The organism is Gilvimarinus agarilyticus (assembly GCF_000832015.1).
GTDB classification, from domain to species: domain Bacteria; phylum Pseudomonadota; class Gammaproteobacteria; order Pseudomonadales; family Cellvibrionaceae; genus Gilvimarinus; species Gilvimarinus agarilyticus.
Map to the genome: position 1 here is coordinate 3,144,980 of NZ_JXCJ01000001.1, position 47,500 is coordinate 3,192,479.

Sequence of the window (47,500 nt, forward strand, 5' to 3'; positions counted from 1 at the left end):
AAATGATCTGGGCCGAGAAAAATTTAGCTCAGATCTAAACTGACAGACACCGGATGAAAAACGGGTAACTGTCAGATCAAGTCTGAGCTACTACACGTAAGGGCGGATCTTTGGATTCGCCCTTTGTGGTTATGGACGAGGTAGAACTTTCTTATCGTTCCCGACCCCGATCGGAAATCCAGCGCGCCCTCCGTCATTCTCGACCCCAGTCGGGAATCCAGCACCACTCCCCGTCTTTCCCGACCCCGATCGGGAATCCAGCGTCTTCCTGGTCAGAGTCACTCCAAAGCATCTGACATCAGACATCCGTCGTCCGGCACTCGCCCCTTATATCGTCAAAGCCACTGGATCCCGTGTCGCTGCTTCGCTCTGCACGGGATGACGTTGTAGCAAGGCGAAGATTAACCAGTTAAAACCTTTCTCGTCATTCCCGACCCCGATTGGAAATCCACCCCCCTCCGTCATTCCCGGCCCCGATCGGGAATCTAGCGTCTGTCTTGCTCAGGGTCACTCCAAAGCATCCGACATCAGACTTCCGTCGTCCGACACTCGCCCTTTTATATCGTCAAAGCCACTGGATCCCGTGTCGCTGCTTCGCTCTGCACGGGATGACGTTGTAGCAAGGCGAAGATTAACCAGTTAAAACCTTTCTCGTCATTCCCGACCCCGATTGGAAATCCACCCCCCTCCGTCATTCCCGGCCCCGATCGGGAATCTAGCGTCTGTCTTGCTCAGGTTCACTCCAAAAGCATCCGACTTCAGACGTCAGCCTTCCGACCTACCCCCCCTACTGCGCCGACAAATACCCGCGATACCGGTCACGAATATTGCGCACATAATGCACCGGCTCGGTACCGCGCACATAGCCAAAACGCGCTTTGCTGTAATACTCTTTGCGTGATAGCAACAGCATAGCGCGCTCGACATTGCCAAACCACACATCCGGGTCCCAGCCTTTTTGCCGGGCCAATCGGCGTGCATCCTGTACGTGACCGTAACCGGCGTTATAGGCCGCCAGGGCAAACCACAAGCGTTCATCCAACGGCAGGTAAGATTCAAATCGATCGCGAGTCCAGTTAAGGTAGGCCACGCCCGCTTCAATGCCCGAAGCCTCGTCAAACGGAATACTATAGCCGAGCTCCTCGGCGGTACTGGGCAACACCTGCAGCAAACCACGAGCCCCCGCGTAAGAGCGAGCATCGGGAATAAAACGGCTCTCTTGATACATCTGCGCTACGATCAAACGCCAGTCAAACTGGTACGTCTCACCTAGCGGCTTTACGTAATCATCGTAGGGCGACAAGCCGTCGGCAAAGGTTAATCGCTCACCTTGATATTTGCCGATGCGCTCGTCGTTTTTAAAATATTTGTTGTAAGTCACGTTAAAAAACAAACCGCGATAATGCCGGTTTAAAAATTCGTTAAGCGAGGCCAACAACTTAGGGTTGTCAGGGCGCACGGCCCAGGCGTGCTCTTTCTCGGGCAGTGTTGCACCGGCTAACAAGCCCTCGGCAAAGCGCTGCTCGATCGCCACCAAATGGCTGTCGGCAATAGTGGCATCAAAGCGCCCTTCGGCCACACCCATTAATATCTCCGTGCTGGATAAATCCTCCTTTGGCGCACGTAAGGTAAAGTCCGCGCCACCGGCTTTAAAGCGCTCGGCGCTTTGCCAATACGCGTGCTGCGGGTTAATGACCAACGTGCGGCCACTGATATCGGCAATCTTATCCAACGGTGGGCGTGGCTCGGCACTAACCAACTGCTCGGCGACCTTGTTATAAAAGCGGGTAAAGGCAACTCGCTCGGCGCGCTCTGGGGTCACCGTCATAGCGGCGGCTACCACATCGCCCCGCCCGGCTTTTAGCCAATCAATCGGGTCTATCTCCGGCGGCGCCACTTCAACCTCTAAACGCAGGCCCTGCTCGCTGGCGTACTTTTTTAGCAAATCGTACTCAAAGCCCATCAAATCCCCGCGCCACATAAAATAACTGGCGGGGTTGTTACGGGTAATCATACGAATCGCACCACGATCTTTCATCGCGGGCAAATCATCGGTTCTATGATCGATACTTGAGGCATCGATGGTATGACGGGTTAAATACCGGTTTAAGCGTGAGCGCAGCTGCTCGGCGTCAATGCGCATCGCCCAGGCCACCGGCCGCATCGGCGACACGGATAAACCCTGTGTAAAATCCTCGCGGTACTGACTGAGCGTCTCGGCGACATTGCCATCCAGTAGTGTCGCATCAAAGTCGCCGCTCACCACCAAGTCGACCAATGTGTCCGGATTGCCATCGTGGGTGCGCTCGGTAATATCAAAGCGCAACGCTGGGTTCTCGGCTACCAACCGCTGCATGGTTTGCTGGTACGACGAACCTTTAGGCACCACTAGCGATAGCTCAGCCAACTGCTCGACAGAGTCTACCGGTTTGGCGCCACCGGCTGTCACCACGCGCTCTGTCGCCCGCGAAAGCGGTAGCGAGAACGCGACTTGCAGCTCCCGCTCGGCGGTGCGGGTTAGATGGTTAACCACCAAATCACCCTCGCCCTGCTGCAGTGCCGGCAGCAGCTCGGCGAGTGAATCTTTAACAATCCACTCGGCGCGCAAGCCATTGTCACGGGCAAAAGCCTCGGCCAAATCCCGAAACCCATCGGTTGGCATACCCGTGCGCGGCAGCCCGGTATACTCGCGGCGCGGAACCAACAGCCGTAACACCCCACGCTTTTTAATCGCTGGCCAGTCGCCAGTTTCCGTGTAATTGCTAAACGCCGCGGTCCGGGCATTAGCCGCTTGCGACGAAGCTGACGCGCTTGCGTCGGGCTCATCATTCGGCGAGCAGGCGCTCAGCCCCAGCAGTAGCGCCAAGGCAAGTAAACAGTAAAAGAAGGAGCAGTACGGGATACGGGATGTAAGCAGTCTATTCATAAGCAAAATATACCACGGGGCTTGGCTTGGGACTATGCAACACAAGGGTGGTCAGATTCACCAATCTGTAACTGGCCGCTAGCGTAAGCGCGGTCAGGCAGCATCCGCGTTTACACATTTTGTATCTGGCATTACACGGCGTGCCCTACCTCACAGCAACCAGTGCGCCGTAAAACGTACCCAATCCGAGCTTTAGTTTAGGTACTTTCACTTATATTTACCATGGAGATTATTTAATGAAATGGACTGCCATTTACTTAGCGCCGTCTTCGCCTCATTGTTTATCACCACCCAAGCGGTGTCATAGCTAAAGAGCCATTAAGCATGGAACTTCTTGATCGACTGTCAGTGAAAGAGGACAAACTGGCACCGTTAGAAGATCGAATGGCTCAATCTCACGCGGAAGCGTTTAAAGAGTACGGCGACCCATTTGACGCTGCAATGCTCGCCCCCGCCACGCAATATCGACTGTTCGAAGACGCCCTAAAAAGCCTGGGTATTTATGAGGCAGTTGAAACCCTGCTGAGTAGCAGTGGCAGGAACCGTTACGGTGACTACATACAGATTAAAATGCGCTTCGGTACGCTTGTTGTACATCAATTCCACCAGTCGGGCCTTGCGGTTATTAAACGGTCACCGCACTGCTCGAAAAAAAGCCGCCCAGCCAATAGGACCTAGCCTTTAGCGACAAACACTGGAAGGATATGTAGGCCCTTAATCAAGAAAAGATCATTGACAAAAACTGAGCGAGTACCTCTACGACCTTACTCTAGTGACCACAACCGCTGCATTACTGTGACACTCAAAGCCTACCGGTAGCCTACAACACCTAATAGCACTCTCGGCGTTAAACCTCAGTCATCCCGTGGCACCAGCGGTATAAACGTTACATGAAGATACACCATCGCCCAAAAMCCCGCCGCCAGTGAGCTACCCAAACGCCCTTGGGCAACCATCAACCCCTCTGATTAAAATTTTCTACAAACCTCTAATTCCAATAAATTATAAAGCGATTACGTTTTTTTAGGAAAAACTCTAAACTTCGGCATTAATCCAACTAAATCGCATCCCCACACGCGCGGAGGCGACTACAATAACAACTTCTCTGTTATTTCTAGAAACTTTTAGCATTAAAGCCCAAAGGTTGGCTACCATGCTTAGGGAGAGCTTAACCCAAAAAGGTAGTTTCTCACCCTAAACTGTATTAGCTCCAATATTGAACAGGAAAAGGAAAACCATGAAAACAACCCCAGTTATAGTAGTGATGTGTTTTATTCTCGGCGCTCTAAGTACTTCAATCGCAGCTCAGGAGAAGCCAAACATACTTATACTGTTTCCAGATGATGTCGGTTGGCAGAACGTCAGTGCCTACGGTAATGGGACGATGGGTTACCGCACACCCAACATAGACCGGATTGCAACTGAAGGGGCAATATTCACAGATCACTATGCGCAGCCTTCATGCACCGCTGGTCGCGCATCGCTCATCCTCGGACAGTACCCCATCCGCAGTGGTATGACGACGGTCGGCCGCCCAGGTGCTGAGCTTGGGCTCAAGGCAGAATCCCACACCTTGGCCGAAGTACTCAAGAAACAGGGTTACGCCACCGGCCAGTTCGGTAAAAATCATCTCGGTGACCGGAATAGTCACCTTCCTACGGTGCATGGCTTCGATGAATTTTTTGGCAACCTCTACCACCTCAATACTCAGGAAGAGTTTGAGCAAGTTGATTACCCTAAAGATCCCGACTTTTTCGCAAAGTTCGGCACCCGCGGAGTCATCCATAGTTACGCGATGGATAAAGATGATCGCACTGTCGATCCGCGTTTTGGAAAAGTCGGAAAACAAAAAATAGAGGATACTGGCCAACTTTCCCGTGAGCGGATGAAAACAGTCGATCAGGAGTTCATGGAAGCCAGCCTCGATTTCATCAAGCGTGCTAAAGACGAAGGTAAGCCTTTTTTCGTTTGGTTTAATCCAAGCAGAATGCATATGTACACGCGCTTAAGCGATGAAAGCCGGTATCTTGCTGCCGAACATACTACTGAGCACGACCTATATGGTAGCGGCCTGATCGAACATGACAAGCAAGTTGGGGATATGCTCAATGCCTTAGAAGAAATGGGTGTTCTCGACAACACAATTGTCGTTTACTCAACCGACAATGGTCCGGAGCACAGTGCGCGGCTTCATGGCGGTACGACGCCGTTTCGCGGAGAAAAAATGACAACTTATGAGGGCGGTGTTCGCGTTCCCATGATGGTTCGCTGGCCCAACAAAATTCCCGCTGGCACGGTTCTCAGCGGAATACAATCTCACATGGATATTTATACTACACTTGCTGCAGCTGCAGGCGAGCCTGACATTGCACAAAAGGTTTTGAAAGAACATAAACAACCTATTGATGGCGTTAACAACCTGGACTACTGGATGGGTAAGTCTGATGAAAGTGCACGTGACCACTACTTTTATTACTACGAATCAAGTATTAAAGCGATCCGCTACAAGCAGTGGAAACTTCACTTTGAGACGAGCGAGAACTACTACGCTCCTTACGTAAAGCAAAAATTTCCAGTCCTCTATAACATCCGGTTAGACCCTTTCGAAAGCTTCGATGGCACTACCGATCGCTCCGATATTGTGCAGGCCAAGCAGTGGCTTAATGAGCCCGTCCAACAGCTTCTTGGTGAACATATCAAGACTCTAGTGGAATACCCCCCATTACAGAAAGCCTCTAGCTTTGATTTCAGCGAGTTAATGAAGCAGTTGATGTCGGGCAAACAATAATCAAAAGAATGAATATTGCAGGGGGAGTTCAATTGGGTATTGGCAAGCGTCTGGAGCACTTGCCAATACCAACTGTGATTCGCATTGCGAAAGTCATGGTGAATCAACAAGCAGGAGCCTAAGCCAAATCACGCATCAATGAAGAATTTGCCGCATTATGAGAGCCTTGCAGTCTTTCTCACAACACCACATAACCAATAAAATGTAGTAGCTCAGACTTGATCTGACAGTTACCCGTTTTTCATCCGGTGTCTGTCAGTTTAGATCTGAGCTAAATTTTTCTCGGCCCAGATCATTTTCCCATCAAGTAATGTATCCATCGGCGTTCTGCCACAGCACATTTTACCCTGATGCGTTCGTTGATTATTGTAGTATTCTATCCAATCGTCCAGATCTTTTTGAAGCTCCTCTAAGGTGCTGTAGAGTTTCTTGCGGAACGTCACCTGATAAAACTCGGTTAAAATCGTTTTATGGAAGCGCTCGCAGATCCCATTTGTTTGTGGTGACATGGCTTTGGTCTTTGTGTGTTCAACGTCATTAATCGCCAGGTAGAGTTGGTAGTCATGCTGATCGACGCGGCCACAGAACTCTGTTCCCCGGTCTGTGAGTATTCGCAACATGGGTAGATCATGAGCCTCAAAGAATGGCAAAACCTTATCATTGAGCGTGTCAGCAGCGGTAATTGGTGTCTTCGTCGTATAGAGTTTGCAGAAGGCAATTTTGCTGTAAGTATCAATGAATGTCTGCTGGTAAATACGGCCCACACCCTTGAGATTGCCCACATAAAACGTGTCCTGAGAGCCCAGATAACCTGGATGGGCTGTCTCAATTTCACCACAGGCCTCGTCGTCATTTTTCTTCTTCTCCAGAGCGGMAACCTGCGCATCGCTTAGGATAATMCCCTCMCTCTCGACCTTGGCCTCAAGGGCCGCCAGCCGCTTTTTAAAGTTCTCCAAGTTATGCCGTACCCAGATAGAGCGGACTCCGCTGCCAGATACGAAAATTCCCACCTTGCGTAATTCATTGCTCGTGCGATGCTGACCGTGAGCTGGTTGTTCCACGGCATACTCTACAACAGCTTGTTCTGTTGCCTCATCCACKCGATTTTTCGGGTTGGGAGTTCGACGGCTTTTGTTGATCAGGTTATCGATTCCGCCGTCTTCCACGAGCTCYTGATAGCGATAGAAGGTATCGCGCGATACCCCCATTACCTTACAAGCTTTGGATACGTTACCAAGYTCTTCCGCCAGATTGAGCAAGCCTGCCTTGTGTTTGATGATAGGATTGTTAGTATGGATCATGAGAGTTACCTTTTGTTTTGATTTAAGATTCGACACCTTTATCAAAACGGGTAACTCTCTCTTTTTCAAGAAGAAATGTCAGATCAGGTCTAAACTTCTACAAATAAAATCAACAAGTTACCACCATGCAACACCACAAAACACCACGCCATAGCGTCAAATTGGGCTTAATGCACTCTTTGAGGCTTTTCATGCACATCTTTTCCAACTCTCGGCTTTTTAAGCTTTTTCATGTCCCCACTTCAATAACCCACTGCTCATCGGTTATTTTTTTGGGCTGCTGGGCTTTGGTACGGATTTTCCTGTACAGGAGGTTTTCCTATGGGCTTAAATTCAATCTTTCTAGTAGTTGGTGTTAGTGTTGGATCCCTCAGAACCTCTTTCGCAGCGTTCATATCGCCGATGAATTCTTTTTTGATTTGCTCTCGCTCATGACGGTCAACCTGAAGCTTTATCCAATATCCTGCGGCAAACAAAATCACAGCCAAATCACCGATAAAGGTGCTGACCAGTATTATTGAGAGTTGTGTGGCGGACTTACTTTCGTAATTGTATTCTGGGGTGTAATTTCTCCAATCTTCGTCCATGCAAGTCACCTCCCTCTAAGGTTGCGATCTCTTTATTATGCCCCTCCACCCATCGGCTACCCTAGCCGCTATCAACCGGCCATCCCTGCTGCTTTTAAGTCTTCTTGCTCTTTCTCTGTCATCGAGCTTATTACCCTACCTCCGGCAACACTCCGCTATTTGCACTCCAGAATCTTTAACCCGGCCGTGCCTTGAGGGACATTTTTCCCAAGCACTCGAACAACGTGCCAAGCACAAGGCTCAAGGCTGGGTTTTCTGCTGGTATCGGTAGCCAGAAAATACCATAATCAACAACGTTTCACTAACCATATGGCAGCCATGCTAACAATAGGGGTTATAGAGCCATAAACAGGGAGAGTACACACCGATGCTAGGGTTTTCGAACTACGATTTCGCACTCATTTTTTTATGCACTATCGGTTCTGTTATTGGTAGCTTCGCACAGGCGATTGTACTGACCATCGACCTAAAGCAGATGCCCAGAACTGAGACTGACTTAAGAATTGCGAGCCCGGAGATGCAGGAGCTGCGCGGCGCTTGGCTAGCCTTACGCCTGATACTGGGAGGCATTTTGGGCCTGATGGTGGGTTTGTATTTTGTTGGTGCGATTCAGGAAACGCCAACCACGCTGGCCAAGATAATTGCCTTATCTATCATGCTGGGATACGTCGCACCTAAGGTGTGGCATGCGCAAGAGCGTATCGTAAGTGCCGAAATTGACCGTCTTACCAGTGACCATAAAAATGACGTCAATCAACACGAGTGAGTATGCCTGCTGCGGCTTACGGGCATGACGTAGGTAAAGCGAGTGAAGGAAGGTGGATTGAAGCAAGGTGTTCAATTGACACGTTAGGCCGTAAACCAGCTGGACGATATGCGCTAGAAAACCGGAGGCAACTCTGGGCTATAAATAGGCCCCGCAGCAAGGCTACGGAGCCGGACAACCAGTGAATTGAAGCGAGAGACCAGGACGGGTGAATTCTAAAACGCTAAGGCGTTTTAGAACCCTTCGGGCGGCGCTTCGCTTGTTGCCCATTGCTAGGCGCAATGGGTGAACCGGGAGCGGTTCTGCGACCTACCCCGTAACTCCAATTAAATAAAAAGGCCCCGTAGCAAGCTACGGGGCCTTTTTATTTAATATGGTAGCTAGGGGCGGACTTGAACCGCCGACCCCAGCATTATGAGTGCTGTGCTCTAACCAGCTGAGCTACCTAGCCATATTTAGGGTGCGCATTTTGGCTATCCAGCTGGTAAATGTCAAGCACTGATTTAAAGAAAATCAGTGCTTTAGCGGCTTTAGGTGGGCCCGGTTATTTATTGCGCAGCAGCGGCGAAAGCGCCTATTAATAAATATAGAAAGACGTTATGGCCGTAAGATCATACAGGTGGCGGTGGCTGTGGCCAGCAGTTTGCCTTGTGGGTCTTTAAGGGTCCCCTCGGATACACCGAGTGACGTCGACAGGTTAACCAGTTTACCTTCGGCAATAAGCTGCTGGTGCTTTGGCACCGGCCTGAGCATTTTGACGCTTAAGTCGATGGTGGCGTAGCCCACTCCTGGCTCGAGCATGGTGTGAATGGCGCTGCCGGTTACGGAGTCGAGCACGGTGGCCGCAAAGCCGCCGTGAACGCCACCCAGCGGATTTAGGTGCGTTTCATTGGCGCTTGCGTGAAACACCACTGAGCCCTCTTGGGCGCTGACCAACGACATGGGCATGGTTTTAGCGATGCTGGGGCCCGGTAGCTCTCCGCGCGCCATGGCTTGCAGGAGTTCGAGCCCCGTCATTTGATTGGCCTGCATGAGATTGCTCCTCTCCTATGGGGTTATGCTCTATTGTGGGCCGGCACTGGCGGTTGTGCGGCACGCCGCTAGTGTAGCTCACCGTGAGTTACTGTACCCGATACTCATCCAGTTGTTTTTGTAAGGTTTTGGCGAGCTTAATCAGCTCATCGCCGGCTGCACGGGTTTTATCCGCCTGCATTGAGGTGTCTTGAGCATTGTGGCGTACCGCATCGATGGTTTGATTGATTTCATCGGATACCTGGCTTTGCTCTTCGGCGGCACCGGCGATTTCGGTATTGAGCGCGGAGATATTAACAACCGCCTGTAAGGTGCGCTGAATGGCCTCACCTGACTCGATGGCTTTATCGGACAGCTCTGTGGCCATAACCTTATTACCCGACATCTGTCGGGAGGCATCTTGTGCGCCTTTTTGTAGCTGTTCGATTTGCTCGCGGATATCCACAATGGAGTTCTGCGTGCGGTTTGCCAGCGAGCGCACCTCGTCGGAGACAACCGCAAAGCCCCGGCCGTGCTCGCCGGCGCGGGCCGCTTCGATAGCGGCGTTGAGTGCCAATAGGTTGGTCTGCTCGGCGATGCCATGAATCACATCCAGCACACCGGCAATGGCTACACTGTGCTCGTTCAAGTTATTCACGGCATCGGCGCAACGGATGGTGCTTTCCGTGAGCTGCTCGATAATGGCGATGGTCTCGTGCAGGCTGCTTTGCCCTGCCCCGGCTTGCACGCTGGCGTCTTTGGCGAGCTCATCGGCATTGCCTGCGCTTTGTGCCACACTTTGCGCTGCAATCACCATTTGTTGCATCGACTCGGCAACACGCTCGATACCGGCGGTTTGCTGCTCTACCGAGCGGCTTGAGTCTTCGGCCACATCAGATAGTAGCTGTGCGGAACCCAGCAATTCACTCGACGAGCCCCCCACACCACGTATGGTGTGCTGAAATTTTTGCATTAGTTCATCAAAGCCATTGGCCACCATACCAAATTCGTCTTGGCTCGCACTGCTCAGCCTTACGGTTAAGTCACCATCGCCCTGGGTAATGTTGCCAATCGCGGTAATCAGCTGCCCCATTGGACGCGCCACCAGTATATTGATCAGTACAGTAACCAGCAAAACGATGAGCACGCCGGCCAATATAATTGCCCCGGCCACTTGAGCCGATGAGGCCCACAACATGTCCTGGACTTCGCTCTCTGAATAGGCGGCCACCACGCTGTAGCCCCAGGCGTCAAAGCTTTGCTCGGTTACATGCCAGGCGTCTCGGTGGGCCAGGATAGTGTCAATTTGCTCAGAGGTGTAATTATCTGAGTGCATTCGCACCCGGCCCTGATCATCCAGGACCGCCAAGAATCCGGTCTGCAAAATTCGCGATTTGGCAATCTCGTTACCAAGCTCGGTTAAATCGGCTGAGTAACCGACGTACCAAATGCCAATAACCTCCCCGAGGGCGTCGCGCATGGGCTCGTAGCCCGTTAGATAGGGTGAACCTAAAATATCCACCTGCCCGTAGTAAGCCCGACCGGCGGTTATGGCATTAAAAGCTGCGCCGCCTGGGGTTAGCACCGTACCGGTGGCGCGCTTACCGGCCTTTTGTACGTTGGTGGATACCCGCACGTAATCCTGCCCGTCAAACACAAACAACGTGGCGGTGCCGCCCATATCGTTAGTGAGCGCATCCACCAATTGATAATTATTGCTTTGCTCGATCTCACCCAGCAGCAGTTGCGGTACATCGCGCCCAGCCACCTGGGTGGGCTCACCACGGGATGGGACACCAACGGCCAGGCCACGTTTGATTAAAACGTTCATACTGCTTTTAACGCGCTCGGCCATAATTGAGTCAATCACCGACATCATTCGCACGCTTTGTACGGTTTTATCGGTAGCCGTGCGACTCGCCTCAGCCGTAACAACGTTAGCCTCGATCCAAACAAATGTAACAGTTGCAGCACAAGTAAGCGCCACAACTAGTACGCTTAACCACAGGGTAAATTTTTTGTTGATGGACATGCGCCGGATCCTTAATGCTTCAACCGATAATCAAATATAGATATAACTCATCATCGGCCGCTAACCGAGACTCTGCAGTAAAAACTGAGATAAAAGTACAATTGACGCAGTAGAGGGCGCCGCACCGCAAGACGCACCAAACCGGTGCCAGCAAGGGGCTAGAACCGCTCCAAGGTGCACCCAAAAGGCGCCGGGCTTATGTCGAGAACCTAAAAAAAGCCGGGCAGTCAGCCCGGCTTCTGTGACGTTGCGTAAACGTTAAGTAATCACTATGGCGTCAATAGTAAACTCACCGCTTCGGTAAACGAGGGCTCAGCCACTTGAGCGTGTGTCACTTGATAGTCACGCTGGATAATAGTCAGAGAGGAAAAGTTTTTACGGCGCAACTGCCCGACAAACTCACTGACAAAGGTATCGTTACCGGCCGGGAGGGCACTGCTAGCAAAATAGTTGGCCGACAATTCGCCGCTGGCTTGATAGCGCTGATCCAGCAGCGCGCGGGTTAGTGCCTGATGCTCGTACAAACTGGCATCAAAGGCTAAATAATTAGTGAAGTACGGTGCACTTACGTCATCGAGTAACATTGCAATCGTGGTAAACACGCCGCCAAACGATGTCCCGACGAGCGTTCGGTTTTGTGTATCGACCCGATACATAGGTTCAATCAATGGCATAAGCTCAGCGGTTAAAAACTGAAAGTATGAGCGCGCACCGGGCAGTAAATAATCTGTGCGGCGGCGATCATCCGGCCCCTGTGAAATAGCAACTAAAATGGCCTCACCTCCGGCCTGCTCCATAAGGTACGGCAACCCCGGAAACTGCCACTGACCGTCAAGAGCGTAAACAACCGGATACTTCTTGTCAGACTCGGCATAATTGGGCGGGAGGTAAACATGTACAGGGTAATCAATGCCCGTAATCACCGAGCTGATAATGTGCGGCGGTGCAACCTCGCCACTTAGAAAGCTGTAGGAAACATTCTCTTCAAACTCTACCAGCGTTGGTGCGCTCGCAGCAGACGATGAGCTTTGCGCCGCCACAGCCTCCGGACTTTCTTGCGCGCCGCCACTAAGGTTGCCGCCGGACCCGCCGGATGCGGAACCACCACCGCCACACGCGGTTAACACCCACACCAATGATATGCTCCACCACAATGCCTTCATATAACCCCACCTGATAATGTAGGTGTCCCCGGGTTACGACATTCACATCGGCCGCACTCTAACGCCCGCCTTAATAGCGGGGAGCTCCGATGTCCGTCCGGAAGGCTAGCCAGTAAGGCGCGTTACCAATAAGCGCAGGCTTACCGTGGTAGATGCCAAACTTTGAAGGTCGACGGTACTTAACCGAGACACACTCTGATTGTTTTCGCTCGCGTTGCGAGCAAACGTATCGTCAGTCTTTGGGGGGATGTTTCAGTAGTGCAATAGCGGCAACAAGGCCGCGTCCAATGCAAGACACTGAGTCGATGTTGCTACCATTTATGGTTCAGTCGCAACAATTGAGCTATTCCGTCAGCGCCCCACCTAGACGCGCTTAATCATATTATCGATCTATCAGCTGACTGTAAAATAACCATTTAGAATAGAAAGCAACCGAAAATGATTTTGACGCCATAGCAAGTACATCAAGCGGGTAAAAAAAAGCCCCTCGAACGAGGGGCCTGGAACAAACGATTATGGGGCTGGCGGTGCTACGCACATGGCGTGAACACTGAGGTTTTCCAACGCCCCAACAACGGCATTTTTACTGATTTCAATTTCATCAAACGCTGCCGAAGTTTCGATCATCAGCAAAGACTGATCGGGATTATTTAACAGCCCGAGCAAGCGTAAACTCAGCAAGCCACCGGCACCGCCGCTCTGTTGCAAGGTTCCATTTAGGTAGGTGCTTACGGTTAGGTTACCCAACAGTGTCAGATCCAGCAACGTATTGTTCACTGACACAACCACCCCAACCCGATGGTTACCACTGTAAGAACCGGTTGTATTTTCTGCGCTCAGGTGCACACCGCCGACCACCGCAACGGGCGTTGACATGATTGCAGCATTGTTTAAGTCACTATCGATACTATTACCTGCGCTGCTAACACCGCAGCCGATGCATAGCAGACCGGTAACACGAGAGTCTGTAACAATGTTGCCACCGGTGAGTGGCTCAAACAATTTACCCACACCGCAAGCGATGTTTTCGGTAGAGTCACACGCATCACCAATCCCGTCTCCATCGGTATCTGCCTGATCGGCGTTGGCAATCAGTGGGCAGTTGTCGTCAGCATTGGTCACACCGTCGTCATCGCGATCTCCATCACAGGCATCGCCCAAACCGTCACTGTCGGTATCGGTTTGCAGAGGGTTTGCCACTACCGGACAATTATCCGAATCGTTGTTAACACCATCGCCATCGCTGTCAGCGTCGCACGCATCACCAAAACCATCAGAGTCGGCATCCTGTTGCAGCGGGTTAATCACTAATGGGCAATTATCGGCGTTATTGGGCACACCGTCGTTATCCATGTCGTCATCGCACAGGTCACCCAGGCCGTCGTTATCCGAGTCGGCCTGGTCGGTATTGGCCACAAGCGGGCAATTATCATTGGCATCAGCGATGCTGTCGTTATCACTGTCGGTAAAGGCATCACAAACATCACCGGTACCATCGCCATCGGCGTCGGACTGATCACTGTTGGCCATTACCGGACAGTTATCATTGCCGTTGGTAACGCCATCGCCATCCGTGTCGTTGTCGCACGCATCACCACGGCTATCTCCGTCCAGATCCTCTTGCATAGGGTTGGCTATGGCGGGGCAATTATCGCTGGCATCGTCAACACCGTCGCCATCGGAGTCTGTATTGGCGTCACAGGCGTCGCCTGCCCCATCACTGTCGGTATCAAGCTGGCTTGCGTTAGGCACTGCGGGGCAATTATCGGCATTGTTGTTAACACCGTCGCCATCGATGTCGTTATCACACGCATCACCTAGCGTGTCACCATCCCAATCACTTTGGTCGGTATTAGCGGTCATGGGGCAGTTATCGGCATCGTTAAGCACACTGTCGCCATCGGTGTCGTTGTCGCACACATCACCCAGACCGTCACTGTCGCTGTCGTTTTGGTTAGCGTTGGCCGCCAGCGGGCAGTTATCGCCACCATTATTAACGCCATCGCCGTCGGTATCGTTGTCACATACATCACCGATACCATCGTTGTCGACATCCTCTTGGCCCGGGTTAGCGATCAGTGGGCAGTTGTCGATATCATCGGCTAGACCGTCGTTGTCGGTATCAGAATCGTCACTACCGTCACAGGCATTGCCAACACCGTCACTGTCGTCATCAGCCTGACTGGCGTTTGACACCATGGGACAATTGTCGGCTGGGTTGTCTACCCCGTCACCATCACGATCGTCATCGCACACATCGCCAATGGTATCGCCATCGCTGTCGAGTTGGTCGGCGTTGGCAATTAAAGGGCAATTGTCCTGAGTATCAAATATTCCGTCGCCATCGGTATCGGTCGTATCGCTGCTATCGCAGCTATCACCAATACCGTCACCATCGCTGTCGGCTTGATCGGAGTTGCTGATGTCCGGGCAATTGTCGCCTCCATTATTGATACCATCACCGTCGCGGTCGCTGTCACACACGTTGCCAATACCATCCGAGTCACTATCGAGTTGGTTCACGTTGGCTGTTAGTGGGCAGTTATCGACGGAGTTCAGGATGCCGTCACCATCGGTGTCGTTGTTGTTACCGCCGGAGTTATCAACACTGTCACAGACATTGCCAATACCGTCGTTGTCGCTATCAGCCTGACCACTGTTTACCAGGTCGGGGCAGTTGTCGGTGTCGTTAACCACACCATCCCCATCACGATCATTGTCACAGGCGTTGCCCGTTCCATCTGCGTCCAGGTCAATTTGATTGGAGTTGGCTACCGCAGGGCAATTGTCATCGCTGTTGTTCACCCCATCGTTATCGAGGTCGTCGTCGCAGGGGTCACCAACGCCATCGTTGTCCGAGTCGGCTTGAGTTGGGTTAGCAATTTGCGGGCAATTATCGATGTTGTCATTGATAGAGTCTCCATCAGCGTCACTGTCGCAGGCATCACCAATGCCATCGCCATCACTATCTAATTGCAATGTATTAGACACTGCCGGGCAGTTATCGCCAGAGTCGGATACACCGTCGTTATCACCGTCAATATCACAGGCGTCACCGATGTAATCCATGTCGTCATCGGCCTGGTCGGTATTGCTTAGCGCAATACAATTGTCGATGCCGTTATCGATGCCATCGCCGTCATCATCGCTGTTGGTGTCACAGGCATCACCGATGCCGTCACCATCGGTGTCCGTCTGATCGGGGTTGTTATCAGCGGGGCAATTATCGGTGCTGTTATCAACACCATCATCATCGCGATCGCTATCACACAACTCACCGATACCGTCGTTATCGGTATCCAACTGTGCGGTATTGGCAATCGCCGGACAATTGTCGGCGGTATTGTCTACGCCGTCGCCATCGGCATCGCCATCGCACACATCCCCCACACGATCGCCATCGTGGTCGGCTTGGTCGGGGTTAACCAGTAAACGGCAGTTGTCCTGCAAATCGACAACACCGTCGTTGTCGTCGTCCTGATCACAGACGTCACCGAGGTTATCGTTGTCGGTGTCTCGCTGATCAGGATTAAACAACATGGGGCAGTTATCCTGAGTATCGGGCAAACCATCAAGATCAGAATCGACTTCTGCGGCCAGCTCACAGGCATTGCCTACGCCATTAGCATCGTCGTCAAGTTGATTGGGGTTTGCCACATTCGGGCAGTTATCATCGTCATCGCTTATGCCGTCATCATCGGCATCGGGGCTGTCGGGGATATCTATCGGGTCGGGTTGTTCAAAAGCCGGAGGGTCGGAAGGCGCGGGAGAAGATGAACCACCACCGCCATCACTACATGCTATTAAAAATAACGCAAGTGGTAATGCGCACCAGAATGTAAACATTTTTTTTAATATGACAATCATGACGCTAGCCTCTAACTGTATCGTCCTAATGTACCGGCATGAAATAACCACGCCGGGTCGTTTCCCGCTTATCCTTTAAGCTCAGCTTTGGTCTTCAAACGTATCGTCAAAAGTGACGTTTTTATTGATGGCTCCTGTCAAAATGAAAGAGGCCTATTATTATCTGATATACGACACCGCAATCTCTTTGGATGCAGAGATTTCACTGCCAATAAAAAAACAACGACTTATATAAATATATTTTTATATTTCGGCATGCTATTTAAAGTGTCGCACCAGAAAAAATTGTTGCCGAGCATATCTAGAATAAAATCGTTTACGCTACTTGTTGGCTCTGATCGATAATTAAATTATTAAAACAATCAAAAGCTTCTTTAAGTAATAGCAGTCAAGAGGAGGATTTCAACGACGCGCTTAAACCATTTGGCAATAACCACAATTAAATCGTTAACGTTTATATTTAAGCGAGAAGAAACGAACGAAAACGACTCATAAACCTTATGAGCCGTTCGTTACCGAGGGTTCTTGGACACATAACGTGGCTAAGGTGTTAATACCACCTAGATCCCAGACCTAAAATCACAACGATAGGTGATGCGTTAAAGCGCCAACACCCCCAATCTTTTTACATCGCAGCCTCGAGGGCCACAGGCTTCAGAAAACAGATACAGCGTTTGCGGTACATTGTAGATCCAGCTGGCGACATTAACCGGGGCTTGGTTGGCGCACTGCAAATCATAATTTAACGAGTAGCTGCATACCTCGTAGCCGGTGCGCGCGCAGTACAAGCCCGGGCCACAGGCAGCGTCGTAAAATGTGACGCTGTCTTCAATATTAGGGGTTGGTCCTACACTTAGGTAATAGCTGTAATCCCGATTGGGGGTAACCTCCCAGTAAACTTCAAACAAGCCGTCGTAGGCGTATGGGTCAAGATAAAGAGAGTCATCGGGGTACAACCCACTGTCTACTCCATAGCTGTCCACCAGCGCAAACTGTGTGAGCGCTAATGGCGGCGGGGGTGGCGGGGGGTTACTGTGCCCTTGAGGCGATTTACAGGCGACCAGCAAAGCGCAACAGGCCACACTACCCAGCATGTTAGATTTGATCATGGTGTACCCCTCATAATTAACTGACAGTACAAGAGTAAGCGCACAGGCCTGAATGCTCGCTGAATCGGGCATCTTGTGTTTTGGCGTCTGAGGCAGTATTTTCATCACTACTGAAAGCCTCCATTCACAGGAAGAACTGCGTGTCACACCCCCCTCTGACAGAACTACCCCCACCCCCCATTGGGCAGAGGCTGGTGGCATGCGCCGAATGTGATCAGTTAATGCACAGCCCGCTCAGCAGCCCCAAAGGGCTACCTCGCTGCCCGGTGTGTGGTGCTCATCAGCACGCAAGCCGCCCTTTTAACCCCGCCACACCTTTGGCGATAGCCTTGGCGGCGCTTATTTTGGCAATACCAGCCAACCTTTACCCTCAGTTGAGTTTTAGCCTGTTAGGTCAGCCCAACTATTACACGCTAACGGGTGGGGCTCAGCATCTAATAGACAGCGGTTTTTGGTGGGTTGGGTGGTTGGTACTGCTGGGCACTGTGTTGGCACCATTGGGTTTGCTAGGACTGATTTTAAGCGTGTGCTTAGCGTGGTTTATACGAGCGCCTAGCCATCTAATCGCCCGTTTACTGAAGGGCTACCACTATTTGTCGTCCTGGATCATGCTGGATGTTTACTTATTGTCGGTAATTGTTTCTGTAGTCAAGCTAAAAGATATGGGCCAACTGGAGTTTACAACGGGCTTTTATTGCTTTGTACTTTTGTTACTGGCACTGGGTGCCGCGGTTTCCAGCTTTAATGAAGAGCGGTTTTGGGACCTGTTAGAGGAGCGTAGCCGTGCGCGCGATTGACCAACAGATTTGTCGCTGCAGTGTGTGCGGTAAACTGTCGTTTAAGCGCACCTCACGCATCGGGCTTTGCCCGCGCTGTCACACTCAGCTGCATCAGCGCGCACCCGGTTCACTATCGCGTACCTGGGCATTACTGCTTACCGCTGCCGTGGTGTTTATTCCGGCTAACCTTTACCCGATTATGACGGTTGCACGGCTGGACGATAGAGAACCCAGCACGATTATGTCGGGGGTCATTAGCCTGGCAGCACACGATATGCTGCCGATTGCCATCGTGGTGTTTATCGCCAGCATCGCCGTACCACTGTTTAAGTTGTTGGCCATAGCGGTACTGTTAATTACTGTACAACGGGGTAAAAAAGTAAACCCACATCAAGCGATGTTAATGTATCGCTTTATCGAGCTCATCGGGCGCTGGTCTATGCTGGATTTGTTTGTTATTTCCATCATGGTGTCGTTAGTGAGCTTTGGCCGAATCGCCAGTATCGAGCCCAACCTAGGGGCAAGCGCGTTTGGCGCCGTAGTTATTTTGACGCTGCTGGCCTCTAAAAGTTTTGACCCACGTCTAATATGGGACTTACAGGAATCCAAACATGAATGATAAACACGGCATCGCAGAAGCCTTGCCCGGAGCGTCCATTCACCGCAAACGTGGTATCTCGGCCATTTGGTTACTACCCCTACTGGCTGTGGTGTTAGGGGGCTGGCTTGCTTACAAACACTTCAATGAGGCGGGCGTAAATATCGTTGTTATTTTTAATACCGGCGAAGGTGTAGAGGTTGGAAAAACCGAGGTGCGCTACAAAGGTATTAAAGTTGGCATTGTTGACGAGCTACACGTACAACCCAATATGGACAGCGTTGCCGCCCAGGTGACCTTGAGTAAACAAGTTGAGTCCGCACTGCGCAAAGACACACGCTTTTGGCTGGTTAAGCCCGAACTATCGTTGGGTGGCGTGCAAGGGCTAGATACTCTCGTATCGGGTAACTACATTGCTATGCGCCCCGGCGAAAGTAACCGTACCCAGTACGTATTTAATGCCCTACAAGACCCACCACCACCCGAGCCAGGCAATGGCGACTTGCAAATTCAGCTCACGGCCCCCGATGTGGGCTCACTGAATACCGGCTCGCCCATTCATTACCGCAAGCTGCGGGTCGGTGAAATCGTCGATTATTCATTAAGTGAAGATCGCAACCGCATTATTTTTCAGGCGCAAATTAAAGCTGAATATGCCAATTTGGTAAACAGCCGTACGCGTTTTTGGAACACCAGCGGTATTTCCATCAGTGGTGATTTAAACAGCATAGAGCTCAATACCGACTCGTTAGCGTCGGTCATTTTAGGCGGTTTATCGTTTGATACCCGCGCCGGCTTAGAGCCCGGCGATCAGGCGCACGATAACGACGTGTTTCGTATTTACCCGAACTTTACCGACGCCAATACCGGGCATGAGGTGGAAATTGAGTTCCCCTCGGCAGAGGGTATTAAAGCCAATCACACTGAAATTCGCTACAAAGGCTTTAGCGCCGGTAAAATTATCAACCTTGAGATGAAGCCCGATTACAGTGGCGTCATTGCCACGGCCAGTATCGACCCTCTGGCAGACGTGCAGTTAAACGAGAGCACTCAATTTTGGCTGGCAACCCCCAGTATTTCGTTGTCAAAAATATCGGGGTTATCAACCCTGCTAACCGGCACTCACATTGAAATGGACTTCTCACACGAGCCGGCCGCTAAACAGCACAGCTTTGTGGCACTGGCCGAGGCACCCGCGCCCCACAAAGATAAGCCCGGGCTGTACATTACGCTGGCTTCGACCGGACTTGAAGGTATTACCCGCTCCAGTGAAATTTATTATCGCAACGTCAGTATTGGTAAAGTCATTGATTATCAGCTAAACGACGATCACACCCAGGTACTGATGGATGTTCATATCCCTCCAAAGTTTGCCCCACTGGTCACCCGCGAAGCGCGGTTTTATCAGAACAGTGGTATTCATATCGATGCCAGCCTTAGTGGTATTAATATTCAAACAGAATCGCTGGCCAGCGTCTTGCGCGGCGGTATTGGCTTGATGTTGCCCGAGGGTGCTAGTGAAGCCCCTAAAGCCGAAACAGACAGTCAATTTACGTTGCACCCCTCGCGTAAAGCGGCAACAGAGCGCGGCCCCACGATCAGTATTCGCTTTGCCGATAGCGAAAACCTAAGCGCCGGCGCGGACATCCGGTATTTGGGTGTAAAAGTGGGCGTTATTGAGCGGGTGGAGTTGAATCACCCCGAGCCGGGCGTTACCGCCTATGCAACACTCGAACCGGGCATGGACACGTTTGCCACTAGCGGCACGGTATTCTGGCGTGTTAAACCCAACGTGGGCTTGCAGGGCATCAGCAATTTAGGGACGTTGGTGTTTGGCCAATACTTGGCCGCCGAGCCAGGCACTGGCGCCGTGCAATACGATTTTATCGGGCGTGAGTCAGCACCGGAGCAGTACCTAAGCGAGAACGGTTTAACGCTTACCTTACAGGCGCCCTCGCTTGCCTCAATTCAGGCAGGCCGCTCGGTGTTTTATCGTGAGATTCCGGTGGGCACCGTAACCGGGTTTGAGCTGGATGACAGCGCCCGTCATGTCAATATCCATCTACACATCGACCCGCGTTACGCGCCCCTGGTAAAAACCAACTCGGTGTTTTGGAATGCCACCGGTATTAATTTTGATTTTGGCTGGCTCTCGGGCGCCACCTTAAAGACCGGTTCGGTGCAGTCGCTGATCGCTGGAGGGATCGCCTTTGCCACCCCCTCCAACCCCGGCGATGACGCCACTGACGGCATGAGTTTTACCTTGCACGAGGCACCCGACGCCGACTGGCAAGAGTGGGCACCCGAGATCCCGCTAACTCGCCAAGCGGTGCCAGACAACAGTGTTAAAGCGTTAGCGCCTTAGTGTTAGCAGGGCCCCGGTTTTAGCGATTTTTACGACTGCGACGCCGGCGCTCGAGCTTTTTTGCCTCTTTGCGCTCGGCCTCTAACTCGGCCAAACGGTCGCCCTCAATAACCTCTTGGGCAACCATCTCTGGGGTCTCTAAGCTAATAGGCCCCAATAGCCCCGCACGAAAATCATTGACGAAGAGCTGGGAAATTTTATTAAAATCGGCGTGGCCACCGGGGCCTAAGCAACCGCGTTTTTTAGCGATCACTTCAAGAAACTCCACCTCATTATCCGGCAGCGCGGTTAACTGATAGCGCTCTTTAAGTGCCTCGGGGTAAGTGCGCAGCAAATAGCCGGCACCAAAAAACGCCACGTCGTCGTACTCTAGTGCCGTATCTTTAATCGCTCCGGTAAACGCCAAGCGGTAACTAGAATTTTCATACTGCTGTTTCGGCCACAAAATACCGGGGGTATCCAACAACATAAAGTCGTCAGCCAGCCAGATTTTCTGTTGGCGTTTCGTTACCGCAGGCTCGTTACCGGTTTTTGCGACGGCCCGCCCCGCTAAAGTATTAATAAGCGTCGACTTACCCACGTTGGGAATGCCCAAAATCATAGCGCGCAATTTTTTATAACCTGTACCGGTTAAGGGCACCAACTTGCGGCACAAATCGGGCAGCATTTTCATGCGGTTTGGGTCTTCGGTACTAATGGCCAAAGTCTTAGTGTTGCGCTGGCTCTCAAAATGCGCTTGCCATAAAGCGATATTTTCCGGGTCGGCCAAGTCACTTTTGGACAACACCTTAACCACTGGCTTCTCACCACGTAGCCTTTGAATCAATGGGTTTTCACTGCTAAAAGGGATACGCGAATCAAGCACCTCGATCACCATATCGACCTCGGGCAAGACTTCGCGCATTTCTTTTTGGGCCTTGTGCATATGGCCCGGGTACCACTGTAACGTTGCCATCAATGTGCGCCTTATTTTGCAATCACAATGGCTTCGCCATTAAATTCTATGCGCTGCCCCGGCACCAGTTTGCAGCGCTTACGGGTCTCAATAACACCGTCCACACTAACCATGCCGGCGTCGATCACTTGCTTTGCAACTGCGCCACTTTCGACCCAGCCCTCCACTTTTAACAGGTTTGCCAGGGTAATAAACTCTGTACCGTCCAGCGCAAACGTATCGGTCATGGGTACCTCAGATGTCGTCGTTAATGTCCGCTAAGAGCCGGGCTCTTGGGGGTAAAAATCGCGTTTTATAGCATCCAGCAAAGGTGGCCACATCGACCGCCATGCTTGCCAGTTGTGCTCGCCCTCAACGCTCACTACGTGGCGGGCGGGCAGCATGTTTGCCAGCGCTTGCCCCGGTGGGTAAAACTTACCCGAGCGAGCCAGCCCCAAATACCAGTGCTGGCGCTCTGACGGAGGTTGCTGCTCCAGCCAGGGCCATAGGTTCTTGTCGGTCTCCAGCTGCTGAGCAGGCTCACCCTCATGACCGGCCAGCTTATATTGATAATACTCAGGCTCACCCAAATAAGGGGTTAATAAGCTCAAAGACGCCGGGCGCCAGGCGTCTGAGTCGCGCCAGTATAGCAGACTGCCAAAGCCACCTAACGACACACCGGCAAAATGTATTTGCTGGTAGCGCGCAGCCTTAGCCGGGTCGATCACATCCTGCTGTAAGCGCGACAAGAGTGTACGATCGCGGTAGTAGCCAAAGTGCGCATCGGCCACTAAGACATCCAAGGGCAAGTTCGCATTGCGCAGTTGAGCAATCAGCCCCTCTTGGTAAAAGCGATCCATACTGTCGCCAATTCCCGGCAACATTACGATAGCGTCCGGGGCTATGGGGCACTGCTGTGTTGTGGTTACTTGATAATCCAGTGCCCGGCAGTACACCTGCACAGCCATGGGTGTCGCGGCCGAGCGCCAGTAATAGCAACCCGGCAATAAACCGGCCGCGCACAGTAGCGCAGCCAACGTCAGGCTCCGAGGCCGGCTCGCTCGATTAACCATAAATAATTTTAGCCCGCCGCAATTGCCGGCCGGCAAACCACAGCGCCGCTGCCACAATCGGCAAAGCTGACAACCAAAAAGCGCTAAAGGCCCACGCAGGGGCGCCCTCTCCCAGCAGCAAAGCTTTTAGTACCGATTGGTGCCCAAGCAATGGCACCCACAGCTGCCAGCTGGAAAAAATACCTGGGCTGGTCATAACTATAAAAAACGGAATCATCGGTAGTAACACCAGTAAGCTCATGTAGGTTTGTGCATCTTTAAAAGAGCGCGACAAAATACCCAGCGCCAGTTGCAGCGCTGCGGCAATCATTGCCACCGGCAATAACGCCCAAAAGATGGCGAGTATCGCGCTCACCCCCACCTCAACCCGAAACCCCATTTCATTAAATGGCAGTAAAGCTAAGGCGATACTCATCAACAACAGGGTTAACACCACCACGCTCAGCGTTAGGCACACAGCCGCCAGCCATTTACCCACAATAATGACACTTGAGGGAGTCGGGTTAATCAGTAGTGGCTCCAGCGAGCGCCGCTCGCGCTCCCCGGCGGTCATATCAGCCGAGAACCCCATACTGCCCATCATCGCACTCATTAATAATAGCAGCGGTACACCGGCCAAAATCAGCCCCCCCATTTGCTGTTCGCTGGCGACGTTAGTTTCGCGAATACTCACGGGGCTTATCAGTTCAGGGCTTAATCCCCGAGCCATCACATTAATGGCGGCATTGCGCGATGAGTACTGGTAAATAAGATTGCGCACCCGCCCCAGCGGGCCATGCACATTTTGATTGGCGGCGTTGTACACCAAGGTGACCGGCAGTGGTGCTTTAACCCCAGCAGCACGAGGCTCGGCGGGCATCGTTAGCCCCATGTCGAGCTCGCCCGTGGCAACTGCGTGGTATAAGTCTCCTGCATGCGGCTTCACCACGATCTGGTTTTCTTCCAACCAAGCCACAAGTTCCGGCGCATGGCCAGTTACATGCAACTGGATATTGCTGTTTCCTTCTTTTTGCAAATGAATGGCAAAACCAATGCCCAAAGAAAAAAAGACCACCATATAAATCGGCGGTAAAAACGCTAACCGTAAGGCGCGTTTATCACGCACGGCATCGATCAACTCTTTATAAAAAACGGCTTTAAGCGTGCGCCACATGCTGATGCTCCTTAATCGTAGAGAGCTGTACAAAAGCCTCTTCCAGGCTGGTGCGCCCGCTTTGTTCCACCACCTCGGCAACCGAGCCATCGGCAACAATGCGGCCTCCGGCAATCACAACCACCCGGTCACATAAGTTCTCGACCTCGTACATAAGGTGGCTTGAAAACAACACACTTTTGCCCGCCGCTTTTTGCGCATGCAGCAAACGGCGCACGGCGCGGGTGGTAATAACATCCAGCCCGTTGGTGGGCTCGTCCAGTAAGATATGCGCGGGATCGTGAACAATAGCCCGAGCCAATGCGGTTTTCATGCGCTCGCCGAGAGAGAAACCATCGGCATAACGCGTAGCGATCGACTCCATACCCAGCAATTCAATCAAGCTATCACAAGCCGATGGAATGGCCGCCTCTGGCATGCCCTGCAAACGGGCAAAGTACTCGATGTTTTCTCTTGCAGTTAACCGCTTATAGAGCCCCGCGTTATCTGGTAACACGCCCAACTGACGCCGTGCGATATCGGGCTGTTGTGCAACGTTTACCCCGTCAACGGTAATACTCCCCTCGCAAGGCGAAAGCAAACCGTACATAAGCCGCATTAAGGTGGACTTACCCGCGCCGTTAAGTCCGAGCAGGCCAACAATTTCACCGTCATTGATACTCAGCGATACCTGATCCAGCGCCACGACATTGTCAAAACGCTTGCTGATATTATCGATTTTGATCATAACGCCTCCCCCCCCTGCTCTTGCTCAGGTGCCGATAAATAAGGCGATAGTGGCTTTATGTTTTTCAGGCACGCTGCAGTGTTATCACCCACGTGCGTCTCGGCAATAAATTCCGCAATTACCCGGGCGCTGCAACCAACCTGGGTGACTCCGTGATGTGCACCGGCGGCGCTTAATACGGTAGCGTTACTCAATCCCTCGGCCACCTCCCCAGCCCAGCGTGGCGGTGTAATGGGGTCGCGCTCCCCCGACAACAACAGCGCCGGCACATCACTTTGAACGGGCTGATAAAACTCTGGAGCGATATCGGCCTTGGGCCAAAACTCACAAATACGCGCAACCGGTGCCGCCAGGTCTACCCCTAAAAAATCAGCGCTACTGGGCCTCGGCGATACGCCGGCATCTTCGTTACACAGAATCGTCATGTGCATGCCAAGCGCCAAATTTGGGGAATGGGCACTGTCCGAAATACGGGTAATTAAACTGGCTACCAGCCGATAATCCTCTTGTGCCGCCGCCGACAGTGCCGCCGGAAGCAGGCGGCTGGCTAGGCGATCGTACAAGCTGAAACGCACCAGGCCGGCCAACTTGCTATCGTCCAGCAGCAAAGGCGTGGCGAGCCCCGTCAACGGGTGGTCAATACTCAGTGTGACTGGCGCCGCCCGCAAGCGCGAGGCAGCCTGCTCTGCTGCCGCAACACTATCGCCATAGCGCTCAGCACACGCCGGCAGCGCCAAACACTGATCGGCCACACGCTGCAGCGCGCGGTTGGCTTCGGCGCCAATGTTGTAGGGCATCGCCAGTTGCACCGGCGCGAGCCCATCCATAACCACCGCCCGTAATGATTGTGGGTAATGTGCCAGGTACGCCAAAATAACCCGGGTGCCATAAGAGCCTCCCCATACATTGATACGCGAATAACCCAGCGCCTGCCGCACCGCCTCCAAATCGTCGACCGCCGCTGTGGTTGTATAGTGGGGCGCGCGATCGGCCAGCGTATTAGCACACTTTCGATACTGAGCAATGCTTTCCTCGGTCGCGGCAGCAGAGTGACCAAGTAACTGATTGGATTCGCTGAGCTCGCAGTGCAATGGGCTCGACTGACCGGTGCCGCGTTGATCGACAAATACAATATCGCGCTTTTTACGCAGCTCATAGAACGAGCCCGCCAACATATCGGCGATGTCTGTTGCCGATTGTCCCGGGCCTCCGGCGATGACAAACAGCGGGTCCGCCTCGGGGGCGGCGCTGATGGCAGGCCAGCGTTTAATGTATAGCTCAATGGTGTTATCAGGCTGCTCTCGCGTTAGCGGCACGGTTAGGTAGCCACATTCGGCACCGCTTACCAAAGGGGTTTCGTCAGCTTTACGCTCGCAAGGCGCGAGCAACTCAGCCGAGCGAAGTTGATCGCGCCCGGCGTTTTTATCGCACCCCGACAGGGCAACTGATACAAAAGCACCGGACAAACACCATAAAAAAACACAGATACTCTCCTTCACAAACGCAGCTCCTTAACTCGTATTGCTTTTTATGGGTGTGCATTGCTAACGACAGCGCACTAAGGCTATAACGCCGCGCCTGCGCACCAGTATACCCTCCAGCCTTGGGCGATTGTACGCGTTGGCAATGATTGTGGGCATAACTACCAAGCCTACTGGTACAGCAAAAACGATGCATCAGCGCAATAACCGCCTGCCGAGCGGCTCTTAATTTAAAAAGAGGGGTAACCGCTTATTTATCAAAGCCTTAGAAGGCGAAAAGCCTAAAGGTATAGCCGCCCTATCCTTTAAGCCGTCCCGCCCGCCATGAAAGTTAGTACCAAATGTGAAGCAGTTAACACCAAGAATTATGGTATTTAGTAACATACTGCGCTACTATCTAGCGCTGAAGCACGATGTACAGAATGTCAAATATCGTCGTTGCTTTTAGTTGGTATAAAAAGTTGCTGAGGTTGAGTAACCGTTCCACCAGGAAACCCAATAAAAAAGTCATCCCAGAGGAGACAACATGCACACCAATAAAAAACACACCCTAACCGGTAAAGTCAGTACATTTAAACGCTCAAAAGGCGCTGTGGCCTTTGCGGCAATGGTTACCAGCTCTGTCGCGCTGCTGTCAGCCGTCGATGCCACGGCTCACGGGTATGTATCATCACCCAAAAGCCGAGTGATTCAATGTAAAGAAGACGGAATCGAGAACCCTAGTCTACCGGCGTGTATCGCGGCAAAAGCCGCTGGTAATGGCGGTTTATACACTCCACAGGAAGTCGCCGTTGGCGGCGTACGTGATGACCACCGGGATTACATCGCCGACGGGCAGTTGTGTAGCGTTGGCCGCAGCAACCTGGCGGGTATGGATCTAAACCGTACCGACTGGCCTGCAACAAGCGTAACCCCAGGCCCGCTAGATTTTGTGTGGACCAACACCGCCGCACACAAAACCATGTACTTTCGCTATTACATTACGCGTGAAGGTCACGATTTAACGCAACCTTTGCGCTGGGACGACCTGGAATTGATTCACGACTCCGGCCGTGCAGATCAAGAAGCAGTATCAACCCATAACGTCGATCTGCCCTACCGTACCGGCCGTCATATCGTGTACAGCGTTTGGCAGCGCGATTGGGAGCGCGACGCCGCTGAAGGGTTTTATCAATGTATCGATGTAGACTTCGGCAATGGCAGCGGTAATAGCTCCAGTTCTACGTCCAGCTCCAGCTCAAGTTCCTCATCAAGCAGCGTGTCCAGCAGCTCGTCAAGTGACTCCAACGATACTTGTGCAGGGCTCACCGAGTGGAACAGCAGCAGCGTATACACCGGCTCGGATCAAGTCAGCTACTTAGACAATCGCTATCAAGCGAAGTGGTGGACACAGGGAGCAAACCCTGCCGAAAACTCTGACGATCATGGTGTCTGGTTAGACTTAGGCGCCTGTACCGGCAGCCCGGTATCATCGTCCAGCTCGAGCAGCTCGAGCAGCTCATCATCAGTGAGCTCATCTAGCGTCTCGTCGGTAAGCTCAAGCAGCTCAAGCAGCACCTCGGGCGATTGCACCTCTGCCAACTATGTTGACGGCAGCGCTTACGCTAACGGCGCGCTGGTGCAAAACGGCGGCAGCGAGTACAGCTGTAATGTAAGCGGCTGGTGTAGTACGGGCGGGCCTTACGCTCCAGGCACTGGCTGGGCTTGGGACAACGCCTGGTCGCTGGAACGCAGCTGTAACTAAAAGGCTAACGTTGGTGTATTGCACGGTAAGCGCTTTATAACGCAAAACACCTGCGGTTACACTTTTAAAACCCCACCTTAAACCGTGGGGTTTTTTTATACTTGCCCGGTAACCTCCTCCCGCTCCCGCCAGTCATTTCGCCACATTGCAAATAGACTTCAGACAATCGCTCAATCGAGCAACCTTGTGTGCAGATGCATCAACGGTTGCCAAATGCTGGCGCCTGACTCACTATATCCAGCTGGAGATAAACTGATCAAAACATCAACCCGCCAAAAAACAAGGACCCAAACCGTGAAGGCTGTAAACCAAGCCCATCGTTACCATTCAACCGCTCAGTGTTTTAACAAAATAATCAGCCCCAATGATCATGGGGCTCCAGGCTTAAAACGGCGGTTGGCCGTTTGCATCGCCCTCTCTTTACCTTTGACAACCAATACACTGGCAGCGGATGAGTCGAGCAGCCCGAGTCATGCCAACCCGAGCATCGAAGAAATCACGGTAACCTCAAGCAAGCGCACGCAAAACCGCAACGACTTTGCGGGTTCCGTCTCGGTATTTAACCAGCAATGGCTCGAACACCAGCAGCCTCTGTCTTTGCAAACTCTGGCGGGCAATACGCCGGGTTTTAATATGATTGATACCGGCAGCCGCAACCCGAGCCCACTGGTGATTCGCGGATTGCGATTTGCCGGTGTGGACGCTAATGACCTGGGCGGCGACGGTGGCAGCGTAACGCGCTACCTAGACGACATTCCGTTACCCGGAGGCTTTATACCACCGGATTTACAGCTATTAGACTTAGAGCAAGTGGAAGTACTAAAAGGGCCGCAGGGCACCTTGTACGGCAGCAGCTCGCTCGCAGGTGTGGTCCGCTATGAGGCGGTTAAGCCTGACTTAAACGAATTTGCCACCGAACTTAATGCCAGTGCCAGCAGCACAGCGCACAGTGATGATTTGGGTCACGCGGTAGGGCTGATCAGCAATCTGCCCATCGCCAACGGTAAAGCCGCGGCGCGGATTGTGCTCCGCCAAGACGAGGTTGCCGGGTTCATCGATAATAATTACCTGCTAAGTGGCACTCAGAAAGACATTAACGATGAAGAGGGCAAGCAAGCTCGCCTAAGTCTTCGTTGGAAGCCAGTCGATGCCTTGACTCTGGACGCCAGCTACCACTATCAGGATCGCTTTGTCGGCGACCGCCAAGCCAGCAATGAACCCTTTACCGATGACCCCTATGGGGCTTCAAGTCGCTACCTGCAACCGGCCGACACTAAAGTAGAAATGACGAGCATCTCAGCGCACTATGAGTTTGAACATGTTGAGGCCACGGCGATTCACAGCCGCTACGATTACACCACCCAAAGTGAAGCCGACCAGACCGATTACTTATTGGGCTATGACCCAGCTTATTACGGTGCCTACGAGGACTTCCGAGCCATTACTCTCAGCGACTTTGACGTCACCAAAAGCAGTACCGAACTGCGTCTGGCGTCGCGCGATAACGCCCCTCAACTGCAATGGTTGCTGGGCGTGTTTTACAGTGAAGACAAGGTAAATGGTGATATCGTCGACCTAGCCCCCGGGTTCGACGAATTTCAAGGCGTCAATGAGCCTCGTGATTATTACGCAGTACAGCAGGAGCAGCTAAGCGAGTCCGCTTTGTTTGGCGAATCGACGTATCATATAAATCCGCAGTGGCAGGTCACGCTAGGTGGGCGCTACTACGAGCAGCAAGATGATTTAGAAATCTGCTCAGCGATCCCAATGTACGACGCGCTATTTGACGAGCCACCAACATTTTACTGTAACGACGATCATGAAAGTGACAAGGGTTTTCTCTGGAAAGCCAGCGCGCAATATCAAGTATCGTTCGGCTCACGCTTGTATGGCGTTTACTCTGAAGGCTTTCGCCGCGGCGGCAGTAACGCCCTACCCACGTACATTGAAAACAACCGCAGCTATCAACCTGATTATGCCGAGCATTACGAACTGGGCTTTTTATCGGGCGATTTGTGGCAAAGCGCCACGCTCAACGCCAGCATTTACGCCATCGACTGGCAAGACATTCAACAAACGGCGTGGGAGAGCAACTACCTCGTCACGGTTAATGCCGGCACGGCGCGCTCGCTTGGGGTAGAGCTGGAAGGCCGCTTTAACCTAACCGAAAGCTGGGGCCTGGCCTGGGGCGCCGCTTACAACGAAGCCACGTTGCGCACGCCGGCCGATGATATCGTTGGTACGGTGGTGACGGGTGAATCGGGCGATCGCTTGCCGGGATCACCCAAAGAGCAGTGGCACATTGGACTCGACGGACAACATCAATTTGACGCTTTTCAGTTAGATACTCTAGTATCAGTGATGTCTCTTGGTGAGATTACCACCGCGCTGAACGACACCATGGCCGATTACGAACGCCTACCCGGGTTTACCATGCTGAACGCTCACGTAGGCGCGCAGTGGGGCAATTGGTACTGGGCGCTCGATGCAACCAACCTCACCGACGAGCGAGCGATTACCAGCGGGCGCCACGAAAGTGTGTACGGCCCACAAGGTCGCTTTGATACCATCACCCGGCCCCGTACTCTGAGCTTGAGCGTACGTCTATCGTTATAGGGTGACGGAACACATAACACGACTGACAATTCACAGGATGGTTTAACATGTCAAAGAAAGACAATGGTCCAATCGATGCTCCGGGGCACGTCAATGTGCCAATCGGCGGCGCGGCAATCGGGGTATTCGACATCACCCCCAAAACACCCAGTGATGGCAAAGCCAGGGACTGGAAACTAGAAGCAATTTATAACGGCAAAGCGACCAAGGTTAAAGAGATGGTGGTACGCTTTGAGCCAGAATCGGAGCCCTATCAAGAGCGTTATGAGCGTGCGGTTTTGGTGTTTCACATAGCCGAGGGAGCCCAAAGCAAAAAATGCCGCTGGAGCTTTGCTGGAGACGGCATCCAGTACGAGCCAGGCCAGGAAGATAACCTGCATAACATCGAGCCAAAGGTCTCGGCCGACGGCCAAGTACTGACACTGACGATCCACGATTTTAACGACAACAGCGAAACCGTGGACTTTCGCTTTACAGCCCAATGCGAAAACCTAAAATCCGGTGAAGTACTGCTGTTTAACTCGCCCGACCCGGGTATCCGAATAGGACGTCCGCCAGGACCCTAGGTTATTTTTACGTAAAGCATGTGAGTGCCCTACTGTGCTGCTGGACAGCCTGTAGCGGCGCTCCCGGTCTCCGACGCAAACAGTCCTTGCCCACACAGCGATGCAAACCAAGGCATCGAGAACCACACAGCCCCCATACCAGTACTTAACGCCTCCTGCGCCGCCAATTGCGCCGAAATATGCTCGCCAGCCAAGCTGTACACTAACGCCCCGACATAATGCGTATCGCCACTGTTTGGGTCCAACTCTCGCACCTGTTGATATGCCTCTAGGGCCGCTTTGAAGTGCCCGAGTTGCGCCAACGCCTGAGCCCTAGCACGCAGCGACATAACATCCGTATTACCCTCCGTGACCTCGAGCAATTGCAAGTATTGCTGACGGGCACTGGAGTCCTTCATTAAGAGCGTAGTATCCGCTGAATTCAGCAAACCCTGCGGGTCACCCGGCGCGCGCGACAGCGACTCTGTGAACAGCGATTGCGCCTTGGAATATTGCCGCTCGAGCATATAAACCAAGCCCAAATTATTCAACACAATAGCGGTTCTCTCACTTTGCAAAACCTGATCAAACGCGTCGCGTGCCTCGGGTAACCGCCCTTCCCACAACGCAATCAAGCCGCGAAAACTTGTGGTTTTATGATCGCCGGGGTTGAGGCTGTGAGCTTTATCAATATGCGCCCAAGCCGCGCCGACGTTTCCCGTTAACCAGTGAGCCATTGATAAACGAAAATGATTCTGCGCGCTGGGGCGTAGTTTTAGAGCGTTATCAAAGTGATCCACCGCGGCCTGATATTCGCCCTCGGTAAGCGCCAACAAACCTTTGGTTTCGGCCAGTTTTAACGGACTGGTGCCCAGCGCTTCAAACTCGGGAATAAACGCCCGCGCGGCGTCATAATCTCGCTGGGCACGTGCCAACGCAAATTGATTAAGCATCTGCCCCTCGGTCTCAGCGTGACGGGCCGAGGGTAAAAATTGTTTAAGTCGAGTAAGGTAATCACTGTTGCCGGTGTCGTGATACAAGTCCAGTGCAATTTCGCGATACAGCGTTTGCACGCTAGACCACTCTTGCGAATTGCCCGCTAGGGATTCAAGCTGTGCCAACTGATTTTGGTTAGCGCCACTCTCACCGTAGTGTTGATACTGATCGACAAAAACTTTGTAGTCCTGCTCGTCGGGTAATTGAATGGTTCGCTCATCGCGGTAATCATAAAGCTGATGCACGTGCTGATAAACGCTCTCGGCAAGCACCCCATAGTGCTCGGTTAAGGCTCGATAGGTAACACTTGCCTGCATGGTTAAACGGGCCCCGTCCGCATTAGCCGCCAGACGATTAAGAGTAATATCACACCAGGCACGCTCACAATAAACGCTGGAGGTAATCAGCTCACGGGCGCCAACGGCCGCTAACAAATCTTGCGGGCTACCGCTGAAACCTTCCACCTCAAAACGTGGAATTAAATCCAGGTACGGCACACGTAAAGCGCCTTCCGTGGCTGCCTGATACACCGTACCCGAGATAGTTCGCAACTCACCTGCGGGAACATTGTCTGCGGCCAGTGTGGGGGGTAACACCGCGACGGCCTGAGCCTGTGGCGTGAAAGGAAAATAGACAACAGCGACAACCGTCGCAACAATCACCACGGCTGCCGCCCCTAAAAGAGCGGGCCACTTACGCCGTCGTGATGCCGGTGGCGGCAACAGTTGCGCGTGATAATTCTCCGGTAAATCCAACGTTGCGCGGACATCGTTGTTCACGGGTGCCGGCACCTGAGTCCAATTTTCTGATTCGCGCGTGGTTAAGTCGTATTGATAAATTCCGTTTAAGGTATCGCACACAAACTGACTACTTTGTGGGCGCTGCTCGCGTTGCTTGGCTAAAAGCCCCGCCAACAATTGCACAAGCTCGGGGGGCAGTCCGTTCTCTTCGAGGTTTATGACATTTAAAGGCGTATGAGTAATATCCTGCAGTAACTTAAGCGCATTGTTGGTCGTGCCAAAAGGATGCGCATTAAATAATACGTAATAGGCAACCAGACCAAACGAGAAAAGGTCACTTCTAAAATCCAGCGACTCGCCGGTTATTTGCTCGGGCGACATAAACGCGTAGCTACCGATAACGGCTTGGGTTAACTCCGTCTCTTTACCCAGCTCGCGAGCAATACCAAAATCCGTCAGCTTGGCGTGACCGGCGCGGTTGATAATAATGTTTTCGGGTTTTAAATCGCGGTGCAGAATGCCGGCGGTATGGGCACACGCTAAGCCTGCGGCTATCTCGTGCAGCCACTGCAATCGCTCTGAGGTAGATGGGCACGCTTCACGCAACGTGTGAGCGAGGTTAGCTCCCTCGACATACTCCATCACTAACGAGCAACCACCGGGCTCTTCGATAAAGTCGTAGATTTGCACAATACACGGGTGATTTAACTTGGCAAGGAACTTAGCCTCGCGCTGAAGTCGCTCTAAGTGATCGGCGTTAGCTCCGTCTTCTCGCAAGCGCTTAATGGCCACCCGACGCTCAAGCTGTTCATCCCAAGCCAGGTAAACCTGCCCCATTCCGCCCTGCCCAATAATACGCTCAATGCGGTATCGGCTGGCGATAACAGTATCGGTGTGCAGGGGGTGAGTGGTCATCTAGGTATGATAATCGGGCGGGTTTTGCTATCCAAACTTTGATATTCGACGTTACCGCCTTTAACGATAGTAAACTGACTACAGCCTAATCGCAGTGTGGTGCCGCGGCGCTCGACAAACTTTTCGTGGTTAATGTGTGGCAAAACTTTGGCCAGCTGCTGCCGGGCGCGATAAATTTGGATGTTTAGATGACCAGGCTCCAGACCCAGTTCGCGCACCAACAGCTCGTTAGGCACCCACCCCTGATTACAGCTGGTTAAGCCCCGGGCGATGTCATCTACTCTATGGCGAGCTAACAGCAACAAAAGGTAGTTGTGAGCGCGAATACCCAGGTTATGGCTCACCTCCGCGCTCACCACATCGAGATCCGTCGTCTCTTCATCGAGGCTAACATCAAACTTCAGATAGCTATCGGTAATGCAGGCGTCGGCGGTGCGCTTTTCGATGGTGGGGGCATAATCGCGGGCGCAAAACAGCTGCCAGGAGCCTTCGCGACACTCGATAATATCGTTATGACTAAGTGCCTGGGGCGCTTGCGGTGAAATAATACGCTGCGCTTGCCACTGAGCGGTTTTGGAATCCTGCTCGACGTACCACTCGGGGCTTTGCTCGCTGGGAATCAGGTTGACTGCCTGCAGCTCAATAGCCTTACTCAGGTCGCGGCCCTGCCCCATGGGCAGTAACAAATCACACGGCGGGGCAAGATTTTCGACTATTAAGGCGACGCCGTCTTCGCCGGCGAGCTGAACAAGGTCACCCACGGTAAGCGGAATATAATCTCCGCTGGCGATTCGCTTGCCGTTAACCCAGGTACCATTGCGGCTGAGGTCTTTAATTTGCCAGTGCTGGCCGTTCCATTCAATCGACAAATGTCGGCGTGATATATAGGGATTGTCGATAAAAGTATCAACTTTACCGGCAAGCGAGCCTACCATGTGATGGGCAGCAACTGGAAATCGTAGGTCAGTATCCCTACGGTACAGGTAAGCCATTACCAGATCCCTATGTCATTAGAAAAACGTGTCGAGGCGATTAGAACGCGGCAAGTCCTTAAGCGTATTCCAATCCTTGAGCGTTTTCCCAGGCTTATCGCCAATATAGATCCTTGGATGACGCGTTAATCAGCCATTTGTACAGAACGCCGATTATCAAGCTTTTGAGAGTCTAATACAGCTAGCTCCGTACGGCAAATGCCGTGAAATTTCATAGGCTTATGGCACAAAATTAAGCACAAGCCTAAGTTTAGATGCCCGCTTCGCGCAACCCTAAACTAGAGCGCGCCCGCCTCGGCCAGGGTTGTCTGAACGGCTAGCGCGATACGCTCATAGCCCTTGCCATTGGGGTGAATCCGGTCCGAGCGCCACTTGGACTCGCCCAATACGTCGGCCACTACATCATCCAACAAAGGAACGTCATTTTCCTCCGCAAGGGCTTTATATAAGGGTTCTGCGCGCAACAACAACGAACGCTGCGGCACGGCAATGAGCACCACGGGGATACTCTGCGCCCGCGCCATATCAATCATCGCTTGCAGATTAGTTTGCAGCTGGGCTTTGTCTAATCCGCGCAAAATATCGTTGCCACCATGGCACAGCAGCAATAAATCGGGCTGCTCTGCCGCCAGTACATCCGGTAAACGCCGCAGTCCCTCGGCCGACACCTCCCCCGGAACACCGGCATTAACAACATCACGACTCAACAAACGGGCGAGATGCTCCGGGTAACTCTGCCCGGCGCCCGCGCCCGTCCCTCGGGTTAAGCTGTCACCAAATGCCAATATCCGGGCGCTTGGCGCCAAGGGCGCTAGTGACGTTGGATCGGCGCACCCACTCAGGCACAGCAAAAGAATCATCCAAAGCCTGCACCCAAGCCGCCACGGGGCGTTGCGGCACCTCAAGCCGGCACCGTGCGCTCAGCCGCCCAGGAGCGAAGCCTGGCGATTTGCTCAGCCATGACCACCGACAGCGGGCTGGTAGTGGCGCAGGCGGACATAAGAGCCGCAGTGTCCAGCCCCCTTTCTTCGGTATCAGCCTGAAATAACCCAGCCACAACCGCTTGCTCGATTTCCGCGCCGTTAAACCCCTCACTTGCCGCCGCAAGTTGCTCCAAGTCAAACTCAGCAGGGTTAAAGCCTCGCTTGCGTAAATGAATCGCAAAAATCTCTTCGCGTACGTCGGCATCGGGTAAATCCACAAAAAAGATTTCATCCATGCGGCCTTTACGGATTAGCTCTGGTGGCAAACGGCTGATATCGTTGCTGGTAGCGACAATAAACACCCGGCTGGGCCGCTCGGCCATCCAGGTTAACAAAGTGCCCAACAAGCGCTGGGCGACGCCACTGTCGTTACCATCGGGGCTCATGGCTTTTTCGATCTCGTCCATCCACAACACGCAGGGTGACATCGCATCCGCCAGCTGGAGCGCCTCGCGCAAGTTACGCTCGGTTTCTCCGATATATTTGTTGTACAGCGCCGCCATATCGAGCCGCAACAGCGCCAACCCCCACATACCGGCAACGGCTTTTGCCGCTAAGCTTTTACCGCCGCCCTGTACACCGAGCAACAACATACCCTTGGGCCGGTCGGCAACCTCGCCCTCTTTGCAAAACACTTCACGGCGATACTCGAGCCACTGTTTTAGGTTATGCAGCCCTCCCACATTGGCAAAACTATCTACCTCTTGCTCAAAGCTGACGATGCCCTCCAGATCCAGCATTTGAAACTTGCTGCGGTTAAGGCGTGGTAGATCGTCGGCCGAAATCGCGCCATCATCCCAAATAGCCGCGCGTACCAGCCGCTGAATGTCGCTTGCGCTCATGCCCTGCAGGGTCGCAACCAACTTCTTTAAGGTGACATTGTCGGTACGAATTCGGGTATCGCCGTGCTTTTGTGACCAGCGCCGCGCCTCGTCGCGAACAATCTGCATAATCTGATCATCGTTAGGCAGTGCCATAGTGTACGTCGATGCGTAACGGGAGAGCTCTTTGGGTAGAGCCAAACGATAACTAATAAATATTAAGGTGTGAGGGACGGCCAAGTGGTTAAGGGCAATGTCTTTGATCAGTCGCACTATCTCGGGCTGCTCGTCTAAGAACGGGTGAAAATCACACAGCAGATAGATGCACGCCTCGTTTGCGGATTTGATATGGCGCAGCAGCTCAACCGGCTCATTTAGGCGCGTTTCTTTGGCGGCGAGCTGCGGGCCAAAGCCTAGCGTCGATAAGCCGTCCGTCAAGCTCCAGCGTGCAAGACGTGCCGAGCGCTGTCGGGCAACGCGCAAGAGCATGTCCTCGGCCTTCTTTTCTTCGTAGGTTTCCAACACCACCAGCGGAATGCTGGCATCCATGATCTGATTGATATCCGATGTATCTTGCACACTCGATCTCCTTGAAGGTTGCGCAAATCCTGCCAGTGTTAGCGCGACCACGCAAGTATCTTCACGCCAGCGGTCGCAGCCATAGGCAGGCGCCAAGCGCAGTCAGGCAAGCGAATTTCACGTTTCCGTGACATCGCTAAGCGCTCCGATACTGCCAAGCAGCACAATCCACGTTACAATTCCGCTAAAGCAACTGACAACGGTAAAGCGCCGTCACGCTTACTCCAGAGGTTATCTATGGCAGAGACTCGATTTTCGCCCCTTGACCAATTTATTATTCGTGCAGACGGATTGCTTCAGGCCTTAGCCGGTGGCAGGCCTCATGCCGCTCGGCCAACGCCGGCGCAAGCCCTACCCGAGAACGAGCTAAATAAGGCCGAACGCCACCATGCAGCGGGGCTCATGCGGGTTAACCATGCCGGGGAAGTGTGCGCTCAGGCGCTGTATCAAGGTCAGGCGCTAACAGCACAGTTGCCCGATGTACGCGAGCAAATGCGCGAAGCCGCTACCGAGGAGGAGGACCACTTACACTGGTGTCAGACTCGCCTTACCGAGCTCAACAGCCACACCAGCTACCTAAACCCATTGTGGTATGGCGCCTCCTTTGCCATAGGCGCCACGGCGGGTCTAATTGGCGATAAGGTCAGCCTTGGGTTTGTCGCCGCAACCGAGCAACAAGTGTGCAAACATTTAGAGTCACACCTTAAAAGCCTGCCCGCCGCCGATGTGAAATCTCGCGCTATCGTAGAGACGATGCTGGATGACGAGGCTCGCCACGCCCACACCGCGCTAGAAGCGGGCGGCATCCGGTTTCCGGGGCCGGTCAAGGCCTTGATGACGCTAACCTCTAAGGCTATGACGAAAGCGAGTTATTACATCTGATAGAGGCAGTCCACCGTCTGGTGTCAGAGGCCTGAAGCACGGCGGCTCAAGCCTCAGCGCTCTCTACTATCTCGTAATCGTGGGTGATTTCTACCCCGGCTCCTTCTAACATTATTGAGGCTGAGCAGTACTTAGTGGCAGACAACTCTACAGCTCGCGCCACCTGCTTTTCTTTCAAGTCAGTGCCCGCCACCAAAAAATGGAGGTGGATTTTAGTAAATACCGCCGGTACGGCGTCGGCGCGTTCAGCGGTAATCTCAACGCGACAATCTCCTACTGCCTGACGGGTTTTTTTGAGGATACTGACAACATCAAATGTTGAGCAGCCACCCAAACCTAACAGTAGCATCTCCATCGGGCGCACGCCGGTATTACGGCCACCATGGTCCTCCGGGCCGTCCATAACCACACTGTGGCCGCTACCCGATTCGCCCAAGAATTGGGCGCCATCGACCCACTTGACTGTCGCTTGCATGTTACTTGCCTCTTTCAATCCGCTCGTGATGTGTGTGTGGTGCCCAATGCCCGCCGACACACCCTTTTAATTGGGCGGCAAGATTACCACAATCCTATCTTTGACTATACTTGTCGTCGAAAGCTTCATTAATCTATAGCAAAAAGTAAACTTTTATCGATGCTTTATAACTGGATCACAAACATTGAAGACTCTTAATAGCCGAATTTGGCACTTTGTTCGTTTACCGGCATAATGAGGCACCGATTTTGAGACATCTATTGTCAGGAGTAGCACTTTGAGCGCCGCCTCACTTACACCGCACATAACCAATGTTGATGACTTTCTCATCCATTGTCATCGCCGTCGCTACCCCGCCAAAAGCACCATTATTTACGCGGGAGACAAAAGCGATTCCCTATATTACATCGTCAAAGGTTCGGTAACCGTTCTGATCGAAGACGATGAAGGACGTGAAATGATTGTCGCCTACTTAAATGATGGCGACTTTTTTGGCGAGATGGGCCTGTTTGACAGCGAAGACTCTCGTAGCGCCTGGATTCGCGCAAAATCAGAATGTGAAGTAGCTGAAATAAGCTACGCAAAATTTCAAGAAGTAGCGGAAGAGCATCCAGAGTTCTTGTTCTCTCTTAGCTCACAAATGGCGCGCCGCCTGCGCAACACAACCCGTAAAGTGGGCGACCTGGCCTTCTTGGATGTTACCGGCCGTGTGGCCCGCACGCTGCTCGATTTATGTAAAGAGCCCGATGCTATGACTCACCCAGACGGCATGCAGATTAAAATTACCCGTCAGGAAATCGGCCGTATCGTGGGGTGCTCTCGCGAAATGGTGGGACGAGTATTAAAAACTCTGGAGGAACAGGGTTTGGTCGACGTAAAAGGTAAAACCATGGTGGTTTACGGGACGCGATAAAATGACGGAAAGTCTGATGTCTGAAGCCTGACATCGAATACTAATAGAAAGCCCTGCTTTTAAGTGGGGCTTTTTTGTGGCTGGACGGTCACAAATACTTTCTTGGCTTTGCCTCGATAACGGTCAGATACGTTTATGGCTGTAGCGTTAGCATCACAAAAAAGGCGAACCTTAAGGTTCGCCTTTTTATTTTGCATCTGACGTCAGACTTCCGACACCAGAGATTTACCACCTCAATCAGCCAGTGGCTCGGCCTTAATCTCACCTTTTACCAACTTTTTGCGGATCACAAACAAAAAGCCGAACGCAATAATCAAGACGGCCGGAAACATAGCCAGTTGCGCCAAAGTTGCTTGACCCGCTGCCAATTCGGCGGCTGGCCCCACTAACCCTGTCGCCACGGCTTCGGCTTTCGCATCGTCGAGCCACCCGCCGACTACCGGGTTCCAAATGCTCATCGAAAACATGCCGGCACCGCCCATCAAAGACATCCCCAGGGCACCGGTTTTGGGCAGGTATTCACTGACAAAACCGATCATGGTAGGCCAGAAGTAAGTGATCCCCAATGCAAACAGAATGGCGGCACCATACACCAACGCGCCGCTGGTAACGCTTAGAGCATAAATACCAATGGTCGCGACAACAGCCGAAGCCAGCAAGACCCCAGCCGGGTTCAGCGCCTCCACGATCGGGCCCGCAAAATAACGTCCCACCGCCATCAACCCCGTCACCATGGCCAAAATAACCATTGGGTGCGCACCTGAAGCGCTTAGAATTTTATCGATCCACTGAGACGTACCAAACTCCGAAACGGCTGTGAGCGTCATACAGAAAATCATAAAAATAAACAGTGGTGATGCCAATGCTTTAACGTTATTGGCGGTAGAGGTTTCAGAGTGATTCAGAGCCGGGAACGCTTCCACAAACACTAAATAGCCATAAATCGCCGTGGGCAATAACATTGAGGCGATCTGCATTTGCCAGCCAAAACCAAACTTGCTAAGCACCAGCGACACCAACGAACCAATCACGATACCGCCGGGAAACCAAACGTGGAACTTATTGAGCATGACGGTCTTTTTATCGTGGTACAGCTCGGCGATGAGCGGGTTACACGCCGCCTCAACCGAACCGTTGGCAAAGCCAATAAAAAAGCTCGACAAAATCAAGGTCCAAAAGCCAGTCGCCGTCATGGTCATCACAAGACCAATGGCGTGGCAGAAAAAAGCAATGGCCAATAACTTTTTAGGGCCCAAAAAGTTATAGATCAAACCGCCAAACATCATGGCGACGGGGAAGCCCAAAAAGGCGATACCGTTAATGTAACCTAGTTGGGTGTTGGACAAATCAAAACTCGATGCCAGATCGCCAAGAATTCCGGCGCGAATGGCAAAGGTCATGGCGGTAACGATCAGCGCGACGCAGCTGGCCGTAAATATTTTAGTGCGGTGGACTTCTGTCATAGTCTTCAACCTTTGGTGTTTCTTTGGTTATTGTTATATCAATCACCGGGCGCCAAGACGCTCGGTGATGGCTCTATATTACAGTGCGGTCCAGCGGCTGTCCGCCTCGGATGACGCAATCACAGCGGAAATAAACTTGAGGCCTTCTACTCCGGTCTCGATGCCGGGGATCCAGCTTTCTATATCGATTTTTTTGCCATCGCGTTTTGCCTGAAGCACTTCAGCAATATCGCTGTAAACCGTTGCAAAGCCCTCAAGGTAACCTTCCGGGTGCCCCTGGGGAATGCGAATACCGCGAGCCGCAATATCACTGTCGATATTATCATTGCGCCGTGTAATTCGTTGGTGATGAGCAAATAGCGGCGTCAACCATAACTCATTGGGCGTTTCCTGAGCCCACTCCAAGCCCGCTTTATCGCCATAAATTCGAATGCGCAGGCCATTTTCGCAGCCGGGAGCCACCTGGCTCGTCCATAACAACCCCTTGGCGCCGTTCTCAAAGCGCATCATAACGTGCACATTGTCGTCTACTTGACGTCCTGGGACAAAAGCGGTTAAGTCGGCGCACACCGAGCTGACTTTTTGACCGCTGATAAAGCGTGCTAACTGAAAGGCATGGGTACCAATGTCACCCAAACAACCACCCGCGCCCGAACGCGCCGGATCGGTACGCCAGGAGGCCTGTTTGTTATCGTCGCCTTGCGCCTCGGTCAACCACTCTTGAGGGTACTCAACTTGTACTAGCCGAATATTACCCAGATCTCCGCGCTCGACCATTTCACGAGCATAGCGTACCAAGGGGTAGCCACTGTAATTGTGGGTTAAGGCAAAAAAACTGTCCGACTTTTTAACAAGCTGCTCAAGCTCGAGCGCCTCTTCCAGCGTGCGAGTAACAGGCTTGTCGCAAATAACATTAATGCCCGCCTCAAGCGCGGCTTTGGCCACCGGAAAGTGCATGTGGTTAGGGGTAACAATGGCTACCGCCTCGATGCCGTCTTCACGGGCAGCTTCAGCCTTAAACATCTCCTCATACGAGGCGTAAGAGCGCTCGGGGGCGATTAGCAAGTCCTCTGCCGAGGCCTTGGCGTTTTCCGGGTTAGACGACAGCGCACCGGCAACTAACTCATATTTATCGTCAATGCGCGAAGCGATACGGTGTACCGCGCCGATAAAAGCGCCGCGGCCACCGCCGACCATACCTAAACGAATACGTGGTGCTGCCATTACTTACCCCCCAAGCCCAGAATACGACGGTTACTGGCCTCATCGGCCTCACCGCCGGCAAAGTCGTCAAAGGCTTTGTCTGTGATACGGATAATATGCTCCGAAACAAAACGTGAGCCCTCTTCCGCACCGGCTTCGGGGTGTTTCATACAGCATTCCCACTCGATAACAGCCCAGCCATCATAGTTATATTGGGTCAGCTTCGAGAAGATCCCTTTAAAGTCCACCTGGCCATCGCCCAGTGAGCGGAAGCGGCCGGCACGTTCGACCCAACCTTCATAGCCGCCGTACACGCCCTGCTGGGCTGTCGGGTTAAACTCGGCGTCTTTAACGTGGAACATCTTAATACGATCATGATAGCGATCAATAAACGCCAGATAATCAAGCTGCTGCAACATAAAGTGGCTGGGATCATAAAGAATATTGGCCCGAGGATGGTTATCCACCTCTTTCAGGAAGCGCTCGAAGGTTACGCCATCGTGCAGGTCTTCCCCCGGGTGCAGCTCGTAACAAACGTCGACACCCACTTCATCAAACGCATTCAAAATCGGCTTCCAAATCCGCCCAAGCTCGGCAAAACCTGTTTCTACCAGGCCTTTAGGACGTTGTGGCCAAGGGTAAACAAAGGGCCACAACAGCGCGCCGGAAAAGGTCGCATGAGCCTTTAAGCCGAAGTTTTTACTGGCTTTAGCTGCCAGATACAATTGATCGACCGCCCACTTTTGACGCTCGTCCGGCTTACCGTGTAAATGCTCGGGCGCAAAAATATCAAACATCTCATCGTACACAGGGTGCACAGCCACTAACTGGCCCTGCAAGTGAGTAGACAGCTCGGTCAACTCCAAACCGTATTTAGCAAGCGTCTCAGTGACTTCTTTGCAGTAATCCAGGTCGCTGGCGGCACGCTCCAAATCAAACAGGCGCTTATCCCATGAGGGCATTTGAATACCCTTAAAGCCTAGGCCACCGGCCCACTTAGCGATATTTTCCAGAGTATTAAACGGCGCTTCGTCACTGGCAAACTGAGCCAAAAACAAGGCGGGACCTTTGATCATCTTCACTATTATTCTCCCGTAGATCAGTTCAACTGGCGGCTACTTATTGGGCTCCGCTCAGCTGACACTCTTGCGAATATTTTATATATAAGACTCTTTTTATATACAACTTCGTACTTTAGCGCGTTTGGAGAGTCGTGCCAACCGCCATAAATCGACCGCCATAAATCGACCGCCAGAGTATAGCAAGCCTCAGCAAAATACCTATCTCAAGCCACCAGACTTGGCAGAAGTTGGCACTTCTTTACATAGTCATATTAACTATTTGAGACGATTTTAAAAAGGTATCCTCGAAAACGTTAAACATGGAGCGTCGTAACTAAATGCTTCGCCAACTAGACGGCTGAAGTGCTCGAATCCACTAACAGGAAAACTTATCTTATAAAATGGGCGTATTAGATTAGAAGTTTCGCGATAACCTACTTGGCGTGAACGGACTCACTAAGGCCGTGGGCGTATGTAACCCACACGGACGTGGGGAATTAAAGCAACGCCGGAGCCGTTGAGGAGATGTGCAGGAACGGCGACCCGAGTGAGAGTCAGTCACCCATCCCCAAGTTCTCTACAACAAAAAATACCCCGAACCATTGCYGATTCGGGGTATTTCAGATTAGAAGCTTGACGATGACCTACGGTGGGTTACGAGCGCTGCTCGTAATCGCTTGCCCTCCAGGGATGGAGGGTACTTCAAAATCGCAGGAGCATATTTTGATCGCGACGCTAGGGCGCCCTAGCACTCGTTCCTACTGAACAGAGGCTTTTAGTAGGCCCCATGAGCGCAGCGAGTGCTTTGGGTCCACATGGCACTTCGTGCGAGGTAGGGAAAGTAATTCAGCGTATTCAAAATAAAAAAGGCCCATCCTATTCAGGATGGGCCTTATTTATTTAGAAGCTTGACGATGACCTACTTGACGTGAATGGATTCACTAATGCCGCAGGCGCATGGATGCGCAGGAGCGGTCTCACATGGGGATCAAACGGCAGGATTGCCGTTTCAGATAGCCGGAGGCTACCCGAAGGGCGAAGGCAATGGATGGCCTGAGTCAAACCCCACACATAAACAGCGGGGCTGACGTGAAAGGATTCACTAATGCCGTGGGCGCAGGGATGCGCAGGAACGGCGGCCCCGTGTGAGAGTAGTGCATCGTCAAGCCCCACCTAACGTGGATAAAACCCAGACAAGAAAAACGCCCTGCAGGATAACCTACAGGGCGTTTAGATTAGAAGCTTGACGATGACCTACTCTCACATGGGGAAACCCCACACTACCATCGGCGCTGAATCGTTTCACTACTGAGTTCGGAATGGGATCAGGTGGTTCCAATTCGCTATGGTCGTCAAGCAAACAGGCTTGGTGTGTTTTCGGTCTTATCGGCGTTTGCCGGGCCTACTCACGCAACCAAATAGGGTGATGAATTAAGTTGTTACTTACTCTATAAATTGCTGAGGACAGTCTGTGTATGTCTCACTCGAGTCCGTCGATTGATCATGTTACGTTTTCTCTCGTAACCCATCAGTCGTTTCTGTTATATGGTCAAGCCTCACGGGCAATTAGTACTGGTTAGCTCAACGCCTCACAACGCTTCCACACCCAGCCTATCAACGTGGTAGTCTTCCACGGCCCTTTAGGGGATTCAAGATCCCAGGGAAAGCTTATCTTGAAGGAGGCTTCCCGCTTAGATGCTTTCAGCGGTTATCCCGTCCGAACATAGCTACCGGGCAATGCCATTGGCATGACAACCCGAACACCAGAGGTTCGTTCACTCCGGTCCTCTCGTACTAGGAGCAACTCTTCTCAACTTTCCAACGCCCACGGCAGATAGGGACCGAACTGTCTCACGACGTTCTAAACCCAGCTCGCGTACCACTTTAAATGGCGAACAGCCATACCCTTGGGACCGGCTTCAGCCCCAGGATGTGATGAGCCGACATCGAGGTGCCAAACACCGCCGTCGATGTGAACTCTTGGGCGGTATCAGCCTGTTATCCCCGGAGTACCTTTTATCCGTTGAGCGACGACCCTTCCATACAGAATCGCCGGATCACTATGACCTACTTTCGTACCTGCTCGACGTGTCAGTCTCGCAGTTAAGCTGGCTTGTGCCATTACACTAACCTCCTGATTTCCGACCAGGATTAGCCAACCTTCGTGCTCCTCCGTTACTCTTTGGGAGGAGACCGCCCCAGTCAAACTACCCACCATACACTGTCCGCGATCCCGATAAGGGACCTGCGTTAGAACCCCAAACATACCAGGGTGGTATTTCAAGGTTGGCTCCACCACAACTAGCGTCATGGTTTCAAAGCCTCCCACCTATCCTACACAAATAGGTTCAGAGTTCAGTGTAAAGCTATAGTAAAGGTTCACGGGGTCTTTCCGTCTAGCCGCGGGAACACTGCATCTTAACAGCGATTTCAATTTCACTGAGTCTTGGGTGGAGACAGCGTGGCCATCGTTACGCCATTCGTGCAGGTCGGAACTTACCCGACAAGGAATTTCGCTACCTTAGGACCGTTATAGTTACGGCCGCCGTTTACCGGGGCTTCGATCAAGAGCTTCGCCGAAGCTAACCCCATCAATTAACCTTCCGGCACCGGGCAGGCGTCATACCGTATACGTCCACTTACGTGTTTGCACAGTACTATGTTTTTAATAAACAGTCGCAGCCACCTGATCACTTCGACCGACTTCAGCTTAGGGAGCAAGTCCCATCACCAAGGCCGGCGTACCTTCTCCCGAAGTTACGGTACCATTTTGCCTAGTTCCTTCACCCAAGTTCTCTCAAGCGCCTTGGTATTCTCTACCTGATCACCTGTGTCGGTTTACAGTACGGTTCGTTACTACCTGAAGCTTAGAAGCTTTTCCTGGAAGCATGGCATCAACCACTTCGTCTCAATAATGAGACTCGTCATCAGTTCTCAGCCTTAAGAGTCCGGATTTACCTAAACTCTCAGCCTACTACCTTAAACACGGACAACCAACGCCGTGCTGGCCTAGCCTACTCCGTCCCTCCATCGCAGTAATAACAAGTACAGGAATGTTAACCTGTTTCCCATCGACTACGCATTTCTGCCTCGCCTTAGGGGCCGACTAACCCTATTCCGATTAACGTTGAATAGGAAACCTTGATCTTCCGGCGTGGGAGTTTTTCACTCCCATTATCGTTACTCATGTCAGCATTCGCACTTCTGATACCTCCAGCATGCTTCTCAACACACCTTCAACGGCTTACAGAACGCTCCCCTACCATGCTCGAAAGCATCCGCAGCTTCGGTTGCTAGTTTTAGCCCCGTTACATCTTCCGCGCAGGCCGACTCGACTAGTGAGCTATTACGCTTTCTTTAAAGGGTGGCTGCTTCTAAGCCAACCTCCTAGCTGTCTGAGCCTTCCCACATCGTTTCCCACTTAACTAACATTTGGGACCTTAGCTGGCGGTCTGGGTTGTTGCCCTCTTGACAACGGACGTTAGCACCCGCTGTCTGTCTGCCATGATTGCACTCCACGGTATTCGGAGTTTGCATGGGGTTGGTAAGTCGGGATGACCCCCTAGCCCAAACAGTGCTCTACCCCCGTGGGTGAGACATGACGCACTACCTAAATAGTTTTCGGGGAGAACCAGCTATCTCCCGGCTTGATTAGCCTTTCACTCCGATCCACAGGTCATCTCCTAACTTTTCAACGTTAGTGAGTTCGGTCCTCCAGTCAGTGTTACCTAACCTTCAACCTGCCCATGGATAGATCGCCGGGTTTCGGGTCTATTGCCAGCAACTGAGCGCCCTATTAAGACTCGGTTTCCCTACGGCTCCCCTAAACGGTTAACCTTGCTACTGACAATAAGTCGCTGACCCATTATACAAAAGGTACGCAGTCACAGAACAAGTCTGCTCCTACTGCTT

34 protein-coding genes, 1 tRNA gene, 2 rRNA genes and 1 pseudogene (1 of these 38 only partly in view) are annotated in these 47,500 nt (G+C 52.4%); 12 read left to right on the top strand and 26 right to left on the bottom strand.

Going from position 1 to position 47,500, the window contains the following annotated elements:
* Positions 1-787: 787 nt before the first annotated feature.
* Positions 788-2,926, bottom strand: coding sequence for an MltF family protein (locus SD69_RS13770; protein WP_052481167.1), 2,139 nt, complete (start codon positions 2,924-2,926; stop codon positions 788-790).
* A 324-nt stretch (positions 2,927-3,250) separates the two neighbouring features.
* Between SD69_RS13770 and SD69_RS13775 the strand changes: the two genes are divergently transcribed.
* Together SD69_RS13775 and SD69_RS13780 are read left to right on the top strand one after the other, a co-directional pair.
* Positions 3,251-3,604 carry a hypothetical protein gene (locus tag SD69_RS13775; RefSeq protein ID WP_041523671.1) on the top strand — a complete coding sequence of 118 codons (354 nt, stop codon included), beginning with the start codon at positions 3,251-3,253 and terminating at the stop codon, positions 3,602-3,604.
* A gap of 559 nt (positions 3,605-4,163) precedes the next feature.
* The gene (locus tag SD69_RS13780; protein ID WP_084591582.1) at positions 4,164-5,714 is read left to right on the top strand and encodes an arylsulfatase; all 1,551 of its coding nucleotides are present in this window, start codon (positions 4,164-4,166) and stop codon (positions 5,712-5,714) included.
* Between the two features lie 260 nt (positions 5,715-5,974).
* Here SD69_RS13780 and SD69_RS13785 read toward each other — a convergent pair whose 3' ends face one another.
* Positions 5,975-7,015, bottom strand: coding sequence for an IS481 family transposase (locus tag SD69_RS13785; protein WP_041523672.1), 1,041 nt, complete (start codon positions 7,013-7,015; stop codon positions 5,975-5,977).
* Positions 7,016-7,272: 257 nt separating this feature from the next.
* Positions 7,273-7,602, bottom strand: coding sequence for a hypothetical protein (locus tag SD69_RS13790; protein ID WP_041523673.1), 330 nt, complete (start codon positions 7,600-7,602; stop codon positions 7,273-7,275).
* 367 nt (positions 7,603-7,969) lie between these two features.
* Here SD69_RS13790 and SD69_RS13795 point away from each other — a divergent pair, with 367 nt between their 5' ends.
* Positions 7,970-8,368, top strand: coding sequence for a hypothetical protein (locus SD69_RS13795; RefSeq protein WP_041523674.1), 399 nt, complete (start codon positions 7,970-7,972; stop codon positions 8,366-8,368).
* Positions 8,369-8,742: 374 nt separating this feature from the next.
* On the opposite strand, the gene SD69_RS13800 is transcribed toward SD69_RS13795, so the two are convergent.
* From SD69_RS13800 to SD69_RS19215, 4 genes and pseudogenes are all read right to left on the bottom strand, one after another.
* A tRNA-Met gene (locus SD69_RS13800) sits at positions 8,743-8,819 on the bottom strand.
* 146 nt (positions 8,820-8,965) lie between these two features.
* Positions 8,966-9,400 (bottom strand): PaaI family thioesterase, encoded by a 435-nt coding sequence (locus SD69_RS13805; protein WP_041523675.1) that lies wholly within the window; start codon positions 9,398-9,400, stop codon positions 8,966-8,968.
* A gap of 88 nt (positions 9,401-9,488) precedes the next feature.
* Entirely contained in the window at positions 9,489-10,715 is a 1,227-nt protein-coding gene (locus SD69_RS19210) for a methyl-accepting chemotaxis protein (protein ID WP_408606046.1), read from the bottom strand.
* Positions 10,713-11,297, bottom strand: a pseudogene (locus tag SD69_RS19215) (Cache 3/Cache 2 fusion domain-containing protein); the annotation flags it as partial. The pseudogene SD69_RS19215 and the gene SD69_RS19210, both read right to left, overlap by 3 nt.
* Here SD69_RS19215 and SD69_RS19220 point away from each other — a divergent pair.
* Positions 11,194-11,451 (top strand): hypothetical protein, encoded by a 258-nt coding sequence (locus tag SD69_RS19220; RefSeq protein WP_408606047.1) that lies wholly within the window; start codon positions 11,194-11,196, stop codon positions 11,449-11,451. The pseudogene SD69_RS19215 and the gene SD69_RS19220 overlap by 104 nt on opposite strands.
* Positions 11,452-11,680: 229 nt before the next feature.
* Here the strand turns inward: SD69_RS19220 and SD69_RS18210 are convergent, their stop codons facing one another.
* The 3 genes from SD69_RS18210 to SD69_RS13825 form a co-directional block, all read right to left on the bottom strand.
* Positions 11,681-12,574 (bottom strand): alpha/beta hydrolase, encoded by an 894-nt coding sequence (locus SD69_RS18210; protein ID WP_052481168.1) that lies wholly within the window; start codon positions 12,572-12,574, stop codon positions 11,681-11,683.
* 513 nt (positions 12,575-13,087) lie between these two features.
* Positions 13,088-16,441, bottom strand: coding sequence for a thrombospondin type 3 repeat-containing protein (locus SD69_RS13820; protein WP_052481169.1), 3,354 nt, complete (start codon positions 16,439-16,441; stop codon positions 13,088-13,090).
* 599 nt (positions 16,442-17,040) lie between these two features.
* Entirely contained in the window at positions 17,041-17,550 is a 510-nt protein-coding gene (locus tag SD69_RS13825) for a hypothetical protein (protein ID WP_157471691.1), read from the bottom strand.
* Positions 17,551-17,690: 140 nt separating this feature from the next.
* On the opposite strand from SD69_RS13825, the gene SD69_RS13830 reads away from it, so the two are divergent.
* Genes SD69_RS13830 through SD69_RS13840 form a run of 3 tightly spaced genes read left to right on the top strand, consistent with a single transcriptional unit; the run spans position 17,691 to position 21,292 of the window.
* Positions 17,691-18,347: a paraquat-inducible protein A gene (locus SD69_RS13830; RefSeq protein WP_157471693.1), complete on the top strand. Its 657-nt coding sequence runs from the start codon at positions 17,691-17,693 to the stop codon at positions 18,345-18,347.
* The gene (locus SD69_RS13835; RefSeq protein WP_041523678.1) at positions 18,334-18,948 is read left to right on the top strand and encodes a paraquat-inducible protein A; all 615 of its coding nucleotides are present in this window, start codon (positions 18,334-18,336) and stop codon (positions 18,946-18,948) included. The genes SD69_RS13830 and SD69_RS13835 overlap by 14 nt, the downstream gene beginning before the upstream one ends.
* Positions 18,941-21,292 carry a PqiB family protein gene (locus SD69_RS13840; protein WP_052481171.1) on the top strand — a complete coding sequence of 784 codons (2,352 nt, stop codon included), beginning with the start codon at positions 18,941-18,943 and terminating at the stop codon, positions 21,290-21,292. The genes SD69_RS13835 and SD69_RS13840 overlap by 8 nt, the downstream gene beginning before the upstream one ends.
* A 19-nt stretch (positions 21,293-21,311) precedes the next feature.
* Here SD69_RS13840 and ylqF read toward each other — a convergent pair whose 3' ends face one another.
* Genes ylqF through SD69_RS13870 form a run of 6 tightly spaced genes read right to left on the bottom strand, consistent with a single transcriptional unit; the run spans position 21,312 to position 26,678 of the window.
* Positions 21,312-22,247: a ribosome biogenesis GTPase YlqF gene (gene ylqF, locus SD69_RS13845; RefSeq protein ID WP_041523679.1), complete on the bottom strand. Its 936-nt coding sequence runs from the start codon at positions 22,245-22,247 to the stop codon at positions 21,312-21,314.
* An 11-nt stretch (positions 22,248-22,258) separates the two neighbouring features.
* On the bottom strand, positions 22,259-22,474 hold the full coding sequence (locus SD69_RS13850) for an RNA-binding S4 domain-containing protein (protein ID WP_041523680.1): 216 nt from the start codon (positions 22,472-22,474) through the stop codon (positions 22,259-22,261).
* Positions 22,475-22,504: 30 nt separating this feature from the next.
* The gene (locus SD69_RS13855; protein ID WP_052481172.1) at positions 22,505-23,263 is read right to left on the bottom strand and encodes a hypothetical protein; all 759 of its coding nucleotides are present in this window, start codon (positions 23,261-23,263) and stop codon (positions 22,505-22,507) included.
* A gap of 28 nt (positions 23,264-23,291) precedes the next feature.
* A complete protein-coding gene (locus SD69_RS13860; RefSeq protein ID WP_041523681.1) occupies positions 23,292-24,452 on the bottom strand; it encodes an ABC transporter permease in 1,161 nt (386 codons plus the stop codon).
* A complete protein-coding gene (locus tag SD69_RS13865) occupies positions 24,436-25,179 on the bottom strand; it encodes an ABC transporter ATP-binding protein (RefSeq protein ID WP_041523682.1) in 744 nt (247 codons plus the stop codon). Before SD69_RS13865 ends, SD69_RS13860 begins: the two co-directional genes overlap by 17 nt.
* Positions 25,176-26,678, bottom strand: coding sequence for an alpha/beta fold hydrolase (locus tag SD69_RS13870; protein ID WP_084591584.1), 1,503 nt, complete (start codon positions 26,676-26,678; stop codon positions 25,176-25,178). Before SD69_RS13870 ends, SD69_RS13865 begins: the two co-directional genes overlap by 4 nt.
* Positions 26,679-27,186: 508 nt before the next feature.
* Here SD69_RS13870 and SD69_RS13875 point away from each other — a divergent pair.
* The 3 genes from SD69_RS13875 (at position 27,187) to SD69_RS13885 (ending at position 31,586) form a co-directional block, all read left to right on the top strand.
* Positions 27,187-28,404: a lytic polysaccharide monooxygenase gene (locus tag SD69_RS13875; RefSeq protein ID WP_041523683.1), complete on the top strand. Its 1,218-nt coding sequence runs from the start codon at positions 27,187-27,189 to the stop codon at positions 28,402-28,404.
* 294 nt (positions 28,405-28,698) lie between these two features.
* Entirely contained in the window at positions 28,699-31,020 is a 2,322-nt protein-coding gene (locus SD69_RS13880; RefSeq protein ID WP_198144104.1) for a TonB-dependent receptor, read from the top strand.
* Between the two features lie 47 nt (positions 31,021-31,067).
* The gene (locus SD69_RS13885) at positions 31,068-31,586 is read left to right on the top strand and encodes a DP-EP family protein (RefSeq protein ID WP_041523684.1); all 519 of its coding nucleotides are present in this window, start codon (positions 31,068-31,070) and stop codon (positions 31,584-31,586) included.
* Positions 31,587-31,615: 29 nt separating this feature from the next.
* Here the strand turns inward: SD69_RS13885 and SD69_RS13890 are convergent, their stop codons facing one another.
* From SD69_RS13890 to SD69_RS13905, 4 genes are all read right to left on the bottom strand, one after another.
* Positions 31,616-34,216, bottom strand: a complete 2,601-nt coding sequence (locus SD69_RS13890) for a serine/threonine-protein kinase (protein ID WP_041523685.1) — start codon at positions 34,214-34,216, stop codon at positions 31,616-31,618.
* On the bottom strand, positions 34,213-35,151 hold the full coding sequence (locus tag SD69_RS13895) for an FHA domain-containing protein (RefSeq protein ID WP_052481174.1): 939 nt from the start codon (positions 35,149-35,151) through the stop codon (positions 34,213-34,215). The genes SD69_RS13890 and SD69_RS13895 overlap by 4 nt, the downstream gene beginning before the upstream one ends.
* A 335-nt stretch (positions 35,152-35,486) precedes the next feature.
* Positions 35,487-36,068, bottom strand: a complete 582-nt coding sequence (locus tag SD69_RS13900) for a GDSL-type esterase/lipase family protein (protein WP_041523686.1) — start codon at positions 36,066-36,068, stop codon at positions 35,487-35,489.
* Between the two features lie 41 nt (positions 36,069-36,109).
* A complete protein-coding gene (locus tag SD69_RS13905; protein ID WP_157471695.1) occupies positions 36,110-37,591 on the bottom strand; it encodes an AAA family ATPase in 1,482 nt (493 codons plus the stop codon).
* 237 nt (positions 37,592-37,828) lie between these two features.
* Here SD69_RS13905 and coq7 point away from each other — a divergent pair, with 237 nt between their 5' ends.
* Positions 37,829-38,473: a 2-polyprenyl-3-methyl-6-methoxy-1,4-benzoquinone monooxygenase gene (gene coq7, locus SD69_RS13910; RefSeq protein WP_041523687.1), complete on the top strand. Its 645-nt coding sequence runs from the start codon at positions 37,829-37,831 to the stop codon at positions 38,471-38,473.
* A gap of 46 nt (positions 38,474-38,519) precedes the next feature.
* On the opposite strand, the gene SD69_RS13915 is transcribed toward coq7, so the two are convergent.
* Positions 38,520-38,948, bottom strand: a complete 429-nt coding sequence (locus SD69_RS13915; RefSeq protein WP_041523688.1) for an OsmC family protein — start codon at positions 38,946-38,948, stop codon at positions 38,520-38,522.
* Positions 38,949-39,225: 277 nt separating this feature from the next.
* Between SD69_RS13915 and crp the strand changes: the two genes are divergently transcribed.
* A complete protein-coding gene (gene crp / locus SD69_RS13920) occupies positions 39,226-39,861 on the top strand; it encodes a cAMP-activated global transcriptional regulator CRP (RefSeq protein ID WP_041523689.1) in 636 nt (211 codons plus the stop codon).
* Between the two features lie 233 nt (positions 39,862-40,094).
* On the opposite strand, the gene SD69_RS13925 is transcribed toward crp, so the two are convergent.
* The 5 genes from SD69_RS13925 to SD69_RS13945 form a co-directional block, all read right to left on the bottom strand.
* Positions 40,095-41,324, bottom strand: coding sequence for an MFS transporter (locus SD69_RS13925; protein ID WP_041523690.1), 1,230 nt, complete (start codon positions 41,322-41,324; stop codon positions 40,095-40,097).
* Between the two features lie 78 nt (positions 41,325-41,402).
* Positions 41,403-42,548 carry a Gfo/Idh/MocA family protein gene (locus SD69_RS13930; protein WP_041523691.1) on the bottom strand — a complete coding sequence of 382 codons (1,146 nt, stop codon included), beginning with the start codon at positions 42,546-42,548 and terminating at the stop codon, positions 41,403-41,405.
* A complete protein-coding gene (locus tag SD69_RS13935; protein WP_332307924.1) occupies positions 42,548-43,603 on the bottom strand; it encodes a sugar phosphate isomerase/epimerase family protein in 1,056 nt (351 codons plus the stop codon). Before SD69_RS13935 ends, SD69_RS13930 begins: the two co-directional genes overlap by 1 nt.
* Positions 43,604-44,829: 1,226 nt before the next feature.
* A 5S ribosomal RNA gene (gene rrf / locus SD69_RS13940) occupies positions 44,830-44,945 on the bottom strand.
* 188 nt (positions 44,946-45,133) lie between these two features.
* Positions 45,134-47,500: ribosomal RNA gene (locus SD69_RS13945) — 23S ribosomal RNA — on the bottom strand; it runs 518 nt beyond the window's last position.

What these genes read in the sequence shown, in the direction of transcription:
- SD69_RS13770 (WP_052481167.1), bottom strand. Translation starts at nt 2,926, where the DNA reads ATGAATAGACTGCTTACATCCCGTATCCCGTACTGCTCCTTCTTTTAC.
- SD69_RS13775 (WP_041523671.1), top strand. Translation starts at nt 3,251, where the DNA reads ATGGAACTTCTTGATCGACTGTCAGTGAAAGAGGACAAACTGGCACCG.
- SD69_RS13780 (WP_084591582.1), top strand. Translation starts at nt 4,164, where the DNA reads ATGAAAACAACCCCAGTTATAGTAGTGATGTGTTTTATTCTCGGCGCT.
- SD69_RS13790 (WP_041523673.1), bottom strand. Translation starts at nt 7,602, where the DNA reads ATGGACGAAGATTGGAGAAATTACACCCCAGAATACAATTACGAAAGT.
- SD69_RS13795 (WP_041523674.1), top strand. Translation starts at nt 7,970, where the DNA reads ATGCTAGGGTTTTCGAACTACGATTTCGCACTCATTTTTTTATGCACT.
- SD69_RS13805 (WP_041523675.1), bottom strand. Translation starts at nt 9,400, where the DNA reads ATGCAGGCCAATCAAATGACGGGGCTCGAACTCCTGCAAGCCATGGCG.
- SD69_RS19210 (WP_408606046.1), bottom strand. Translation starts at nt 10,715, where the DNA reads ATGCACTCAGATAATTACACCTCTGAGCAAATTGACACTATCCTGGCC.
- SD69_RS18210 (WP_052481168.1), bottom strand. Translation starts at nt 12,574, where the DNA reads ATGAAGGCATTGTGGTGGAGCATATCATTGGTGTGGGTGTTAACCGCG.
- SD69_RS13820 (WP_052481169.1), bottom strand. Translation starts at nt 16,441, where the DNA reads ATGATTGTCATATTAAAAAAAATGTTTACATTCTGGTGCGCATTACCA.
- SD69_RS13825 (WP_157471691.1), bottom strand. Translation starts at nt 17,550, where the DNA reads ATGATCAAATCTAACATGCTGGGTAGTGTGGCCTGTTGCGCTTTGCTG.
- SD69_RS13840 (WP_052481171.1), top strand. Translation starts at nt 18,941, where the DNA reads ATGAATGATAAACACGGCATCGCAGAAGCCTTGCCCGGAGCGTCCATT.
- ylqF (WP_041523679.1), bottom strand. Translation starts at nt 22,247, where the DNA reads ATGGCAACGTTACAGTGGTACCCGGGCCATATGCACAAGGCCCAAAAA.
- SD69_RS13850 (WP_041523680.1), bottom strand. Translation starts at nt 22,474, where the DNA reads ATGACCGATACGTTTGCGCTGGACGGTACAGAGTTTATTACCCTGGCA.
- SD69_RS13860 (WP_041523681.1), bottom strand. Translation starts at nt 24,452, where the DNA reads ATGTGGCGCACGCTTAAAGCCGTTTTTTATAAAGAGTTGATCGATGCC.
- SD69_RS13865 (WP_041523682.1), bottom strand. Translation starts at nt 25,179, where the DNA reads ATGATCAAAATCGATAATATCAGCAAGCGTTTTGACAATGTCGTGGCG.
- SD69_RS13875 (WP_041523683.1), top strand. Translation starts at nt 27,187, where the DNA reads ATGCACACCAATAAAAAACACACCCTAACCGGTAAAGTCAGTACATTT.
- SD69_RS13885 (WP_041523684.1), top strand. Translation starts at nt 31,068, where the DNA reads ATGTCAAAGAAAGACAATGGTCCAATCGATGCTCCGGGGCACGTCAAT.
- SD69_RS13890 (WP_041523685.1), bottom strand. Translation starts at nt 34,216, where the DNA reads ATGACCACTCACCCCCTGCACACCGATACTGTTATCGCCAGCCGATAC.
- SD69_RS13895 (WP_052481174.1), bottom strand. Translation starts at nt 35,151, where the DNA reads ATGGTAGGCTCGCTTGCCGGTAAAGTTGATACTTTTATCGACAATCCC.
- SD69_RS13900 (WP_041523686.1), bottom strand. Translation starts at nt 36,068, where the DNA reads ATGATTCTTTTGCTGTGCCTGAGTGGGTGCGCCGATCCAACGTCACTA.
- coq7 (WP_041523687.1), top strand. Translation starts at nt 37,829, where the DNA reads ATGGCAGAGACTCGATTTTCGCCCCTTGACCAATTTATTATTCGTGCA.
- SD69_RS13915 (WP_041523688.1), bottom strand. Translation starts at nt 38,948, where the DNA reads ATGCAAGCGACAGTCAAGTGGGTCGATGGCGCCCAATTCTTGGGCGAA.
- SD69_RS13925 (WP_041523690.1), bottom strand. Translation starts at nt 41,324, where the DNA reads ATGACAGAAGTCCACCGCACTAAAATATTTACGGCCAGCTGCGTCGCG.
- SD69_RS13930 (WP_041523691.1), bottom strand. Translation starts at nt 42,548, where the DNA reads ATGGCAGCACCACGTATTCGTTTAGGTATGGTCGGCGGTGGCCGCGGC.
- SD69_RS13935 (WP_332307924.1), bottom strand. Translation starts at nt 43,603, where the DNA reads ATGATCAAAGGTCCCGCCTTGTTTTTGGCTCAGTTTGCCAGTGACGAA.